This window comes from Phaeodactylibacter xiamenensis (assembly GCF_000759025.1).
Taxonomy (GTDB): Bacteria; Bacteroidota; Bacteroidia; order Chitinophagales; family Saprospiraceae; genus Phaeodactylibacter; species Phaeodactylibacter xiamenensis.
Window position 1 is genome coordinate 1 of the sequence record NZ_JPOS01000016.1, and the last position, 57,671, is coordinate 57,671.

53 protein-coding genes (1 of these 53 running past the window's edge) are annotated in these 57,671 nt (G+C 53.0%); 32 read left to right on the plus strand and 21 right to left on the minus strand.

Annotated elements, in window-relative coordinates:
* The 22 genes from IX84_RS06065 to IX84_RS06170 form a co-directional block, all read left to right on the plus strand.
* On the plus strand, positions 1-1,241 hold a 1,241-nt coding region (locus tag IX84_RS06065; protein ID WP_044217576.1), incomplete at its 5' end, for a T9SS type A sorting domain-containing protein.
* Positions 1,242-1,305: 64 nt separating this feature from the next.
* Positions 1,306-2,835: a T9SS type A sorting domain-containing protein gene (locus IX84_RS06070; protein WP_044217579.1), complete on the plus strand. Its 1,530-nt coding sequence runs from the start codon at positions 1,306-1,308 to the stop codon at positions 2,833-2,835.
* Between the two features lie 64 nt (positions 2,836-2,899).
* Entirely contained in the window at positions 2,900-4,435 is a 1,536-nt protein-coding gene (locus tag IX84_RS06075) for a T9SS type A sorting domain-containing protein (RefSeq protein WP_044217582.1), read from the plus strand.
* Between the two features lie 290 nt (positions 4,436-4,725).
* A complete protein-coding gene (locus IX84_RS06080) occupies positions 4,726-5,976 on the plus strand; it encodes an efflux RND transporter periplasmic adaptor subunit (protein ID WP_044217586.1) in 1,251 nt (416 codons plus the stop codon).
* 41 nt (positions 5,977-6,017) lie between these two features.
* Positions 6,018-7,445 (plus strand): TolC family protein, encoded by a 1,428-nt coding sequence (locus tag IX84_RS06085; protein WP_044217588.1) that lies wholly within the window; start codon positions 6,018-6,020, stop codon positions 7,443-7,445.
* Between the two features lie 21 nt (positions 7,446-7,466).
* On the plus strand, positions 7,467-8,132 hold the full coding sequence (locus IX84_RS06090; RefSeq protein ID WP_044217590.1) for an ABC transporter ATP-binding protein: 666 nt from the start codon (positions 7,467-7,469) through the stop codon (positions 8,130-8,132).
* A gap of 21 nt (positions 8,133-8,153) precedes the next feature.
* Positions 8,154-9,494 carry an ABC transporter permease gene (locus IX84_RS06095; RefSeq protein WP_044217593.1) on the plus strand — a complete coding sequence of 447 codons (1,341 nt, stop codon included), beginning with the start codon at positions 8,154-8,156 and terminating at the stop codon, positions 9,492-9,494.
* Positions 9,491-10,663 carry an ABC transporter permease gene (locus tag IX84_RS06100; RefSeq protein WP_044217595.1) on the plus strand — a complete coding sequence of 391 codons (1,173 nt, stop codon included), beginning with the start codon at positions 9,491-9,493 and terminating at the stop codon, positions 10,661-10,663. Before IX84_RS06095 ends, IX84_RS06100 begins: the two co-directional genes overlap by 4 nt.
* A gap of 40 nt (positions 10,664-10,703) precedes the next feature.
* The gene (locus tag IX84_RS06105; RefSeq protein ID WP_044217597.1) at positions 10,704-12,074 is read left to right on the plus strand and encodes a sigma-54-dependent transcriptional regulator; all 1,371 of its coding nucleotides are present in this window, start codon (positions 10,704-10,706) and stop codon (positions 12,072-12,074) included.
* Entirely contained in the window at positions 12,064-13,365 is a 1,302-nt protein-coding gene (locus IX84_RS06110) for a sensor histidine kinase (RefSeq protein ID WP_044217598.1), read from the plus strand. The genes IX84_RS06105 and IX84_RS06110 overlap by 11 nt, the downstream gene beginning before the upstream one ends.
* 222 nt (positions 13,366-13,587) lie before the next feature.
* Positions 13,588-14,280, plus strand: a complete 693-nt coding sequence (locus tag IX84_RS06115) for a succinate dehydrogenase cytochrome b subunit (RefSeq protein ID WP_044217600.1) — start codon at positions 13,588-13,590, stop codon at positions 14,278-14,280.
* The gene (locus IX84_RS06120; RefSeq protein ID WP_044217602.1) at positions 14,277-16,193 is read left to right on the plus strand and encodes a fumarate reductase/succinate dehydrogenase flavoprotein subunit; all 1,917 of its coding nucleotides are present in this window, start codon (positions 14,277-14,279) and stop codon (positions 16,191-16,193) included. Before IX84_RS06115 ends, IX84_RS06120 begins: the two co-directional genes overlap by 4 nt.
* Positions 16,193-16,939, plus strand: coding sequence for a succinate dehydrogenase/fumarate reductase iron-sulfur subunit (locus IX84_RS06125; protein ID WP_044217604.1), 747 nt, complete (start codon positions 16,193-16,195; stop codon positions 16,937-16,939). The genes IX84_RS06120 and IX84_RS06125 overlap by 1 nt, the downstream gene beginning before the upstream one ends.
* A 23-nt stretch (positions 16,940-16,962) precedes the next feature.
* Positions 16,963-17,571: a hypothetical protein gene (locus IX84_RS06130; protein WP_044217606.1), complete on the plus strand. Its 609-nt coding sequence runs from the start codon at positions 16,963-16,965 to the stop codon at positions 17,569-17,571.
* A gap of 27 nt (positions 17,572-17,598) precedes the next feature.
* Positions 17,599-18,420, plus strand: a complete 822-nt coding sequence (locus tag IX84_RS06135; RefSeq protein WP_044217607.1) for a DUF2764 family protein — start codon at positions 17,599-17,601, stop codon at positions 18,418-18,420.
* Entirely contained in the window at positions 18,417-20,192 is a 1,776-nt protein-coding gene (locus tag IX84_RS06140; RefSeq protein WP_044217609.1) for a V-type ATP synthase subunit A, read from the plus strand. Before IX84_RS06135 ends, IX84_RS06140 begins: the two co-directional genes overlap by 4 nt.
* A gap of 10 nt (positions 20,193-20,202) precedes the next feature.
* Entirely contained in the window at positions 20,203-21,528 is a 1,326-nt protein-coding gene (locus IX84_RS06145) for a V-type ATP synthase subunit B (protein WP_152604940.1), read from the plus strand.
* 6 nt (positions 21,529-21,534) lie between these two features.
* Positions 21,535-22,131 carry a V-type ATP synthase subunit D gene (locus IX84_RS06150; protein ID WP_044217613.1) on the plus strand — a complete coding sequence of 199 codons (597 nt, stop codon included), beginning with the start codon at positions 21,535-21,537 and terminating at the stop codon, positions 22,129-22,131.
* A complete protein-coding gene (locus IX84_RS06155; RefSeq protein ID WP_044217616.1) occupies positions 22,128-23,912 on the plus strand; it encodes a V-type ATP synthase subunit I in 1,785 nt (594 codons plus the stop codon). Before IX84_RS06150 ends, IX84_RS06155 begins: the two co-directional genes overlap by 4 nt.
* Positions 23,913-23,940: 28 nt before the next feature.
* Entirely contained in the window at positions 23,941-24,393 is a 453-nt protein-coding gene (locus IX84_RS06160; protein WP_044148852.1) for an ATP synthase subunit K, read from the plus strand.
* Positions 24,394-24,455: 62 nt separating this feature from the next.
* Positions 24,456-25,073, plus strand: coding sequence for a Crp/Fnr family transcriptional regulator (locus IX84_RS06165; RefSeq protein WP_044217617.1), 618 nt, complete (start codon positions 24,456-24,458; stop codon positions 25,071-25,073).
* A 77-nt stretch (positions 25,074-25,150) separates the two neighbouring features.
* A complete protein-coding gene (locus IX84_RS06170; RefSeq protein ID WP_044217619.1) occupies positions 25,151-25,732 on the plus strand; it encodes a hypothetical protein in 582 nt (193 codons plus the stop codon).
* Between the two features lie 13 nt (positions 25,733-25,745).
* Here the strand turns inward: IX84_RS06170 and IX84_RS06175 are convergent, their stop codons facing one another.
* From IX84_RS06175 to IX84_RS30735, 5 genes are all read right to left on the minus strand, one after another.
* The gene (locus tag IX84_RS06175; protein ID WP_044217622.1) at positions 25,746-26,378 is read right to left on the minus strand and encodes a Uma2 family endonuclease; all 633 of its coding nucleotides are present in this window, start codon (positions 26,376-26,378) and stop codon (positions 25,746-25,748) included.
* 56 nt (positions 26,379-26,434) lie between these two features.
* Positions 26,435-26,923 carry a methylated-DNA--[protein]-cysteine S-methyltransferase gene (locus IX84_RS06180; protein ID WP_044217624.1) on the minus strand — a complete coding sequence of 163 codons (489 nt, stop codon included), beginning with the start codon at positions 26,921-26,923 and terminating at the stop codon, positions 26,435-26,437.
* Between the two features lie 45 nt (positions 26,924-26,968).
* Positions 26,969-27,754 carry a class I SAM-dependent methyltransferase gene (locus tag IX84_RS06185; protein ID WP_044217625.1) on the minus strand — a complete coding sequence of 262 codons (786 nt, stop codon included), beginning with the start codon at positions 27,752-27,754 and terminating at the stop codon, positions 26,969-26,971.
* Positions 27,751-28,887 carry a PQQ-dependent sugar dehydrogenase gene (locus tag IX84_RS06190; RefSeq protein WP_052515803.1) on the minus strand — a complete coding sequence of 379 codons (1,137 nt, stop codon included), beginning with the start codon at positions 28,885-28,887 and terminating at the stop codon, positions 27,751-27,753. Before IX84_RS06190 ends, IX84_RS06185 begins: the two co-directional genes overlap by 4 nt.
* Positions 28,888-28,967: 80 nt before the next feature.
* A complete protein-coding gene (locus tag IX84_RS30735) occupies positions 28,968-29,999 on the minus strand; it encodes an OmpA family protein (RefSeq protein ID WP_160213681.1) in 1,032 nt (343 codons plus the stop codon).
* 123 nt (positions 30,000-30,122) lie between these two features.
* Between IX84_RS30735 and IX84_RS06200 the strand changes: the two genes are divergently transcribed.
* A complete protein-coding gene (locus IX84_RS06200; protein WP_152604941.1) occupies positions 30,123-31,241 on the plus strand; it encodes a hypothetical protein in 1,119 nt (372 codons plus the stop codon).
* Positions 31,242-31,388: 147 nt separating this feature from the next.
* Here IX84_RS06200 and IX84_RS06205 read toward each other — a convergent pair whose 3' ends face one another.
* Both IX84_RS06205 and IX84_RS06210 read right to left on the minus strand, forming a co-directional pair.
* Complete coding sequence (locus IX84_RS06205; RefSeq protein WP_044217629.1) at positions 31,389-31,736, minus strand: hypothetical protein; 348 nt, start codon at positions 31,734-31,736, stop codon at positions 31,389-31,391.
* The gene (locus IX84_RS06210) at positions 31,733-31,963 is read right to left on the minus strand and encodes a hypothetical protein (RefSeq protein WP_044217631.1); all 231 of its coding nucleotides are present in this window, start codon (positions 31,961-31,963) and stop codon (positions 31,733-31,735) included. Before IX84_RS06210 ends, IX84_RS06205 begins: the two co-directional genes overlap by 4 nt.
* Positions 31,964-32,055: 92 nt before the next feature.
* On the opposite strand from IX84_RS06210, the gene IX84_RS06215 reads away from it, so the two are divergent.
* On the plus strand, positions 32,056-32,688 hold the full coding sequence (locus IX84_RS06215) for a TetR/AcrR family transcriptional regulator (protein ID WP_044217635.1): 633 nt from the start codon (positions 32,056-32,058) through the stop codon (positions 32,686-32,688).
* A 72-nt stretch (positions 32,689-32,760) separates the two neighbouring features.
* Here IX84_RS06215 and IX84_RS06220 read toward each other — a convergent pair whose 3' ends face one another.
* The gene (locus IX84_RS06220; RefSeq protein ID WP_044217637.1) at positions 32,761-34,344 is read right to left on the minus strand and encodes a peptide chain release factor 3; all 1,584 of its coding nucleotides are present in this window, start codon (positions 34,342-34,344) and stop codon (positions 32,761-32,763) included.
* Between the two features lie 169 nt (positions 34,345-34,513).
* Here IX84_RS06220 and IX84_RS06225 point away from each other — a divergent pair, with 169 nt between their 5' ends.
* Positions 34,514-36,388 carry a cation:proton antiporter gene (locus tag IX84_RS06225; protein ID WP_044217639.1) on the plus strand — a complete coding sequence of 625 codons (1,875 nt, stop codon included), beginning with the start codon at positions 34,514-34,516 and terminating at the stop codon, positions 36,386-36,388.
* Between the two features lie 2 nt (positions 36,389-36,390).
* On the opposite strand, the gene IX84_RS06230 is transcribed toward IX84_RS06225, so the two are convergent.
* Together IX84_RS06230 and IX84_RS06235 are read right to left on the minus strand one after the other, a co-directional pair.
* Positions 36,391-36,825, minus strand: a complete 435-nt coding sequence (locus tag IX84_RS06230) for a CBS domain-containing protein (RefSeq protein WP_044217830.1) — start codon at positions 36,823-36,825, stop codon at positions 36,391-36,393.
* Positions 36,826-36,932: 107 nt separating this feature from the next.
* Positions 36,933-37,499, minus strand: a complete 567-nt coding sequence (locus IX84_RS06235) for a glycoside hydrolase family 73 protein (protein WP_160213683.1) — start codon at positions 37,497-37,499, stop codon at positions 36,933-36,935.
* A 67-nt stretch (positions 37,500-37,566) separates the two neighbouring features.
* On the opposite strand from IX84_RS06235, the gene IX84_RS06240 reads away from it, so the two are divergent.
* From IX84_RS06240 to aat, 3 genes are all read left to right on the plus strand, one after another.
* On the plus strand, positions 37,567-38,973 hold the full coding sequence (locus IX84_RS06240; protein ID WP_160213685.1) for an MATE family efflux transporter: 1,407 nt from the start codon (positions 37,567-37,569) through the stop codon (positions 38,971-38,973).
* A gap of 74 nt (positions 38,974-39,047) precedes the next feature.
* On the plus strand, positions 39,048-41,342 hold the full coding sequence (locus tag IX84_RS06245) for an inorganic phosphate transporter (protein ID WP_052515807.1): 2,295 nt from the start codon (positions 39,048-39,050) through the stop codon (positions 41,340-41,342).
* Positions 41,343-41,408: 66 nt separating this feature from the next.
* On the plus strand, positions 41,409-42,089 hold the full coding sequence (aat, locus tag IX84_RS06250) for a leucyl/phenylalanyl-tRNA--protein transferase (RefSeq protein WP_044217644.1): 681 nt from the start codon (positions 41,409-41,411) through the stop codon (positions 42,087-42,089).
* Positions 42,090-42,158: 69 nt separating this feature from the next.
* Here aat and IX84_RS06255 read toward each other — a convergent pair whose 3' ends face one another.
* The 8 genes from IX84_RS06255 to IX84_RS06290 form a co-directional block, all read right to left on the minus strand.
* Entirely contained in the window at positions 42,159-43,067 is a 909-nt protein-coding gene (locus IX84_RS06255) for an Rpn family recombination-promoting nuclease/putative transposase (RefSeq protein WP_044217647.1), read from the minus strand.
* A gap of 351 nt (positions 43,068-43,418) precedes the next feature.
* On the minus strand, positions 43,419-44,408 hold the full coding sequence (locus tag IX84_RS06260) for a 3-keto-disaccharide hydrolase (RefSeq protein WP_052515808.1): 990 nt from the start codon (positions 44,406-44,408) through the stop codon (positions 43,419-43,421).
* 46 nt (positions 44,409-44,454) lie between these two features.
* Complete coding sequence (locus IX84_RS06265; protein ID WP_044217650.1) at positions 44,455-45,498, minus strand: alpha/beta hydrolase; 1,044 nt, start codon at positions 45,496-45,498, stop codon at positions 44,455-44,457.
* 235 nt (positions 45,499-45,733) lie between these two features.
* The gene (locus IX84_RS06270) at positions 45,734-48,982 is read right to left on the minus strand and encodes a WD40/YVTN/BNR-like repeat-containing protein (RefSeq protein ID WP_052515809.1); all 3,249 of its coding nucleotides are present in this window, start codon (positions 48,980-48,982) and stop codon (positions 45,734-45,736) included.
* Between the two features lie 67 nt (positions 48,983-49,049).
* Complete coding sequence (locus IX84_RS06275) at positions 49,050-49,412, minus strand: DUF5615 family PIN-like protein (RefSeq protein WP_044217652.1); 363 nt, start codon at positions 49,410-49,412, stop codon at positions 49,050-49,052.
* Positions 49,409-49,651 (minus strand): DUF433 domain-containing protein, encoded by a 243-nt coding sequence (locus IX84_RS06280; RefSeq protein WP_044217655.1) that lies wholly within the window; start codon positions 49,649-49,651, stop codon positions 49,409-49,411. Before IX84_RS06280 ends, IX84_RS06275 begins: the two co-directional genes overlap by 4 nt.
* Before the next feature lie 210 nt (positions 49,652-49,861).
* Positions 49,862-50,758 carry an Rpn family recombination-promoting nuclease/putative transposase gene (locus IX84_RS06285; RefSeq protein WP_044217658.1) on the minus strand — a complete coding sequence of 299 codons (897 nt, stop codon included), beginning with the start codon at positions 50,756-50,758 and terminating at the stop codon, positions 49,862-49,864.
* Between the two features lie 62 nt (positions 50,759-50,820).
* Positions 50,821-51,258, minus strand: coding sequence for a winged helix-turn-helix transcriptional regulator (locus tag IX84_RS06290; protein ID WP_044217660.1), 438 nt, complete (start codon positions 51,256-51,258; stop codon positions 50,821-50,823).
* A gap of 232 nt (positions 51,259-51,490) precedes the next feature.
* Between IX84_RS06290 and IX84_RS06295 the strand changes: the two genes are divergently transcribed.
* The 4 genes from IX84_RS06295 to IX84_RS06310 all read left to right on the plus strand — a co-directional run bounded on the left by IX84_RS06295 (position 51,491) and on the right by IX84_RS06310 (position 54,935).
* Positions 51,491-52,279 (plus strand): nuclear transport factor 2 family protein, encoded by a 789-nt coding sequence (locus tag IX84_RS06295; protein ID WP_044217663.1) that lies wholly within the window; start codon positions 51,491-51,493, stop codon positions 52,277-52,279.
* Between the two features lie 358 nt (positions 52,280-52,637).
* On the plus strand, positions 52,638-53,507 hold the full coding sequence (locus tag IX84_RS06300; protein ID WP_044217666.1) for a DJ-1/PfpI family protein: 870 nt from the start codon (positions 52,638-52,640) through the stop codon (positions 53,505-53,507).
* 20 nt (positions 53,508-53,527) lie between these two features.
* Positions 53,528-53,971: an SDR family NAD(P)-dependent oxidoreductase gene (locus tag IX84_RS06305; protein WP_052515811.1), complete on the plus strand. Its 444-nt coding sequence runs from the start codon at positions 53,528-53,530 to the stop codon at positions 53,969-53,971.
* Positions 53,972-54,023: 52 nt separating this feature from the next.
* On the plus strand, positions 54,024-54,935 hold the full coding sequence (locus IX84_RS06310; protein ID WP_044217668.1) for a helix-turn-helix domain-containing protein: 912 nt from the start codon (positions 54,024-54,026) through the stop codon (positions 54,933-54,935).
* A gap of 23 nt (positions 54,936-54,958) precedes the next feature.
* On the opposite strand, the gene IX84_RS06315 is transcribed toward IX84_RS06310, so the two are convergent.
* The 3 genes from IX84_RS06315 to IX84_RS06325 all read right to left on the minus strand — a co-directional run.
* Entirely contained in the window at positions 54,959-55,825 is an 867-nt protein-coding gene (locus IX84_RS06315; protein WP_044217845.1) for a hypothetical protein, read from the minus strand.
* Between the two features lie 602 nt (positions 55,826-56,427).
* Complete coding sequence (locus tag IX84_RS06320) at positions 56,428-57,504, minus strand: ligand-binding sensor domain-containing protein (protein WP_081968637.1); 1,077 nt, start codon at positions 57,502-57,504, stop codon at positions 56,428-56,430.
* 85 nt (positions 57,505-57,589) lie between these two features.
* A protein-coding gene (locus tag IX84_RS06325; protein ID WP_152604942.1) for a hypothetical protein crosses the window boundary here: on the minus strand, positions 57,590-57,671 show its final stretch. Its footprint extends 275 nt past the window's final position; only the last 82 of its 357 coding nucleotides appear in the window; its start codon lies off the right edge, out of view — the gene reads right to left on this strand; its stop codon occupies positions 57,590-57,592.

Here is a 57,671-nt window from a genome sequence, read left to right on the forward strand (position 1 = left end):
GCGGCAGCTATATGGATTCGGAAAATGGTGTGGAAGTTGGTGCCCGGCATTTGGGGGATGAGGATGTTGTCTCACAATCTCCTTTCTTCATTGACCCAAGCCTGATTGATCAAGGTAACTGTGCAGTGCTGCCGGGCTGGGCAGCTTCGGGAGATTGGTTTGAACCAATTGCACCGGATAATCAAGACACCAATTATTTCTGCTCTACCCCCAACTTCGATGCCTGTTCCAACAACGCCCCCGATTCTCCAACCCCGCAGGAAGAAGACGAGGATATTTTGCTCCGCAAGCTGGGCAACGGCACCTTTCAGGCCAGCCGTTATCAAAGTGCCCTGAAATACACCGGGCAGCGCCACCTTTACAAGCGCCTGGAGCACCAAAGCACCCCGCTTAGCAACTGGAAGCTCAGTTTCCTGAATCAGGCTGGCTCTACTCCGGTAGGCGAATACAACAGTATTGATCAAAGTATTAAAGAAGCGCTCACCCTGCCAGACACTATAGCGCAGTCCCTTGCCGCTCAGGACAGTAGCCTCATGGAAGTTATGGATGAATTATCTGGCATTGATGCTGCGCTGTCGGCTGAACCTCCAACGGACACGGCTGAACTACTGCTCAAAAGACGGGAAATGTTAGCGAGCCTGGCTCTTCAGGATTCCATTGCCGGCAACCTCCGTGCAGCCGTTCAAAAAGAGCAGCAGGAAACCCTTTCTCTCATTGGGGCCGCAAACCAAAACGCCCCGGCTGATTCTCTGTACGAAGCCAATGAGCAAGCTTTCAATACCCTTGCTATCAAAGCAGCAGCAAGTATTGACAGCCTTTCCGGCTCAGAGCTGAGTGCCTTATTCAGCCTTGCGAATCAATGCCCCCTCTCCGGAGGCGATGCCGTCTTCCGGGCCCGCAGCCTCTACCGCCTTGCTGACCCTACCTACCGTTTTGATAATGCTGCACTCTGCCAACCCAGTGCTGCCTTGCGGGCGCCAAAGGCAACCGAATCGCTTGACTTTACCCTGTTTCCTAATCCCACCTCAGGTCTCACGGTGCTGGAGTTTAGCACCCCGCTTTCCGGCAGGGCAAATGTCACCCTCTACAGCCTTCAGGGTCAGCCGGTGCTACAACAAACAGCAGGAGAAGGCGCACAGCATATCCTGCTGGAAACAGCGGCTTTGCCCGGCGGGACTTACTTTTGCAGGGTGATGGGAGTTGATGGAGTGACGGGCGTGAAGAAGTTGGTGAAATTATAAGACTAAGTTTGAGGGCTATCCGGAAAAACATGCCGGATAGCCCTTGCTAGACAAAGCATAAGATATGAAACACTGGCTGCACCAAATACTTCTACCTGTATTTTTGCTTACCCTATACAATGGAAATACCCAAGAGCATGATTATGGATGGATTATAGGCTACAATAGTGAGTCTGCCCCCGGGTATGAAGGAATGATTTTAGACTTTAACAATTCCCCCATGCAGGTGAAAGATTATGCTATCAATGCCAACTTGTTTATTAGCAGTGCCTGCATTGCCGATGAAGATGGCAATCCACTGTTTTACACCAATGGTTGTTCGGTATTTACCAGCACAGGGGCGGTCATGGAAAATGGGGACAGCCTTAATTTTGGGGCTGTTTACGAAGAACATTGTGAGGGGGTTAGGTTTAGCTACACCGCCGGCCGCCAAAGCAGCTTAATCCTGCCCATGCCCGGCAGCGACAGCCTCTACTACCTTTTCCACAAGCGGATCATTTATCAGGAAGAACCAGTCTTTGATGTCATCACCGACCGTATCCTTTATTCTGTGGTGGACATGAGCGCCAATCAGGGGCTGGGCCGGGTGGTGGAGAAAAATGTTGCCCTTTTTGAGGAACCTACCGTCTACGGGCAATTAACCGCAGTAAAGCACGCCAATGGCGAAGACTGGTGGATTGTCAATGCCTTGGACCAATCAGATGAGTATGTTTTTTTCCTGTTCGATAGTAGTGGGCCCTCTTTTTCGCATACCCAGGTTATAGGTAATATAAGCAGTAGCAGTGGCTCTTCAGGCGGGCAGGCCAACTTCTCCCCCAATGGCCGCTACTACGCCCGCTACAGTGCCGACGGGCTCTTCCTCATGGAATTCGACCGGCAGGCCGGGGCGCTGAGTGCGTTTCAGCATATCCCCATACCGGACGTGCATGCACGGGGCGGGGTAGCCTTCTCCCCCAGCTCAGAGCTGTGTTACGTCAGCGCCTTTGATACCATTATGCAGTTTGACCTCATGGCACCGGATATTGAAGCTTCCGGCACCGTCGTCGCGGTATACGATGGGTTTATTGACCTTTTTGCCATCACTTTTGGGAACCTTCAGCTTGGACCTGATTGCAAAATATACTGCAAGGTATTCGCCGCTGTACCTTATCTTCATGTCATACATCAGCCCAATCAAAGAGGCACTGCCTGCCAGGTGGAGCAAAGGGGCGTAATTCTGCCCTATAGAAACTATAGCATGCTGCCCCACTTCCCAAACTACCGCCTCGGCCCCCTAATCCCCGGCGAGGCACCGCCTCCGCCCTGCGAGACGGTGGTGAGTACGCCTACGGTGCCTCCACAGGCTGGGGCGGGCTTTAGCCTCTACCCCAACCCTGCCTCCGGGCTTACGACGGTGGAGTTTAGCACCCCGCTTTCCGGCAGGGCAAATGTCACCCTCTACAGCCTTCAGAGTCAGCCGGTACTACAACAAACAGCAGGAGAAGGCGCACAGCACGTTCTGCTGGAAACAGCGGCTTTGCCCGGCGGGACTTACTTTTGCAGGGTTACAGGAGTTGACGGAATAACGGGCGTGAAGAAGTTGGTGAAATTATAGGACCCAGCTTGAGGGCTATCCGGAAAAACATGCCGGATAGCCCTTGCTAGACAAAGCATAAGATATGAAACACTGGCTGCACCAAATACTTCTACCTGTATTTTTGCTTACCCTATACAATGGAAATACCCAAGAGCATGATTATGGATGGATTATAGGCTACAATAGTGAGTCTGCCCCCGGGTATGAAGGAATGATTTTAGACTTTAACAATTCCCCCATGCAGGTGAAAGATTATGCTATCAATGCCAACTTGTTTATTAGCAGTGCCTGCATTGCCGATGAAGATGGCAATCCACTGTTTTACACCAATGGTTGTTCGGTATTTACCAGCACAGGGGCGGTCATGGAAAATGGGGACAGCCTTAATTTTGGGGCTGTTTACGAAGAACATTGTGAGGGGGTTAGGTTTAGCTACACCGCCGGCCGCCAAAGCAGCTTAATCCTGCCCATGCCCGGCAGCGACAGCCTCTACTACCTTTTCCACAAGCGGATCATTTATCAGGAAGAACCAGTCTTTGATGTCATCACCGACCGTATCCTTTATTCTGTGGTGGACATGAGCGCCAATCAGGGGCTGGGCCGGGTGGTGGAGAAAAATGTTGCCCTATTTGAGGAGCCTACGGTTTACGGTGAATTAACCGCAGTGAAGCATGCCAATGGCGAAGACTGGTGGATTGTCAATGCCCTGGACCAATCAGATGAGTATGTTTTTTTCCTGTTCGATAGTAGTGGGCCCTATTTTTCGCACACCCAGGTCCTAGGAGACAGCAGCAGTTTTGCCGGTTCTGGCGGCGGCCAGGCCAACTTCTCCCCCGATGGCCGCTACTACGCCCGTTACAGTGCCGACGGGCTCTTCCTCATGGAATTCGACCGGCAGGCTGGGGTGCTGAATGCGTTTCAGCATATCCCTATACCAGACGTGAATGCCCTAGGTGGAGTTGCCTTTTCACCCAACTCCGAGCTGTGCTACGTCAGCGCCTTTGATACCATTATGCAGTTTGACCTCATGGCACCGGATATTGAAGCTTCCGGTACCGTCGTCGCGGTATACGATGGGTTTATTGACCTTTTTGCCATCACTTTTGGGAACCTTCAGCTTGGACCTGATTGCAAAATATACTGCAATGTGTTCGCCACCGTACCTTATCTTCATGTCATACATCAGCCCAATCAAAGAGGCACTGCCTGCCAGGTGGAGCAAAGGGGCGTAATCCTGCCCTATAGAAACTATAGCATGCTGCCCCACTTCCCCAACTATCGCCTCGGCCCCCTAATCCCCGGCGAGGCACCGCCTCCGCCCTGCGAGACGGTGGTGAGTACGCCTACGGTGCCTCCACAGGCTGGGGCGGGCTTTAGCCTCTACCCCAACCCTAGCTCCGGGCTTACAACGGTGGAATTCAGCACCCCGCTTTCCGGCCGGGCAAATGTCACCCTCTACAGCCTTCAGGGGCAGCCGGTACTACAGCAAACAGCAGGAGAAGGCGCACAGCACGTGTTACTGGAAACAGTGACTTTACCCAGCGGGACTTACTTCTGCAGGGTGACAGGAGTTGATGGATCGACGGGCGTGAAGAAGTTGGTAATAACAGGCAGGTAACTAACAACAGCGCTCACCGGAGGCCCTCAGTGAGCATATGGTTAAGCGTTTCAATGCATGCTTCAAAAAGATGAAAGACCGGATGCACGGTGCGTGGGTAAGGCGGCTATGCAAACCCAATTAAGGCTTCCATCCCACGTTGTTTGAACTACCCCCAACGCCCACTTCCAAACACCCCATGTCCGATATCGAACAGGTAGCAAAAACCCGAAAGCGTAAAAACGTGATAATCAATACCTCCATTTTTGGCACGACTCCTGCACCGCTCTCAGCAAAACAATACCTGAGAGATGGACCGACCAATATCTAACACCAAGAAAAAGCGCCGCCTGGGCAAAAACGCCCTCCGCATTACCGGGCTGATTGCTGTATTAGTTGGCGCCCTGTTTGTGCTGCGCAGCATGCTCACCAAAGAGCTGGACCGCAAAGATTTTCAAACAGCTACCGTTGAGGTGGGCAAAGTCGAAGAGGCCATCACTGCTTCCGGGCTCGTCGTCCCGGCCTTTGAGCAGCAACTCACCGCCCCTGTCACCGCTGCTATTCAGGAAGTGCACCGGCAGTCGGGTGATAAAGTCGAGCGGGGCGATACCATTCTCCAACTGGATGAAGAGTACATCCGTCTGCAGTACGAATCGCTGGCCGATCAGCTGGAGCTGAAGAAGAACAAAATCACCCGACTGCGGCACGAGTACGACAAAAACATTCAGGACCTGGCTTACGAAAGCGAAATCAAAGCCCTGCAAATCTCCAGCCTGGAGGCTCAACTGGCAGACACCAAGCGCCTGCGCGAAATCGGCTCCGCAACACCGGAGGAAGTCGATCAGGCTCAACTGCAGCTGGATATCGCCCGCCTGGAAAAGCAAAAACTGGACAACGAACTGCGCTTCCGCGAACAGGTCCTGCCCGGCGACCGCCGCAATCTGGAACTGGAGGTCCGCATGGAGGAAAAGAAAAGCAGTGAGCTCGCCCGCAAGCTTCGGGAAACGAGTGTCATCGCACCCCGCTCTGGTGTAATCACCTGGATTAATGAAGACCTCGGCAAGCAGGTCAGCGAAGGCGAACTGCTGGTCCGCCTGGCCGACCTGCAGCGCTACCGCATCGAGGCGACCTGCTCCGATCGCTACGCCGCTCAGGTCAAAATCGGGCTGCCGGTACGGGTGCGCATCAATCAGACGGACCTGAACGGGCGCATCTCCACTATCCTGCCGGCAGTGGAAAACAACACCGTGGCCTTCATCGTCGAGCTGGACGAGCCCGACCACCCCAAGCTGCGCCCCAACCGCCGCGTGGAGGTCTTCCTGATTGCCAATGCCCGCGAGCAAGCCCTGCGACTGAAAAACGGGCCGGCCTTCCGGGGCAAAACCATACAGCCGCTGTTTGTCGTGGACGGCAAGGAAGCCCGCCGCACGGAAGCCCGCATTGGCCTCACTAGTGTCGACTACGTGGAGCTGCTGGAAACCGACCTGCAGCCCGGCCAGCAAGTCATCATTTCCGATATGGCTGCCTACGAACACCTGGAGCAGATCAAGCTGGAAGAATAAGCGCCTGCAACTCCTATTCACAAGCGATCAAAACCTGAGCCATGAAACAAATCATCACCTTATACCTTAGCCTGCTGCCCATCGCCCTTATGGCACAGGTACTGCCCGACAGCCTGCAACTGGAAGCCTTCCTCCAACTGGCCGAAGCGCGCAGCCTGGACCGGCAGCAAGCCGAAACGGACCTGGAACTGGCAGAGCTGGACTTCCGGTTGTTCCGCGCCAGCCAACGCCCACAGCTTCTGGCGAGCGCCAATCTCCCCAATTACCAGCGTACTGTAAGTGAAATTGTACAGCCAAATGGCACCGTACTTTTCCAGCCTATCCGCAACAACAACAGCGCCCTGGGACTGCGCCTCACACAGGCCATCCCGGCTACCGGGGGCACTCTGTTTGTGCAGAGCAACCTGCAGCGCTTTGACGACTTTGAAGGGAATAACTCCCTCTACAACGGCATACCCATCCGCATAGGGCTGGCACAACCCCTGTTTGGCTTCAACGAGCAAAAGTGGGCGCAACAACTGGCGCCCGTACGCCTGACCGAAGCGCAGAAGCAATACCGCGCCGACCGGGCGACCATCCGTACCGCAGCCACCCGACTGTTTTTTAATTTCCTTTATGCCCGTACGGAACTCGACATCGCTATTGCCAATCAGGAAAGCAATCAGGAGCTGTTCGAAATCGCACAGGAACGACATAACCTGGGCAAAATTTCGGACAGCGACCTGATGCAGTTGCAGGTCAGCCTGCTTTCTGCAAAGCGCAGCCGCCGCAATGCAGAGCAGACCTACCGCGACCGGGCCGCTCAAATCCGGGCTTTCCTGGGCTTGGCACCGGAGGCAGACCTGCCCTATCCCAAACGGCCGGGCACGCCTCCCAAGGTTACCCTTGAACCGGAAGCAGCCATTGCCGAAGCATTCAAAAACCGGCCGGAGCTGGACCACTACGCCCGCCGCATTCTTGAAGCCGAACAGGAAGTGGCCCGCGCCAAAGGGCAGGGCGGCTTTCAGGCTGACCTGATCGCTTCTGTAGGCTGGACCCGTTCGGCTCAGGACCTGGAGCAGATTTACCAGTCGCCACTGAACGAACAGCTGCTACAGGTACAGGTCAGCGTGCCTATATTGGACTGGGGCGCACAGCGTAGCCGCGTAGCCCTGCAGCAGGCCCGCCTCGAACTCGAGCAGCGGCAGGTCCAACAGGAAGAACTGGATTTTCAGACCGATGTACGGCAGACCTTGCAGCAGGTCCAAAACCTGCAGCAGGAGGTACAACTGGCACAATCCCTGACCAACCTGGCACAGGAGCGCTTCCGCATCGCTCTGGAAAGCTACCGCCTTGGCGGCATTGATATTACGAATCTCATCATCAGTCAGCAGGAGAAAGACCTGGCCATGCGCACCTATATTTTCGCCCTGGGCGACTACTGGCAGGCCTACTACGAACTGCAGCGGCTGACTTTAATCGAATTTTAAACTTTCAAAAATACCTACGCCATGATACAGCTTGAAAACATCACCAAAGTCTATCAGACCAAAGTCATTGAAACCACTGCCCTGGACAACATCAACATCGAAGTTCCGGAGGGCGAATTCCTATCCATCATGGGCCCGTCCGGCTGCGGCAAAAGCACCCTGCTCAACATCATGGGCATGATTGATGAGCCCACTACCGGGCAGGTCAAGGTTGCCGGGAAGTTGGTGGGCAATTACCACTCCAAAGCCACGGCCCGTTTTCGCAATGAGCAACTGGGCTTCATTTTCCAGAGCTTCCACCTCATCAATGAGCTGTCGGTCATCGATAATGTGGAGTTGCCGCTGATTTACCGTAAGGTATCGGGCAAGCAGCGGCGGCAGATGGCCGAAGCGGCCCTCACCCAAGTCGGGCTAAGCAACCGCATGAAGCACTTCCCCTCGCAATTGTCGGGCGGTCAGAAGCAGCGGGTAGCCATCGCCCGGGCCATCGTCGGGCAGCCGCGCATTATCCTGGCCGATGAGCCGACTGGCAATCTGGATTCCGCCATGGGCAACGAAATCATGGACATCCTCATGCGTCTCAATCAGGAGCAGGGCACGACCATTGTCATGGTCACCCACGATGAGACCATGGCCCGCAAGACCCACCGCCTGGTCCGCCTTTTTGACGGCCAGCAAGTATCCTAAAACCGAAAAACACCAAGTCCTATGCTTAGCAGTTATTTCAAATTAGCGATCAAGGTGCTGGGGCGGCACCGGTTCTTCACCTTCATCAGCCTCTTCGGCATCAGCTTCACCCTGATGATTTTGATGGTGACGACTTCCTTCCTGGAAACCGAGCTGGGCAGCCATCCGCCCCTGACCGAAAAAGACCGCATGGTCCTTCTGCCCCGCCTCATCATGAAGCAGATGGTGACCGACACTACCTGGTCTGTAGACACCACGATGCTCGATGGGCAGCCCGCTTACGACAGCACCTTCACGGTGGGTAAGAAGCGGCAGAACAGCTACTCCTCCTCTTCCCTGAGCTATTCCTTTCTGGACCGCTACATGCGCGATATTCCGGGAGCGGAGGCACACAGTTTCTTCTGCGCCGACACTCAATTTGATATTTTCATCAACGGCAAAAAGCTCAATTTCAAAGCCCTGTACAGCGATGCCACCTACTGGGAAATTTTTGACTTTAACTTTCTGGCGGGGCGCTCTTTCCAGCCTTCTGAGGTGGAACGGCAGGTACAGGTAGCCGTGCTGTCGCGTAAAGCCGCCGTGGATTACTTTGGGACAACAGAACAGGTAGTCGGCCGCAGTATCGAGATGGATGGTAAACAACTGGAAGTCATCGGCATCGTGGAACAGCCTTCCAACTCCAAGGATTATGTGACCTCAGAGGTGTACCTGCCACTCACCCTGATGTCAGGGTCTGCCCTGACAGAAACCGGCTTCCACGGCCCATTTACAGCCGTCTTTCTGGCAGGAAGCCCGGAGGCCCGGTCAACAATCGTGGAAGCCATCCGCCAAAAAGCCGACCGTATCCCATTGCCTAACCCGGAAGACTACAACAAGCTGGAGCTCATGCCGGCTACAGTGATCGGGCTGTATGCCTATTACATGATGCCGGTACAGGACGACCCGGAAGGCGCGCTGCAAATGTTTACCCTCGTAGCCGTTGGCCTGATGCTGTTGTTTATCCTCCTGCCCACCCTCAACCTGATCAACCTGAACATCAGCCGGGCGATGGAGCGCTCCGCAGAAATCGGGGTGCGTAAGGCTTTTGGCGCCCATTCCGGCAGCATCCTGGCACAGCTTGTGTTTGAGAATGTCGTGCTGACTTTCCTGGGCGGCATCCTGGGCTGGCTCTTTGCTCTTGCCCTGATTTACCTCGTCAATGACAGTCAGGTGCTGGGCGATACCCAACTGCAGTTCAACACCGCCGTCTTCCTGTACAGCCTGCTGATCTGCCTGGTATTTGGCATCCTTTCCGGCCTGCTGCCCGCCTACCGCATGTCCAAACTTCATATCGTGAACGCCATAAAATTCAACAACCTATGATACGCCATATCTTCCAACTGGTCTGGAACAAGAAGCGGAGCAACGCCCTGTTGTTCCTCGAAATTTTCTTCGCCTTTGCCATCCTCTTTCTGGTGCTGACCTGGGTGACCCGCAACCTGCGCCTGTTCAGCACGCCTCTGGGGTTTGAAACCGAAAACACCTGGATCGTCCACCTGGATTTCTACGATGCAGAAGATACCCTGGCGGCCTCGGCAACCAAAGTCAGGCTGCGGGAAGAACTGCTGGCCCTGCCACAGATAGAAGCGGCCTCCTACGGTGGTGACGTAAGCCCCTTCAGCGGGTCGACCTGGTCGACCAACAACGACAACAACGGTTTTATGATCCAAACCCACCTGATATTTGCCGATGAGCACTACAAGGATGCCGCCAGGCTGAAGCTGGTACAGGGCCGCTGGTTTGACGAAACTGACCGGGACGCCAGGTACAAGCCTGCGGTCATTATCAAAAAGCTTTTCGATGAAAGCTTCGAGGGCCGCAACCTAAAGGATAGCGTGTACACCATTAACGGGGAAAATAAAATCGTCGGCGTGGTGGACCACTACAAATACCACGGCGATTTCTCCCCGGAGTATAATGTGACTTTTTTCTATAAGCCCTCTTCCGCCATTGACATGCCCAACCTGCACCTCTTGCTCGCACCGGGCACGCCGGCCGCTTTTGAAGAGGAAGTCAACCGTATCGTCGCCGATGTGACCGGCATGAGCGATTTCACCATTGAGCACCTGCAAAAAAGCCGGGACCTGGATGCCCGTAGCGTGTGGGTGCCTATGGTCAGCATGCTGAGTATTTGCGGATTTCTGGTGCTTAACGTAGCACTGGGCCTGTTTGGCGTACTCTGGTACAACATCAGCAAGCGGCGGGCGGAAGTAGGGCTCCGGCGTACCCTTGGCGCGAGCCGGACAGAAGTAAGCCTACAGTTTGTAGGAGAAATCATGATCGTGAGCCTGCTCGCTCTTTTGCTTGGGGTCATCTTTGCAGTACAGCTCCCTCTGATGGGTGTGCTGGAAGGTGAAATCGAGGCCTATGACTACTACGTGGCTATGGGGGTAGGTGCAGCCTTCATCATTGGACTGGTCTTGCTTTGCACCTTCTATCCGTCACAGGAAGCCGGACGGCTGCAGCCTGCGATTGTGCTGCACGAAGAGTAAAAAAGCCTACTATCCCACATAATTTAATTACTTTTCTCCTATGAAACCCAATTCAGCCCACATCCTGATCATCGACGATGACGAAGCGGTCTGCGTTTCGATGAAGCTGCTGCTCAAACGGGCAGGCTACAGCACCGCTTCCATCAACCGGCCTCAGGACATGGAGGAGGCGATGGCCAAAACACTGCCCCACCTTATCCTCCTGGACATGAACTTCACCATTGACACATCGGGGCGGCAGGGGCTGAGGGTTTTGCAACAACTACAAGCCAAACATCCGGAAATCCCGGTGGTGCTGATGACCGCCTGGGCGACCGTCCAACTGGCGGTGGAGGGTATGAAGCTAGGGGCCCGCGACTTCATCGCCAAGCCCTGGGACAACAAAGCCCTGCTGAAAACCATCAAAACGCTGCTGGATTTGCAAACCCCGGCAGACGAACCCACACCTTCTAATGTAGGCTTTGAACACATCGTAGGTGAAGATCCGGCTTTCCTGGAGACGCTGGCGGTAGCCAAACGCATCAGTCCAACGGACGCGAGTGTGCTGATCCTGGGCGAAAGCGGCACCGGAAAGGAAGTCCTGGCAGAAGCCATCCACTATCAGTCGGAGCGGCAGCAGGCGCCCTTTGTGCGGGTCAATCTTGGGGGGATTAGCTCCAGCTTGTTCGAGAGCGAGCTGTTCGGGCATAAGAAAGGTGCTTTTACCGATGCCATTGCTGAGCGCGAAGGGCGGTTTGCCAAAGCCAACGGCGGCAGTATTTTTCTGGACGAGATCGGCGATCTACCCCTGCCTAATCAGGTAAAGCTCCTCCGGGTGCTGCAGGAGAAGACCTTTGAGCCACTGGGCAGCAGCGAGACCCTCCGGGTAGACTGCCGCGTCATCAGCGCTACCAACAAAGATCTTTCCGCCATGGTCGCAGAAGGGACTTTTCGGGAAGATTTGTTCTATCGCATCAACCTCATCAAGCTGACCCTGCCGCCACTGCGGGACCGCCCCGGTGATATCCCCCTGCTGGCCGATCATTTTCTGGCAACCTTCAAACGCAATTATCAGCGCCCGGAACTGCACCTGAGCCCGGGTGCCAAAAAGTGGCTGCGGCAACAGCGTTTCCCCGGCAATATCCGGGAGCTACGCAACCTCATTGAACGCAGCGTGCTTGTCTCCGGAACGGCTGCACTGGAAGCCGCAGATTTGCAGCAGCTCTACCAGCCGGCAACGGGCCAATTGCAGGGCGGCCTGCCCCTGCCCGAAGTCGGCAAAGCCTCGCTGGAGGAAATGGAAGTGGAAATGATCCGCCGGACGCTGCGCCACCACGATGGGAACATCACCCTCGTGGCTCAGGACCTGGGGCTGACCCGGTCTGCGGTATACCGCCGGTTACAAAAATACGGAATCCCCTATGCGACTTAACTGGCAATACTTCCTGTACATCGGGCTCCTGCACCTGCTGCTTGGGGTGATGGCGTACTGGCTCCTGGAAGAAGCCACCGCCTGGCTGCTGCTGATCGAACTGGGGCTGCTATGCTCCCTCATCATCGCCTATGTGTTGTACCGCAAGTTTACCCATCCGCTCCGCCTGCTCGGCAATGGCATTGAGGCCATCAAGGATCAGGATTTTGCAGTTCGTCTGCGGCCCACCGGCTCTCCGGAAATGGACCGCCTGGTGAAAGTGTACAACCACATGCTGGACCACATCCGGGAGGAGCGGCGGCAGGTGCAGGAACAGCATTACTTTCTGGACCGGCTAATACAGGCCTCTCCGGCAGGTATTGTCCTGCTTGATTACGATGGTCACGTTACGGAAATCAATCCTATGGGGCTCGAATTGCTGGGGCTGGAAAAGCCGCCCGTAGGAAAGAAGCTGGAAGCCGTTGCTCACCCTTTGCTGCAAGAGCTCGCCCAATGGCAGGTTGGCCAGTCGGGTATTATTTCCGGAAAAGGGCAGGAGCGTTACCGATGTGAAGTGGTGCAGTTTATCCACCGGGGCTTCCACCGCCGGTTCCTCATGATACAGGAATTGTCGAAAGAAATGCTGGCCACCGAAAAGCGGGCCTACGCCAAAGTCATCCGCATGATGGCCCACGAAGTCAACAACTCCATTGGAGCCATCAACTCCATCCTACAGAGCACCATCGAAGCCTACCCTGAAATGCCCGGTGACGAGTTCGCCGAGGACATCAAAGCTTCTCTTGCAGTTGCCCATCAGCGCAATCAGCGGCTGAACCAGTTTATGCGCAACTTTGCCGAAGTGGTCCGCCTGCCCGAGCCCAACCGGGAATGGGTAGCGGTAAGCGAAGTCCTGGAGCGTGTAAAGCAGTTGATGCTTCCCCTGGCCCAACAGCAAAATACCAACCTGGAACTGGTCATACCCGACCAGCCTATCCGCTTCGAAATCGACGAAGAACAAATCGAGCAAGCCCTGGTCAACATGGTCAAAAACGCTTTGGAATCGCTCGGCGGGGGCGGCACCATCAAGCTGATGAGCACTGCCCACCCCGCTCAGATCGTGGTAGCCGACAATGGCCCCGGCCTACCGCCGGGTGCTGAGCAGGAATGGATGTCCCCTTTCTTCAGCACCAAGCCCGACGGTCAGGGCATAGGGCTGACCCTCATCAAGGAAATTGCCCGTCAGCATGGTGGCCGCTGTGAGCTGGAAACCCTGCCCAATGGGTGGACGGAGTGCCGGATCCGCTTTCATTGATTCAACAATGTTCAAATCTTTCCGTGGACGGTATTATCTGCAACCACAACCCTGCGTCCTGTTTTTCACAAGATTCCACTGGTCGTTTTTTTGACTTTTGACAACTCTCACCCCCTGTGATGACAATTATCACCCCCCCTTTTAGCGATGGCCCTTAGTTTTAAGTCCAGAAAGAAAAGAGAACGAAAAACCTCTTTTCCTAGATCGCAAAACAAACAAAACATGAGCCGAAGCCTATTCCTCAGGGACAGCGTCGTGCGCAAGAACCTTATGGCGCTTACTGGTCTGTTCCTGTGCCTGTTTTTAGTGATTCACCTTGCCGGCAACCTACAGCTCCTCCTGCCCGCCGAACAAGCTCAGGTGCAGTACAACCACTATTCAGAGCTGCTGTCCCACAATATTTTCATTAAGATCGTTTCCTACGCCCTGTACGCCAGTATCATCGCCCACGCTGTCTATGCACTCATCCTGACCCTTAGGGCCAGACAGGCACGCGGCGCACAAGGCTATGCCTACGACAAGCGGGGACAGGTTACGCCATGGTACGTGCGCAATATGGGCGTGCTGGGGGCATTACTCCTGGCCTTCATCATCATCCACATGCGCGACTTCTGGTTTCAGTACAAGTTCACCGAAATGCCGCTGGACGCTGAAGGGCGCAAGGACCTCTACACTATAGTCGCCGTTGCCTATCAGCAGTTATGGTATGTTGCCCTTTACGTGGCGGCTATGCTGGTGCTGGGTTTCCACCTGCTGCACGGCTTCCATAGTGCTTTTCAAACCCTGGGGCTATACCACAGCAAATACAATCGCTGGGTCAAATGGGCCGGCTATGGGTACACCTTTATTATAACCGCCGGCTTTACCATCATCCCTATCTACATGTACTTCATCCAAAACCAGCCCCTGCCATGAAATTAGACGCAAAAATACCAGAGGGCCCGCTACAGGAGAAATGGAACCGCTACAAAGCGACCTGCCGCCTCGTGAGCCCCAACAATAAAAAGAAACTGGACATCATCGTCGTGGGCACCGGCCTGGCAGGCAGCTCTGCCGCCGCTTCCTTTGCGGAAATGGGCTATAAAGTCAAGTCTTTCTGCTTTCAGGACAGTCCGCGGCGGGCACACTCCGTAGCGGCACAGGGTGGGGTCAATGCCTCCAAGAACTATCAGAACGATGGCGACAGCGCCTTCCGGATGTTTTATGATACCCTCAAGGGGGGCGACTTCCGGGCGCGGGAAGCCAATGTCTATCGCCTGGCAGAATGTTCTGCCAACCTGATCGATCAGGCCGTCGCGCAGGGCGTTCCTTTTGCCCGCGAGTACGGCGGGTACCTGGCCAACCGCTCCTTTGGCGGGGTGCAGGTCCGGCGTACGTTCTACGCCCGTGGCCAAACCGGTCAGCAGTTGCTCCTCGGGGCCTATTCTGCCCTCAACCGGCAGGTGGCCGAGGGCAATATCAAACTCTTCTCCCGACACGAAATGCTGGAGCTCGTGCTCATCGATGGAAAGGCCAGGGGCATCATCGCCCGCAACCTGGACACCGGTGAGATCGAGCGCCACGCTGCTCATGCGGTCGTGCTGGCCACCGGTGGTTATGGCAAAATTTACTACCTCTCCACCCTCGCTATGGGCTGCAACGGCTCAGCCATCTGGCGGGCGCATAAAAAAGGCGCGGGGTTTGCTTCCGCAAGCTGGACACAGATTCACCCTACCTGCCTGCCCCAATCAGGCGACTATCAGTCCAAACTCACCCTAATGTCGGAGTCCCTGCGCAATGACGGCCGCATCTGGGTGCCCAAAAAAGAAAATGACCCTCGCGAACCAGGCGACATCCCCGAAAACGAGCGCGATTATTACCTGGAGCGCCGCTACCCGGCCTTCGGCAACCTCGCCCCCCGGGACATCGCTTCCCGCGCTGCCAAAGAACGCATCGATGCCGGATTTGGCGTCGGCCCACAGCGCAACGCAGTTTACCTCGACTTTGCCCACGCCATTCAGGAATACGGAGAAGATACGATCCGGGAACGCTACGGTAACCTCTTCCGGATGTATGAGAAAATTACCGGGCATAACGCCTACCAACGGCCAATGATGATCTCCCCGGCTGCCCACTTCTCTATGGGCGGGCTTTGGGTGGACTATGAGCTCATGACAAGCATTCCGGGGCTCTATGCCATCGGAGAGTGCAACTTCTCCGACCACGGGGCCAACCGACTGGGAGCCAACTCCCTGCTGCAGGCTTGTGTGGATGGCTACTTTATTCTGCCGTACACCATCGGCAACTATCTGGCGGATGAACTCCGGGTGGGCAGGATCAGCACTGATCACCCCGCTTTCGCGGAAGCAGAAACGCAGGTCCGGGAGCAGCTGCAACGTTTCCTCGACATCAAAGGCAACCGCACTGCTACCGATTACCATAAGGAACTGGGCCTGCTGCTCTACGATAAGTGCGGAGTACAGCGTACAAAAGAGGGGCTGGAAAGCGCTATCGAAAAAATCCGGGTGCTACGGGCCGACTTTTGGGAAAACCTCCGCGTACCCGGCACCTCTGAACACGTCAATACCGAGCTGGAAAAAGCCGGCCGCGTAGCCGACTACCTCGAACTGGCAGAGCTGATGTGCTACGATGCCCTTACCCGGGACGAGTCTTGCGGGGCTCACTTCCGGGAGGAGTTCCAGACGGCAGAGGGCGAAGCCGAACGTCGGGACGAAGAATACCAGTTCGTATCCGTTTGGGAATATGAGGCTGCGGATCAGGAGCCGGTACTTCACCGGGAGGAACTGGAGTTTGAAACCATTCAACCTAGCGTAAGAAGTTACAAGTAATGAAGATACAACTGAAAATATGGCGGCAGGAAAACGCCCAGGCAAAAGGCAAAATGGTGGACTACAACCTTCCGGATGTCAACCCGGAGATGTCCTTCCTCGAAATGCTTGATGTCCTGAACGAAAAACTGATCCGCTCCGGGGATGACCCCATAGAATTTGACCACGATTGCCGGGAAGGCATCTGCGGGCAGTGCGGGCTCTTCATCAATGGGCGGGTACACGGCCCAATGTCAGCAACGACTACTTGTCAGCTGCACATGCGGCACTTTGAGGATGGGGATACCATCTATGTGGAGCCGTTCCGGGCCAGCGCTTTTCCGGTAGTGAAAGACCTGCGTATCGACCGCTCCGCTTTTGACCGCATCATTCAGGCCGGGGGCTTTATTTCCACCCGTACCGGTGATGCGCCAGAGGCCAATGCCATTCCGATCGGGCACCAAACCGCGGAGGATGCCTTTGATGCAGCCGCCTGTATTGGCTGCGGTGCCTGTGTGGCGACTTGCAAAAATGCCTCTGCTGCCCTCTTTACCGGCGCAAAGGTCAGCCACCTGGCTATGCTGCCACAAGGCGAGCCGGAATCTCCCGAACGGGCAGAAAAGATGGTCGCGCAAATGGAAGCCGAAGGGTTTGGGCACTGTACCAATACCGGAGCCTGTGAGGTCGAATGCCCGCAGGAGATCTCCATCGAGCACATTGCCCGCATGAATTTTGAATACAACAAAGCCGCTGTGCTCGAAAAATAGCACCCGGCAAGACAACCAATATTATGGAACAAAAGCTTCAATCTCTACTCGAAAAGATTCAGCAGGAGGGCGTAGACAAAGGTCAGGAGGTAGCCAACAGCCTCATCAACGATGCCGAGCAAAAAGCGGAGGACATCGTCACCGCTGCGCAGCGCCGTGCCGAAGAAATCCGTAAGCAGGCCGAACAGGACGCAGAGGAGCTGAAACGCAACGTCACTTCTGAGCTGAAGCTATCCGCAGAACAGACCGTGGAAGCCCTGCAGCAACGCATTACCGAACTGATCACTGCTAAAGCCACAACTGCCCCAACGCAGGCTGCTTTTAGTGATAAAGCCTTCCTCAAAGGTGTGATACAGTCACTGATCGAACAGTGGCAGCAGGACGGTCAGGGCGCAGCCTTACACCTTTCGCCGGAGCGGGAAAAAGAGCTTTTTGACTTCTTCTCCGCCCTGGCTCAGGAAAGCCTGAAGGAGGGCCTTGTAGTCAAACCCGCGCCTTCCCTTGCAGAAGGCTTCCGTATCGGACCGGCGAATGGCAGCTATGTGGTGTCATTCACCGAAGAAGATTTTCAGGCTTTCTTTGCCGACTTCCTGCGGCCCCGGACCAAAACCCTTTTATACGGCGAAGGCTAGATTTTATACACCAGCACAAAGCAAAACATGAGCCAACTGCAAAAACGCGATTACTTCTACCTCATCTCCAGTTTACCGGAGATGGTGCTCGACCAAAGCCGGGCGCCCTATACCATGGTGAACTTTGTGGCGCAGTTGGAAGAGGCACTTGAGCCTGATGATTTCAAACTCGTCCGCATACTCCTGCGCCCCCACGACAACCGCAACCTGCTCCTGCTCCTGGGAGAACAGTCTGGCGACTGGGATACGCTGGGGCAATTTTCAGAAGCTGAAATGCAGGAAGCCCTCAGGGCAGACAACGGGCTACCAGAATACATGCACCGGTTTTACCGGGCGTACCAAAGCGAGCAGCCCATCCACCCGGAGCAAAGCTGGACCAATCAGTTAGCCGGGCTATACTACGAGGCCGCACTCCGGCAAACGGAAGGCTTCCTCCACGACTGGCTGGTATTTGAGCGCGGGCTGCGCAACATCCTCGCAGCCTGGAATATCCGACATTATGCCCTACAGGGCGAAGGACAACTGATCGGTCAGGGCGAAAACATTGAAGCACTGAAAAAATCCCGCGCCCGCGACTTTGGGCTGGGCACCGATTACCCCTACCTACCGAAACTACTCAATCAACTGGAACGCGAGGACCTCATGATCCGCGAAAAGGATATCGACCGCGTACAGTGGAATTATATAGACGAACAGCTGACCTTCCACTACTTCAGCATAGAAGTGGTGCTGGGCTATCTGTTGCAGCTCCGTATGCTGCAGCGGTGGCTTTCTCTTGACCCGCAGGCCGGGCAGGAACGGGTACGCAGCTTCATTTCCGAAATGGAACAAAAGATAGAACGCTCATGACGGCAACGCAGCAACATACCACCGGCCGCGTCAACGGCATTATTTCCAACCTCGTCCTCGTAGAAGTGGACGGCCCGGTTGGGCAAAACGAAATCTGTTTTATTCAGCACGGCGACACCCCACTGATGGCAGAGGTCATTAAAGTGATGGGCGACAAAGCCTATGTGCAGGTTTTTGAGAGCACCCGCGGGCTCCGGCCCGGCATGGAGGTGCGCTTCGAAGGGCACATGCTTGAGGCTACCTTTGGCCCGGGCATTCTTTCCTGCAATTATGATGGCCTCATGCACGACCTGAGCACCATGAGCGGCATTTTCCTGCAAAGGGGCGACTACACCTCTGCCCTTGACCTGAAGAAGGAATGGGCATTCGAGCCTTTGGCTAAAGCCGGGGACGAAGCCACCGCCGGGCACTGGCTCGGGAAGGTAGACGAAAACGGTATTGCCCACAAAATTATGGTACCCTTCAAAATGAAAGGGCGCTATACCGTGGAGGAAGTGATGCCGGCCGGCAACTACAAAGTTCAGGATACCATTGCTGTGCTCAAAGATGAGCGCGGGACCGAGTATAAAGTGAGCATGCTCCAAAAATTCCCTGTAAAACAGGCGGTGAAGGCGTACCGGGAGAAACCACGCCCGTTCCAACTACTGGAAACCGGCGTGCGCACCATTGACACCCTCAATCCTATGGTGGAAGGTGGTACGGGCTTCATCCCGGGCCCCTTTGGCAGCGGCAAGACCGTACTGCAGCATGCCATTTCCAAACAGGCAGAAGCTGATATCGTAATCGTAGCCGCTTGTGGTGAGCGTGCCAACGAGGTCGTCGACCTTTTCGTGGAATTCCCAGAACTGGAAGACCCCTGGACCGGCCGTAAGCTCATGGAGCGGACCACCATTATTGCCAACACCTCCAATATGCCGGTGGCGGCACGGGAAGCTTCCGTTTACACCGCAATGTCGATTGCCGAGTACTACCGATCAATGGGGCTGAAAGTGCTGCTGTTGGCCGACTCCACCTCCCGCTGGGCACAGGCGCTCCGGGAAATGTCTAACCGGATGGAGGAATTGCCAGGCCCGGATGCCTTCCCGATGGACCTTCCGGCTATCGTGTCCAACTTCTACGCACGGGCGGGTTATGTGTACCTCAATAACGGAGAGACCGGCTCTATCACCTTCATCGGTACAGTATCCCCTGCCGGTGGTAACCTCAAGGAGCCGGTGACGGAATCGACCAAGAAAGTGGCACGTTGTTTCTACGCCCTTTCCCAGTCCCGGGCGGACAGTAAGCGCTACCCGGCCATTGACCCCATTGAGAGCTATTCCAAATACCTGGAATACCCCGAATTGCAGCGGGTCCTGAACGAGCAAATTGAAGAAGGCTGGACCGAAAAGGTCAACGAGCTAAAGAATATCCTGTTGCGGGGCAAGGAAGCCGCCGAGCAGATCAACATCCTCGGTGATGATGGGGTGTCTATTGATACTCACCTGGTGTTCTGGCGGTCTGAAGTGGTGGATGAGATCATCCTCCAGCAAAACGCTTTCGACGAGGTGGATGCCCGCACACCTATGGACCGGCAGCAGTTCCTGGTCAACAAGGTGCTCGAAGTGGTGGCTACGCCCCTGAGCTTTGAGGGCTACGAGGCAATCAACCCCTACTTCAAGCGGGTCATCAATGCCATGAAGCAAATGAACTACTCAGAATTCGAGTCGGAAGCCTTCAATCAAAACATGAAGGAGCTGGAAGACACCCTGGCCGAACGTAAACAAGCAAACTAAAAAACGAATCATCATGCCTACCGCATTTCAACGGATATATACCAAGGTAGAGGAAATCACCAAAGCGACCTGCACGGTGCGTGCTACGGACGTTGGCTACGAAGACCTGGCCACCGTGAACGGGCAACTGGCTCAGGTGGTAAAAATTATGGGCGACGAAGTCACCCTGCAGGTATTCGCGGGCACGGAAGGGGTACCTACTAATGCCGAGGTCATTTTCCTGGGCAAAGCCCCAAGCCTGAAGGTGAGCGAGGCCCTGGCCGGACGCTTCTTCAATGCCTACGGCAACCCCATCGACGGCGGGCCGGAGGTGGAAGGAGAGGAACAGGAAATCGGCGGGCCCTCAGTAAACCCCGTGCGGCGGAAACAGCCTTCGGAGCTCATCACCACCGGTATTGCCGGTATCGACCTCAACAACACCCTGGTCACCGGGCAAAAGATCCCCTTCTTTGCCGACCCCGATCAGCCGTTCAATCAGGTGATGGCTACCGTGGCCCTGCGTACCGCTGCCGACCGTATTGTGCTGGGCGGTATCGGGCTGACCAACGATGACTATCTCTACTTCAAAAGTGTATTTGAAAACGCCGGCGCCCTCCACCGTATCGTCAGCTTCGTGAATACCACCGAAGACCCGACTGTGGAGCGCCTGCTCGTACCCGATATGGCACTGACCGCTGCGGAATACTTCGCCGTAGAGAAAAAGGAAAAGGTGCTGGTGCTCCTCACCGATATGACCCTCTACGCCGATGCCCTGAGTATCGTCTCCAACCGTATGGATCAAATCCCCTCCAAAGACAGTATGCCGGGCTCCCTGTACAGTGACCTGGCCAAGCTATACGAAAAAGCCGTGCAGTTTGACGATGGTGGTTCCATTACGATTGTAGCCGTGACTACGCTTTCCGGTGGAGATATTACCCACGCCATTCCGGATAATACCGGGTATATCACCGAAGGGCAGCTCTTCCTGCGCCGCGACACAGACATTGGCAAGGTAATCGTAGACCCCTTCCGCAGCCTCTCCCGTCTCAAGCAGCTGGTGATTGGTAAGAAGACCCGGGGAGACCACCCGCAGGTGATGAACGCCGCCGTGCGCCTCTACGCCGATGCCGCCAACGCCCGCACCAAGCTGGAGAACGGCTTCGAGCTGACCGACTACGACGAACGAACGCTGGAGTTTGCCCGGGAATATTCTGATAAACTCCTGGCTATTGATGTGAATATTGATACGGACAAAATGCTGGATACGGCCTGGCAGTTGTTTGCCGCGCACTTCTCAAAAGCCGAAGTGGGCATCAAGCAATCCCTGACGGACCAATACTGGCCCGAAAACCAATAATGAGCTATGGCTATCGCTTTCCAATATAACAAGACGTCCCTGCAGCACCTCAAGAAGCAGCTCAAGATTCGTGAGAATGCCCTGCCAATCCTTAAGAATAAGGAGGCCGCCCTGCGCGTAGAGGTCAAAAAAGCCCGTAAGGAAGCGGAGCAGGTGGCGGCAGAATTGGAACAGACGATTGACCGGCACGAAAGTATGGCCGGGCTTTGGGAAGAATTTGATTTCAATCTGCTAGAGGTGGAATCCGTTGAAATAGGCAGCCAAAAAGTGGCCGGCGTAGCCACACCGGTCCTCAAAGACATACAGTTCATCCGCCACCCGTTCAGCCTTTTCAACCGACCGGCCTGGTTTCCGGCAGGGATGGAACTGCTCAAGCAGTGGATAGAGCTCGCGCTGCGCCGCAAAGTCATCCTGCAGAAAATGGACCGCCTCGAGTTTGCCCGAAAAAAGACCACTCAAAAGGTCAACCTGTACGAAAAAGTGCAGATCCCCGGTTATGAAGATGCCATCCGAAAGATTGAGCGCTATCTGGAGGACGAAGAGAATTTGGCGAAAGCCGCCCAGAAGATTGTGAAAAAGCGCAGCAACAGCGATGCCTTATGATTGTACCGATGCAAAAATACCTGTTCCTGGTCCACCACTCCGAATACACGACATTCCTGGAGGGGCTGCGGCAGCTCGGCGTACTGCACGTACAGCAACAGGAAGGCGAACGCTCGTCCGGTCTAATGGACCGTTTGGCGCTGCAGCAGCAATTCCAAAAAGTGCTGAAAGCCCTGGAAAAGCGGGAAGTGGATGTGGAACAACGCACCGCCACCGCAGAGGAAGGGCACGCGGTAGCTGCGGAATTCCAAACCCTGACCGACCGCCTGGAGCCACTCCTTCAGGAACGCGCCACCGTGCGCAAGGAATTTGATATTCTGAAGCCATGGGGCGACTTTTCCATTGAGACCGTTAAAAAGCTGGAGGCCGCCGGGCTGGAAGTGCAGTTCCTGGTCTGCCCCACCAAAAAATACAATCCGGACTGGGCGAAAGATTACCCCATTGCCCATCTGCGCAACCTGGGCGCCAATTCCTACTTTGCAGGCATTACCAAGGCGGAAGCGCCCGTTGAAATTTCTGGTGTGGAGATGATCCCCGACCCCAAAAACGGAACAGTGGAACTTCAGGCCCGGCAGAAAGAACTGGACGAATCCATCGCCGATATCAATGCCCGCCTGGACCGGCTGGCACAGGTCGGCACACCCGCTCTGCAAGCCGCCCTGCGTGATTTGCAGGACACCACGCAATTGATGAGTGTCATTGAGCATACCCGGCGGGAAGCCGATGAGCAGCTGATGCTTTTGGAAGGCTATGCCCCAAAACCCAAAAAACAGGAAGTGGAAGCCCTGTGCGAACAACAAGGCATCCCTTTTCTGACCGAGCAGCCCAAGCCTGCCGATCAACCACCGGTGCTGTTGAAAAACTCGAGCTTCAGCCGGCTGTTTGAGCCGATTGCGAAGCTCTTTGCCCTGCCTTCCTACGGGGAGATGGACCTGACCCCTTATTTTGCGCCCTTCTTCCTGCTCTTCTTCGGCTTTTGCCTCGGCGATGCGGGCTACGGCATTGTGCTGTTGCTGGGCGCTACCGTCTATAAATTCCGGGCAGCAAAAGACATGAAGCCTATGCTGACGCTCGTGCAGTTTTTGGGCGTTGCTACGGTACTCTTCGGGGTGCTCACCGGCACGGTCTTCGGCGTGAACCTCCTGCAGGATCAGTTTGCCTGGCTGGGCAATATCCGGGAAATCATGTTGAACAGCGATCAGGCTTTTCAGCTCGCCCTGATTCTGGGCGTGGTCCAAATTCTCTTTGGGCTGGGCGTGAAAGCAGTCAACAAAGGGCGGCAGTACGGCTGGATGCACGGCATAGCGCCGGTAGGCTGGATACTGCTGGTGCTGAGCCTGGCGGATATTGGGCTGACCAAACAGTTGCTGCCGTATTCGCAGTACGCCGCCTGGGCAGCAGTAGGGCTGATCCTGCTCTTCAGCGACCCGGAAGGCGGCCTCTTCAGCCGGCTCGGCAGCGGCGCCTGGGCTTTGTACGGCATCACCGGCATCTTCGGGGACCTGCTGAGTTATATCCGGCTCTTCGCGCTGGGTATAGCGAGCGCCATCCTCGGGCTGGTCGTCAATGATATCGGCCTGCAGATCAAGGGCTCTATGGAGATTGTAGGCCCGATCCTATTTGTGGTATTCCTGCTCGTCGGGCATACCGCCAACCTGCTGATTGCCTCTTTGGGCGCCTTCGTTCACCCGATGCGCCTCACCTTTGTGGAATTTTACAAAAATGCCGGCTTTGAGGGCGGAGGGAAACCCTACGACCCGCTGCGGCAACAGGAATCATAAACGCGAACAAAAGAAAACAATAAAAGACATGAGTGCGATTGTAATAGCTTATCTGGGGATTGGATTAATGATTGGCCTTTCGGGCGTGGGCAGCGCCATTGGCGTTTCTATGGGCGGTAATGCGACCGTGGGTGCCCTGAAGAAAAACGAAGAGGCTTTCGGTAGTTACATGCTGCTGAGCGCCCTGCCCAGTACACAGGGATTGTATGGCTTTGCCGGTTTCTTTATCATTAATGCTTCCGGCGTACTGACGGATGCCATCACGATGCGGCAGGGTATTGCGGTCTTTGCAGCGGGCTTTGCGCTGGGGCTGGTTGCCCTGATTTCTGCCATGCAGCAGGGCCGGATTTGTGCCAACGGTATTGCCGGGGTGGGCGCAGGCTACGATGTATTCGGTAAAACGATGGTCCTGGCGGTATTCCCCGAGCTGTACGCGATTGTGGCCTTTGCGGCGACCTTCCTGATTAACGCAGGGTTGTAAACCGCCAAACCGGCTGGTAAAGGGCCTGTTTTGATCGGCTCCATAGTCAAATAGCTATAGCTATGCTTTTCAAGACCTATCTGCAGCAAGTCGCCTCCCTCTCTGAAGAAGAGTGGGAGGCCGCAAGCTCTGTATTTATCAGAGACACCTACCCGAAAGGTGCCTACTACATCCGGGAGCAGCAGTATTGCAACAAAATCTCCTTCATTGAGAAGGGCCTTTTCAAGCTCTTTTACCTTCATGAAGGAGACGAGAAGATCATGATGTTCTTTTCCGAGCAGCAATTCGTCACTGACTACTTTAGCTATCTGACCCGGACACCTTCCGTACGGCCCATTCAAGCTGTGGAAGACTCCGTAGTTTACAGTATTTTCAGGGATGACCTTGAAGCCCTGTTCAATACCTCAAAGAGCTGGGAGCGTATTGGCAGATTGCTGTCAGAGCGCTCCTACATTATCTCGGTACAACGCGCCAACCGGCTGTTACACGATGATCCGGATACCCGCTTTGATGCGCTGATGAGGGAGCAGCCTGAATTATTGCAACGGGTCCCACAGTATATGATTGCCTCTTACCTCAACGTGAAGCCCGAGACCCTCAGCCGGATCAAACGGCGACGAATGGGCCTCGATTCGATTAAACCCTCCGTCCACGATCCTATTGACCCTGACCTCACCTGATCTTTCTTGATCCGGATCAATGAATGCTTTCTCATTTGCTACGAGTTTTGCATAAACCTATCAAAACTCTAAATACAATGACGCGAAAGTTTTTGATTTTAAGCTTATTTCTTTTGAACGCTGGGCCTGCCGGCACCCAAATACCGAAGCCAAGGGCAACTATCAATCGTGTCCAAACGGATTACCAGGGCAAAAGGGTAAAGGCCCGGCAGCTCAGCGTGCAGTCTGAAATCCCAATGCCTGTAGAGGAAGTATGGGCTAAGGTACAAACCCCTGCATTGCTGGAATTTGTAGCAAAGGGCATGATCCGTTTTAATCCAATGGACGAGGGGTTTCCAGAAAAATGGGAAGCCGGTAAAACTTACAGCACCCGAATGCGCATTTGGGGGGTCCTGCCATTCGGAGGGATTCACTATCTGAAGATTGAAAAGATCGACGAAAGCAAATACCAAATCGCTACCCATGAATGGGACAACCGGGCAAAGATTTGGAAGCACGAAATTACGCTAAAGGATCTGGGCGATGGCCGTACCCATTATGAAGACACTATCGTGATCTATGGTGGTGGGCTTACCGGACTTATCACCAGATTTGCCAGGCGGTTCTATATTCACAGGCAAAAACGATGGCAGATTGTGGCTGAAGAGGGAATAGACTGAGCATTGAAAAGCATCAGAACGTCACCTTCCGGTATAAATCCCGCAGCAGAAAACCTCCCTCGCCCAGTACCGGGCAAGACTCGGATTCAGCTGTAAAATCCCGCAGCAGCCATCCATCCTGCTCGGGCTCACGGGTGTAGCTCGTTACCCGCATGGATGTACTGTGAATAAACAACAGCTGCTGTACAGAGGGCATTTCGCGGTAGTGGCGTAGCTTGGTAGAGAGGTCTTCCTGCTCGGTGGAAGGAGACAGTACTTCGACCAGCAGGACTGGGTTGGTGGTAGCGTTTACCCCGGGCAGCACTTCTTTCTTCTCGGCTTTCCCCCTGACGACGGTACAATCCGCGTTGTAGTAATTTTTGGTTATGCCCTCTGCGTAAAGGGGCAGATTGCTGCCGTAGATGTAATAAGTATCATCTTTGTCCAAAAGATTACTGATCAACTTGATTATTGCAGCAACGATCAATTCATGATTATCAGAAGCTTGGCCCATAACAGAAATAATTTCGCCACCGTAGTACTCCACGCGGTACTCTGCAGCAGGCAGGATCTCCAAAAAGTCTTCCCAGCTTGCCGCAATACGCAGCTCTGTGCCGTATTTCAGGCGTTCTTCCAGGGTTGTGGGGATTTGAGTGGTGACCTCCATCGGTTAAAGTTTAAATTTTTTCTGTAGCATAAGTTGGGTTCATATTTATGACGCGCTTAAAACAGGCTTCCCTGACGGGCAAAGCTCAGCGGGTTTTCCAATTCCAGCAACTGCCGTTTCATATCCAACCCGTAAAAGTACCCTTGCAGTTCCCCGCTTTTGGCAATACACCGGTGACAGGGCACGATGATGGCAATAGGGTTGTGCCGGTTGGCCTGTCCTACCGCACGTACAGCTTTTTTATCCCCCAGATTTTCAGCAATTGCCTGATAGGTGGTAGTGTGGCCATAGGGGATTTTCAAAAGTTCATTCCAGACGGCTCTGTGGAAAGGCGGGGCATCTCCGAAGTCAAGCTTGAGGTTAAAGCCATCCCGGTCGCCGCGAAAGTATTCCGCCAGTTGCTGTATGCAGGGTTTGAGGACCGCAGGGATAGGCCCCGTGGGACAAGGCTTGGTCGACACCATCTGAACCAGGCTGATGCCATCTTCACTACCCTCTACGCGAAGGCAGCCAAACGGGGACAGGAAATGGGCGTATTCAGTCACGGCTTGAAGATTATAGCTGTAATTTACCGGTTTTTCACCAATTCTTCAATCTTTATCTGCCCGGAGAGGCTTCACCGCCATCACGCGCAGCCTTTTGTAGTCGGCATACCAATGCCCATCCCGAAAAAGGTGGGGGCGGGCCGCTGCCTGTACCTGTGCTCTAATTTCAGCCGCTTTTCCCTCAGGGACTCCTTCGAAGAAAGCGCCGGCAAACATACTCAGCCAGTCTTCCACACCGTGCGCCGACGATTGCAATTGCGTGGGGCGGTCGTAATGTTGGGCGATTTCCACCTGAAACCCAGCAGCCTCCAGCGCACTTGTGTAGGTGCCGATGCCCGGGAAGAACCAAAGCTGCAATTCACTTTGAGACCGGTAACCACGGTTTTGCAATTCGGTGCGGAGCTGCCGGATGATCTGTTCAATATTCCCGGCTCCACCCATTTCCAGCACCAGCCTGCCCCCCGGCTTCAAATGACGGTACATGCACGCTATTGCCGCCTGATAATCCAGTACCCAATGCAAAGTGGCATTGGAAAAAATTGCATCGAATGGCTCCGTGAATGAAAAATCAGCGGCATCACCCACCTCAAAGTGCAGCTCCGGAAATGCCCTGCGCGCTTGTTCAACCATCTCCGCTGAGGCATCCATCCCGACCACCTCACAACCAGCCTGAGCGATTGTATGAGCCAGGTGCCCGGTACCACAGCCCAAATCCAGGATACGCTCCCTCGGCTTAGGGGCCAGCCATTCGATTAGGCCTTTGCCGTATTCCGCTACAAAGGCATGCTTTTGGTCATAGAGTTGGGCGTTCCAAACCGTGCGCTGCTTCATGACTTGGGGTTGTAGTAAATCCGGTAAATGGCATCGGCAAAATCATCGCTCACCAGCATAGACCCGTCCGGGAGCAACTCTATATCTACCGGGCGGCCCCAGACCTCCCCCTTGTCCAGCCACCCCTCAGCGAAGGGTTTATAACTGACCACTTCATTGCCGTCCAGGGTAGCCATCATGACCCGATAACCAATCTTTTCGCTGCGGTTCCAGGAGCCATGCTCAGCAACGAAAATTTGCCCCTGATAAGGTTCCGGGAACTGCTTACTGGTATAAAATTCCAGCCCAAGCGGCGCTACATGAGGACCGAGTTTTGCAGCCGGCGGGGTGAAGTCTGAGCAGGGGGCAGTATCTCCAAATTCAGGGTCCGGCAAATCGCCCTGATGGCAGTAAGGGTAGCCAAAGTGCAGCCCGTCTTCCGGTGCCCGGTTGAGCTCACAGTAAGGTTGATCATCGCCCATCCAGTCGCGCCCGTTGTCCGTAAACCAAAGCTCGCCTGTTTCGGGGTGCCAGGTGAAGCCTACGGTATTGCGGATGCCCTCCTGAACGACCTCCATGCCGGTCCCGTCCGGATTGAGGCGGGTGATGGAAGCAAATACGGGCTTTTCACTTTTGCAGATATTGCAGGGGGCACCCACCGGCACATAAAGCTTGCCATCCGGCCCAAAGGCGATATACTTCCAACCATGGTGAGTTTCGGTCGGATAACCATCGTAGACCACTTCGGGCTCACCGGGGTTATCCAGCCGGCTTTCAATATCCGGAAAGCGCAGGATGCGGCTGACCTCCGCCACGTACAGGTCGCCATCCCGGAACGCCACCCCATTCGGCATTTTGAGCCCGGCAGCCAGCACATACTGCTGATTAGGGCGACCATCGCCGTTGGTGTCTTTTAGGGCATAGACTTTACCCTCGCCTCTGGTGCCCACGAATAGCGTACCATCCGGGGAGAGGTCCATGGAGCGGGCATTTTTCACGCCTTCGGCATACACTTCTATTTCAAAACCTTCCGGCAACTGTATTTTATCCACAGGCAATTTGGAAGATTTGAACAGCTTGGGGCCGGGTGGGTTGATCTTCCCGCAGCTGAAGGCGAGCAGGGGGATAAGGACAAAAATGGGTAGTAATCGCATGGACTTTTTTAGAGGGAACAGATTTCCGGCATCCAGAGTTGGAAAAGACCCTCCTGTTTACGCGACGCTGCTAACTGCTTTTACCGGACTTCAATTTCCACCCGCCGGTTGGCCGCTTGCTGCCCTTCGGATCTGGCCCTTGGGTAGCGCATTTCCCAGTTGCCATGGGCTTTCCACGAAAGGCGGGCGGCGTCAATGCCATGGCTTGTCAAAAATTCATAAATATGCTTTGCCCGGTCTTCGGAAAGCTTGAAATTATCAGAAGATGGGCTCACCGGGGGAGCATTGGGTACATTGACATGCCCGTGGATGATGATCTCCAGATCGGCATTGAGCTCCATAAACCGTAGCAGCCGGTCGAGTTCCGGTAATGATTTCCGGAGGAGTACGGCCTGATCACCCACAAAGTGCAACCGTTTGACCGGAAGTTTAGCACCGGCATCCGCCGGGGGCAATGGCAGTGTAGCCTCTACATCCGCTGCAGAAGCGTCGGGCGCCAGTATTTTCGTATCAAAAAAGAAGCCCTTTGCGAAGGCATCCAGGCGCACGGGCTGCAGGGCAGGTATCAGGGTGGAGAACTGCCCGGTGGTATCCGTTTTAAGAGAATCCCTCCAGTTGTCCGTGGAAAGGTGGACGGTGGCAGGCACGCCAGTGCTGTCTGTCTGACTGCTGATTTGCCCCGTGAGTGCACGCATGGGCACGGTTGAATACACCTGCACCTCTACCCGGCGGTTTTGCTGCCGCCCCTCCGGTGTATCGTTATTGGCTACGGGTGCCGCCTCACCTTTGCCTACCTGCTGAAGCGTACTGTCCGGGATACCCGCTGCGGTAAGAAAGTCTGACACAGCCCGGGCACGCCTTTTCGAAAGGGCAAGATTGGCTCCGGAACCCCCGACTGCATCTGTATGTGCAGTCAGGCGGATATCGAGCCCCGGCAATTCCACGATATCAATGGCTAGTTGCTGCAGGCAGGCGCGGGCGTTGGCGGTCAGGCTATCCGCACCAAAATCGAAGTAAACAGGGAGGTCGCAGTATTGGGTGCGCTGGGTATTTTGTGCAGTACCGGTAAACATCAGCAGGCAGAGGAGGAAGGGGAGCAGGAGACGTGGCATGTTTTTTCTGCTCATAATACACTGTTGAGCAAATAGTTACAGCATAAAGCACTCCAATTCCAAAAACAAGGTTATTGCTGTAGCAAAGCCAGGGTTTCATTCGTCTTGAAGAAAAAAGGACAGATGCGTTTATTAGCAACAGTAATATTGGGCATGCTGATGCTCATTTCAGCAGGGTACAAAGAGGATAGGCAAACCGCACCCGCCAGCACCTCCGCTGAGGTATTACCACTCCTTGCACCGGGGCAACACCTCGGTATGATTACCGGTTTCAACCCCAGTCAGCCGGCAGCTACTGCCGATTCCACTGAAGCCCGCCGGGCAGAAGCGCGGGCAGCGGGGATGACCGTAGGCCGGGTACAGATCGACTGGCCGGAATTAGAGCCTGCTGAGGGGCAGTACGATGAAGCAGCGCTGCGAGATCAACTGCGAGAGCTGTCTGAAAAAGGACTGCAACCTTTTCTGACCTTGCCCGCCTACGATAGTGACGGCCCGGTACTACCGGCATACCTAGCGGGAAAAAACATAGACGATCCTGAGCTAATCAGCCGTTTCAAAGCACTAATGGACTGGGTAATCCCCATGCTTAAATCAGAGGGCGGCTGGGGCATCACGATTGCCAATGAGCCCGACAACTTCTTTGCGGAAAGCCCGGACCTGGCCGCTCGTATCTACACCTTTTTGGCAGAAACACGGCAGCACATCCATGAGCAATCACCGGAAATGGCAGTGACTGTCACGCTTAATATCGGCAATATGGCTGCAAGCCGGACAGAGATGGAATTACTCCGGACGGGAATGGATGTTGTTTGCTTTAACCTGTATGGCTCAGGGTTATTTCCGATCGATCAGCCTTATACGGCAGCGGAGATTCAAGCCGAAATGGATGCAGTATTGGATTTCGCTGAGGGTAAGTCCGTTATTTTTCAGGAAATCGGTATGCATAGCAATACCGACTTGCTCAACAGCTCGGAAGACATTCAGGCGGCATTTTTCGACACTTTCTTTGCCCGTATGCAGCAGGAGCCAATGATTCGCGCCGCTTTTATCTTTCAGTTGGTGGACTGGTCGCCGGAAGCCATCGCTGTATTTAATACGATTTTCGAGGAAGATGTCCCACAATCATTTATAGATCAGTACAGTGCCGTCCTTGGCTCCATTGGGCTGATCCGTTATGAGGATGGGCAGCAAAAGGCAGCCTGGGGGCGAGTGCTGTACTGGCTTGAAGTGCTGAGGGAATGAGCCTCAAAGCAGAACACCGGACTTTCGTCGACCCCAATCCGGAGTTTTACCCCTAAAGCGATGATCAATCTGATGGGCGAAGACCGCCTTTACGCCGTTTGGCAGGGGTAAAACCAGACTTCCTAACGATAATACACCCGTTTGCTATCAGGCCTTTAGGTTTGAGGATTTACTATGCCTGTAAAGCAACGCCCCCGCCCCATAAGCCGGCACATCCCACCAATCGGCAATGAAAGCCGGATTCCAAAGCGGAAAGCCACACTCGAACAAAAGAACGAACAGCAGGGTCGTCACGGCAATTTCCCAGGGCTGAAGCGGCCTCCAGCCATAGCGCCGTGTGCGCTCCCAGTCGAGCAGGCCTAGCACGATGGGCATGGAAAGAAAAGGGTCAAGGTAGGCGTGAAAAAAAGGCAGGTGGATGCCTAAGCCCTTTTGCAGCAGCTGATGCAGCACAAAAAGGAGCAGGCTGCCCCCAAAAACCTGCCGCCGGCTCATAGCGCCGCCATAAAGGCAAAGATTAAGCCGATGACCAGAAAGGGGGAAAGCGCAATCATAACGATAATGAGCAAGACTCGCAGCAGCACCTTACCTATCAACAGGTACAAAGGATCTTCCCCCCGAAGCTTTAGCTTTTCATCAATAGTCCGGTAGCTGTCTTTCATTTGGCCAATAGACTTGTCCATCATTTTTCCTTCGTCCTGCGGATCGGTTGATTGCTCCATTCAAAAATTATTTTAGAACAATTGTGCTAATTATTTTAGTTTAGAACAACTGTACTAGCTTTTTCGTTCTCAATAATATTAGTTTTGTACGCATGAAAACCAAAGACCGCATACTGCAAGCCGCCCTACGGCAGTTCAATGAGCTGGGTACCGATCAGGCGACGGTTCGGAGTATTGCGGAAGAGGTGGGCATCAGCCACGGCAACCTCTGTTACCATTACAAAAATACGGATGAGCTCATCGAGGCGCTTTATCTGCAACTGGTAGCGGAGATTTCGCCCTTTGCGGAAAGCGCATTCCGGCCGGACATCGATCTTCAGGAAGTGTGGGAACAGTCCTGGCTGACCTTTCAACTGATGTACCGTTACCGCTTCCTGCTCCTGGACTTTGCGCGCATCATACGCCGTATCGACAGCATGCGGCAAAACTTCCGGCAGCTGATGGTTTTGCGCCGTCAGCAGTTTCACCACGGGCTGCAGCAGCTTATTCAGCGGGGATGGATGGAACCGGAGCCCTTGCCCGGACAGTACGATCACCTGGTTACCCAATTCCTTATCGTTGGCAACCACTGGATTACAGAGTCTACCATACAGTTTGAACAGGAAGGGGAGGAAGTGGTGCGGTACTACCACCGGGCGATGATGGCTTTGCTGTTTCCTTACCTGAGCGAGAAAGGAAAGCAGATGCACAGGGAGCTAGCTCCGGATGGGAAATCCGGATTATAACCTTGAACATACCCCTGCAAAACCTTTGCGCCGCAGCCCCTCCGCTCTGGCAAGCACGTAAAGTTGCGCGGCCTAAAACTCACTCTTAAAGTGGAACTGCACCTTCGGATGATTCTCCTGCGCCATTTGCAGAGACCAGGCGGATTCTGCCAGATAGACCAGCTGCCCGTGTTTATCGCGGGCGAGGTCCCGCTTCCGCCGCTGAATGAATTCCTTCATGGCCTTCTCATCATCACAGGTGACCCAGCAGGCTTTATGGAGGTTCACCGGCTCGTAGCTGCACTTGGCACCGTACTCATGCTCCAGGCGGTACTGAATGACCTCAAACTGCAGGGCGCCTACTGTGCCAATGATTTTCCGGTTGTTATCCTCTTTGGTGAAAAGCTGTGCCACGCCCTCGTCCATTAGTTGTACCAGCCCTTTATCAAGCTGCTTATACTTGAGCGGATCAGCGTTATTGACAAAGCGGAACTGCTCCGGGGAGAAGCTCGGGATGCCTTTGAAGTGCAGGACTTCGCCTTCGGTGAGGGTATCGCCAATCTTAAAGTTGCCGCTATCGTAGAGGCCCACCACGTCACCGGGGTAGGCTTCCTCCAGAATGGTCTTTTTAGCCGCCATAAAGCTTGTGGGGTTCGGAAACTTCATCTTGCGGTTTTGCCGCACGTGCAGGTAATTGGTATTGCGCTCGAAGCGGCCGGAGCAGACCCGCAGGAAAGCGATACGGTCCCGGTGGTTGGGGTCCATATTGGCGTGTATCTTGAATACAAAACCTGCAAATTTATCTTCATTTGGTTTGACCTCCCGTTCTTCGGTGACCCGCCCAAGTGGCGGAGGAGCCACTTCCACAAAGCAATCGAGGAGCTCACGTACGCCGAAGTTGTTGATGGCTGAGCCAAAGAAAACCGGTGAAAGCTCGCCCTTCAGGTAGGCCTCCCGGTCGAATTTAGGATAGACCGACTCAACCATGTGCACTTCTTCACGTAGTTCATCTGCCGCTGCCTCGCCCACCAGCTCATCAAGCTGACGGTCAGTCAGGTCGTTGATTTCTATTCGATCTTCCTCATCCTCCTGCTTGCCGTGGGGGCGGAAAAGCACCAGCTTTTGCTCATACATGCTATATACGCCCTTGAAGCGCTGCCCCATACCTATCGGCCAGCTTAGCGGGCGAACGGTCAGCCCCAGCTTTTGCTCCAGCTCGTCGAGGAGGTCGAAGCCATCGAGGCCCTCGCGGTCCAGCTTGTTGATGAAGACGATGATCGGTGTGTTGCGCATGCGGCATACATTGACCAGCTTCTCGGTTTGTGCCTCCACGCCCTTAGCCACGTCGATCACTACAATCACGCTATCCACCGCCGTGAGGGTACGGTAGGTGTCTTCCTGGAAATCCTGGTGACCAGGGGTGTCAAGAATATTGATCTTAAGGTTGCGGTATTCAAAGGCCATGACGGAGGTTGCCACCGAAATACCCCGCTGCCGCTCAATCTCCATAAAGTCGGAGGTGGCGCTGCGCTTAATTTTATTCGACTTGACTGCACCGGCTACCTGAATGGCGCCCCCAAAGAGCAGCAATTTTTCCGTAAGGGTGGTTTTTCCGGCATCCGGGTGGCTGATGATGCCAAAAGTGCGGCGCCGGTTGAGTTCTTTGTTGAAAGACATATAGACTGCGTGAATTTTCGAAGCGCAAAGGTAGTTATTTTTCTGCCGAAACCACGGATGTTCAGGTATTTAGCGGCTATGATCGCAAAGACTCGCAAACCAAGGCCGGGTGAAGTGGGTTAATTGTAGAGTTAAATTGTTTTTACAACCCACTAACTGGACAACGCCCATGCTCGAACTCGCTGGCATCATCGTTTTAGGCATCTTCGCCCAATGGCTGGCCTGGCGCACCAAAGTGCCGGCTATCCTGCCTTTGATCCTGATTGGGCTGATCGTCGGGCCGATTTCCACCTTTTTTACCCACGATGGCGAGAAACTGCTGGAACCGCTCCTGGTTGAGAGCGAAAAAGGGACGACCGGGATTTTCCCCGGTAAATACCTGTTCTCTTTCGTGTCTCTGGCCATTGGCGTTATCCTGTTTGAAGGGGGGCTTACCCTGAAACGGAAGGAAATCGCCGGCGTGGGCCCGGCTATCCTGAAAATGATAACCGTGGGGTCGCTCATTACTTTTATTGGCGCCGGCCTCTTTGCGCACTACATTATGGAGCTCAACTGGGCGGTTTCCTTTTTGTTTGGAGCGCTTATTATCGTGACCGGGCCGACCGTAATTGCACCGATCCTGCAAAATATCCCACTCAACCGTAACGTCAGTACTGTTCTGAAGTGGGAGGGTATCCTGATTGACCCCATAGGTGCGCTCGTAGCAGTATTGGTCTTTGAGTTTATCCGCTCGGCGGAGGGCGGCGTGGAATTTACTTCCCATGCGCTGGTTTCCTTCTTCCAGATTCTTCTCATTGGTCTGGCCATGGGTGCCGTAGCGGGCTATGCCCTTTATCAGTTCATCATCCGGGACCTGATCCCCCACTACCTCCTCAATGTATTCACTCTGGCGATGGTGCTGCTTATCTTTGTATTTTCTGATGTGCTGGCCCATGAGTCCGGGCTGCTTTCGGTAGTCGTTATGGGCATGGTACTGGGCAATATGGATGTGCCCTGGCTTAAAGAGATCCTGTCGTTTAAGGAATCGCTGAGCGTACTGCTGATTTCTATTTTGTTCATCATACTGGCCGCACTAATCAACGTTGATGATATCCAAATCATTATCAGCGACTGGCGGGCGCTGGGTCTCTTCCTTTCCATTACCCTGATCCTGCGGCCCATAGGCGTATTCCTGAGCACGCGCCGCTCAGACCTGAATTTCCGGGAGAAGCTGTTTATTTCCTGGGTAGGCCCACGGGGAATTGTTGCCGCTGGTATTGCCTCGCTTTTTGGGCTGACGCTGACGTCAGAAAACCCACCGGTGGAAGATGCAGAGTTTTTGGTGCCTCTGGTGTTTATGATTGTGCTGGGCACTGTGCTCATCAATGCGACCACCGCCCGCTTTATTGCCAAAGTATTGAAAGTCACACTCGATAGCTCGGAAGGCATTCTCATTGTGGGCGCCAACGGAGCGAGCCGCATCATCGGGCAGTACCTGCAGGGGCGCAACCGGCATGTGGTGCTCATAGACAACAACGAGAGCAATGTAAAAAAGGCCAGAGAAGAAAACCTTGAAGCGTACAACGTCAATATCTACACCGATGACCTGTCCGATCAGTTTGAGCTGCTGGATATGGGCTACATGATTTCTATGACAAGCAGTGCCGACATCAACACCTACGCGGTGCGCAAATACCAGAAAATTTTTGGGGAGAATGGCGCTTTCCGCTTGCTGACGCCCGATGAACTCAAGCGCGGCCGGGAGGAGTTACCGCAGCAAGGCATTTTCTCCTACACCGATGACTTCCTCAACCTCAATGAGATTGCCCGGGACTTCCCGACGGTGCATGAACTGGAGGTGAATGCTAAAGAGGATATTGAGCGGATACTTGACCGCACCGCTGTTAATACACATACCGCACCGCTGTTTTTGCTTTCACCGGACGGCAACCTTGAACCCATCCCCCACAGCCTTGAGGATTACGAATGTGAGGAAGGGGTTAAGATTGTTTATCTGGGGCGCAAGCTGGAAAAGCCTTCCATTCAGGAAGTCATGGGCAAGTAAACTCAGGATTCCTGGCCGGCTTTATTGACCAGGTCGAGGATATCGTGCGTGGTGACGATACCGCAGATACTGTCTTTCCCGTCAAGCACAGGAAGGGCCTGGTAGCGGTTCTCCGACAAGAGGCGCACTGCTTCCTTTATGGGGTCGCTTTCCCGCAGCGTTTCCACTTCTTCCTGCATAATCTCCATTGCCTTAAAGGCCCGCAGCTTAGCGGTTTCGCGGAAGCGGTCCGTCTCATGGGAAGTATAGCCCCGCAGCAGGTACAGGAAATCCGACTTGCCAACGATGCCGACCACCTTGCGCTTCTCATCGAGCACCGGAATATGATGGATACGGTTTTCCTTGAACAAGGTATCAATTTCGGTAGCAGGGCTGTCCGGCGCAATGGTCTTGAGCTCGGTGGACATTATGGTGGAAATGGGCGCATTGAGGTCCATGGTGTTGCTGGTTTTAGTTTTGGAAAAAATCAAAAATAGGGCTTTTGGGTATTAGCCCTAAATTCCGGTCGTTAATAAATAGAAAAAATTACGTTTCCCAAACCTTGTCAGGGTATTTGAGTAAGCCGGTAGCGCCAGATAATACCCCTCAGCTTGTGCGCATATTCAGGATCGGTGGCGTACCCCCCGCTTTGAATGGCATCCGTCCAGCCGGTGTAATCGTTTGCTTCCAGGGTTTTGAGGATGGCGTAGCGCTCGCTTTGCATCAGAAAGTCACCAAAATCCTCGTAACTCCGGCGGATAAGCGGGTACTTTCTGAAGCAATCGTTCTGCGTCACCATCTGCTGCCCGTTGTATTCCTGCGTAGGCTTGCAGTACTCCAGTCCGCGCCATTCCGGTTTTGACTTGATGCCGAAGTGATTATTGGCATGCTTAGCCAGCTCACTTCTGCCCCAGTCGCTTTCCAGCCCGGCCACTGCATAGATAATTGCCTTGGGGATGCCCGTTTCCTGGTGCAGGGCTTCGGCAAGGAAGTCGTGCTTTTGGATATAGGCGCGGACTTTCCATGGGCGCTCTGCCGCCGCCGCCTGATTGCGCTCAGAGATAAAGCTGCACACCAGAATAAGCCCGAGGGCGAAGGTACTATAGTGGATGAAAGGTTGAAGGCGTTTCATGTTTAGACTGCTTTTTTCTGCGGGCAACAGCCCGCCGGGCATAGAAAGAATAGCATCAAATATACCAATGTCATCAAAAACCGGCAACAAGTCCAACAATACTGTACCTTTGCCGCGCAATTTTTCAGGCATGTGGCAAGAAGTCAAACATACTTTAAAGCTGGGCTGGCCCATTATACTGGGCAATATGACGCAGATTGCGCTGGGCATCATTGACAGTGCGATGGTGGGGGCTATCCACAGTTCGCAACTGGCTGCTGCCGCCTTCGTCAATAACCTCATCACATTGCCGTTGGTCCTCGGTATTGGATTGACCACTGCCATTTCCCCTTTAGTCGCTTCTGCAATGGGTGAAAATGAGCCCGATAAGCCGCTGCGCATCCTTTTCAACGGCGGGCTGATTGTGACCCTTATGTCGTTGCTGTTCGCTATTGGCATCCACTTTGGAGTAGATATGGTCTACTACTTCGGGCAGGATGAAATCGTAGCCGACCTCTCCCGTCCTTACCTGATCTGGATGGGCTGGGGTATGGTACCTATGGCTGTTTTCATGGCCATGAAGCAGTTTGCCGATGGGCTGGGTCACACCCGGGTGCCTATGTACCTGGCGCTGCTGGCCATCCCGGTGAATGTCCTGGTTAACTACGCTTTCATCTTCGGAGAATGGGGGGCACCGCGTATGGAGCTGGAGGGAGCCGGCGTAGGTACGATGGTCTCCCGTGTGGTCACCATGGTTGCCCTGTTTTGGCTGATCGCCTACGGCAAGGGCTTTGCGCCCTACCGGCAGCATCTGACAGATCAGCTGCAAATACGCCGGGACCGCTTTCAGGATATTTTCCGGATTGGGATTCCAGCCAGTTTGCAGTATGGTATGGAGTCTGCCGCCTTCGCCGTTTCCGGTATTATGGCCGGTTGGCTGGGCTATATTCAGCAGGCAGCCCACCAAATTGCCATCAGTATTGCCTCCTTTACGTTCATGGTGTCGGTAGGCATTAGTGCGGCAGGGAGCATAAGGGTGGGCTACGCCTATGGCCGGCAGGACTGGCTGCATGCCCGCAGTGTAGGGCAGTCTACCTTTGTGATTGCGGCGGCTTACGGGCTGCTCTGTGCCATTGTATTTGTATTGACGCGCCACAAGTTGCCCTTGCTTTTCAATGATGAGCCTCAAGTGGTCACCTACGCTGCCACCCTCTTGTTTCTAACGGCCGTCTTCCAGATTTCAGATTCTGTACAGGCCATAGGCGTCGGCTTACTGCGGGGTATTCAGGATGTAAAAGTGCCTACTTTTTTCGTTTTTCTGGCTTATTGGGCCATTGGCATCCCCTCGGGCTACTGGCTGGCTTTTGTGCAGGATTTGGATATCTCGGGGCTTTGGATCGGGCTGGTACTCGGGCTGAGTGCAAGTGCCGTGTTGCTCACGCTTCGGTTCCTACGGCTTACTAAACGGCAGACTGGGTCAGCTACAAAAACTTAACCCTCGCTTTACTTCCAGTTAATAATTCAGGCGTAGCTTTCGTATGCTGAAAACAGGGCTATTGTGATTCTAAAATGACTCCAATCCGGAGCTACCCTACTACTGCTATGCCTGAGCTGTATCTTTTTATCGTTATTCTGCTATTTGTACTGGCCATCTCTGACCTCATCGTGGGCGTCAGCAACGATGCCGTTAATTTCCTAAACTCAGCCATAGGCTCCCGTGTGGCTTCCCGCAATGTGATTATGATTGTGGCGAGCCTGGGCATTTTCGTAGGCGCTACCTTTTCCAGTGGCATGATGGAAGTGGCGCGCAAAGGTATCTTTAATCCGCAGTTTTTCTTCTTTGCGGAGATTATGGTGATTTTTCTGGCCGTCATGCTCACGGATATCATTCTGCTTGACCTCTTCAACACCTTTGGGATGCCGACCTCAACCACGGTGTCTATCGTTTTTGAACTGCTGGGGGCTGCTGTTGCGGTATCCGTTCTCAAAATACTGGCCGCTGGTGATGGCATGGATACGCTGGGGCAGTATATTAATACTTCGAGTGCCATCGCAATCATTTCAGGAATCTTTTTATCGGTGGGCATTGCCTTTGCGATCGGGGCAATACTACAGTACCTGAGCCGGCTGCTGTTCACCTTTGAGTACAAAAAGCGCATTCCCTGGGTGGGAGCCCTTTGGGGTGGCGTAGCGCTGACCATTCTGACCTTTTTCCTGATTTTCAAGGGCGCAAAGGGGGCAAGCTTTATTTCGGATGAAGTGCTGGGCTGGATCAAAGCAAATACCGCACTGCTCATCGGCATATCACTGGTGTTCTGGATAATTGTGATGCAGATTTTAGTTGTGCTCAAAGTCAATATCCTGCGCCTTATCGTCCTATTCGGTACCTTTTCTCTGGCGATGGCCTTCGCCGGTAACGACCTGGTCAACTTCATCGGTGTGCCTATTGCCGGATTTGAGTCTTACATGGCCTGGTCTGGCTCCGGTGAGGAAGCGGGGCAGTACAGCATGGAGGTGCTGCAGCGCCCGGTACGTACCCGCACTTACATGCTGTTGCTCGCCGGCCTGATTATGATCCTCACCCTATGGTTGTCCAGAAAGTCGCGGTCGGTCACGGAGACGGAAGTAAACCTGGGGCGGCAGAGTGAAGGCGCAGAACGCTTTTCCCCTAATATGCTGGCACGGGGCATCGTGCGGTATACCCGACTGATGGGTGCAGGGTTTCAGCGTATCATCCCCAACCGGCTGTTGCGCAAGACCAACAACCGGTTTGAACCCATGAAGCCATCTGACGCAGCGGAAGACCAAGCCGCCTTCGACCTGGTGCGTGCCGCTGTTAACCTCACCGTAGCCAGTATGTTGATCTCCTTTGCCACCTCACTGAAGTTGCCGCTTTCCACGACCTACGTCTCCTTTATGGTAGCGATGGGTACCTCCCTGGCAGACCGGGCCTGGGGGCGGGAGAGTGCCGTGTACAGGGTAGCCGGTGTGCTGAATGTGATTGGCGGATGGTTCGGTACAGCCATCATTGCCTTTAGTGTATCGGCGACATTTGCCTGGCTGATTTTCCAGTTCGGGGTATGGGCAATCGGTGGGCTTGTTATTGCTGCCGTGTTCTTCATCAGCCGGACTTTCCTGATCCATCAGCGCAAGGAGCGCCGGAAGGAAGCCCGGGAAGCAGCCACCGGACGCAGAAGAATGCCAGCGCAGGAGCTGCAAGCCGAAACGGCCACCTACATTGCCGGCACTTTGGATCAGGTACGCACACTTTTCCGGCAATCTGTAGAAGGATTGGTAACAGAAGATCTCAGGCTGCTCAGTGATGTGTCGGCACAAATGCAGGCGCTGGAAGAACGGCACGAAGACTTAAAGTACCGCCTCGTCAGCAGTATTCAAAAAGTGGAGGAAGACGATACGGAAATCAGTCGGCTGTACTTGCTGGTTTATGACCTTGAGCAGGATCTTCTGCAGTCTGTCCGATTGGTGACAGATGCCTGCCGGGATTATGTGCGTAACAGCCTTGTCCCCTTTTCCCCGGGGCAGCAAGAGCAACTGCGGGAACTGACCCGGGCAGTGGAGCGCTTTCTGGAACTGGTTGCCCGAGCCCTGCATACCGGGCACCCGGATCACGCTGTTCAGATTTTGCAGGAAAAACCGGGCCTGCTCCAACACATTGAGGAACTGCTTAACGATCAGGTCCGCGGGCTTCGGCAGCGCACTTACGGCAACCGGAACACTATGCTCTTTTTCAGCCTGCAACTGGAAACCAAGGACATCGTTGCGGTAGCCGCCCGCTTCGTAAAGCTGTACCGCCGGCATCAGGAGGCGGAAGGAATGACACATCCACTTTTGTTTAGCCGGTAAAGGAAACAAAACAACTTCCCGAATTGTGTACTTTGGGCGATCATTAATTACAATGCCCGATACCGAATGCCTGTTTTCTGGCTCGACCCTGAGCATATTATCTTTCCCGACCCGATACATTCAACCCCTGATGGACTTTTGGCAGCAGGTGGCGACTTGTCTAGGGAACGCTTGCTGCTGGCTTACCGCAATGGTATTTTCCCATGGTATGCCCCCGGCGACCCAATCTTGTGGTGGTGCCCCGATCCGCGCTGTGTGCTTTTCCCTAAAGACCTGAAAGTATCCAAAAGCATGCGCCCTTATTTCAATCAGCGCAAATTTGAAGTCACCTATGACCGGTGCTTTTCGGAAGTTATGCAGGCTTGCGCCCAACAGCCCCGCAACGGGCAGGCCGGTACGTGGATTACCCGGGAAATGATGAAAGGCTATACCCGTTTGCACGAAGTAGGCTATGCGCATTCGGTTGAGGTTTGGAAAGAGAAGGAGCTCGTGGGCGGGCTATACGGTATTGCAATCGGCAAGGTCTTCTTTGGGGAGTCTATGTTTGCCACAGCCTCCAATGCTTCTAAGTTTGGGTTCATCTCCCTTGTCCATCGGCTGGAAGCGCAGGGCTTCACCCTAATTGACTGTCAGCAGGAGACCGGCCACCTGCTTAGCCTGGGAGCGACGACTATTCCCCGCCCGGAATTTTTACAGGCTCTGCGTGCCAATGATGCACACCCGGATGGTGAGGGGAAATGGGGATAGGGGCGCTTTTTCAATCTAACCGAAAGGTTATTTGTTGTAAAAGCTATTTTTTCCATTCCAATAAACACTTCAGGCGCTTGTACCTTTGTCGGCCTCGTAATCCGCTATAATGGATGCTACTTCTTCTGTAGTAAGACCTGCTATTTCAGCAATATCAACCATAGAAAGCCCTTTTTCATGAGCCCGGAGTACTACGGTGTGAGCCTTACGCTCGACGCCTTGCTCGATGCCTTGCTCCAGCACTTCCTTTAAAATAGCTTCTTCCAGTCCCATAGGTTCTCGTGATTTGGTAATCTTGCGTACTTCATTTTCAAATTTAAGCTTATTCTCGGAATTTTGAAAGGACACATACATATTGATGAAGTTGTACAATTGCCGGATTTTCGCTTTATCCAGCCCCCGTGACAACAAGTGGCGCATCAGCTCCAGTTTACTGATCATCAATTGATTATCTTCTTTCAATCTAGGATCTAATGCCCGGTAGGCGGTTTCCAGGGCTAATCCGAATGGATTTCCTGAAGCCCTTAAATCCTCTGGGGTTTTGTCTGCCAATATAAACGACTGGAAACGATAAATAAGTTCCGTTCCCAGAAAACTAGTCTTATAGGCAGTGGCATGATAAGCCCGGTTGGTATCTGTGTAAAGGGCTATTGCCGTAACAGGCTTATTGTAGCGATCCAATATTCTGTAATAATACTGGAACATCCGGAAGGCAAAGTAAGCATCCGGATAACCCTGTACCTCCACATGTACTAAAAACCAGCGCTCCTCACCATCGTTCAGCCAGACTTTAAAGAGTTTATCCGCATGCCGTCGCCTGGTATCCGCCTCGGGCATGATTCGTTCAAGGTCCTTATCCAAAAATACTACGCCCCGCCTGAGATCTATCTGATCCATATACGTCGGGAAGAAGAAATACAGAAAGTCTTCTACCAATTCCTCAATGAGGGCTTTCCAGAGTGTGTCGCGCCGTACCATAACTGCAAAATATAGAAACTCCCTGAAAGAACCAAATGGTTTGAATTTTTTTATTTCAACTATTTAACGGTCACCTTATCGTCTCCCAAATCCATTACCTCCATTTAAAATACCAAACTATCCTTCAAAGTCCTAACCTTAATGATTCCCGTGCAAGCATTATAGTCCCATTTCCCTTCTTCCATATAGTGGGCATCCAGTGGATGTAAGACCATAGATTCACAATTGCCCTCGTCTTTGAAAACATAAACCGCCCTAAACCTGCTGAGGCTATGTGTGAAGCGTTCGGCATTGCAAGCCTGCTCCAAACATAGCCTCAGCAGATATAGGGACAGCCTGAGTTTAGAAAGATCAGTTCACCGCAGGCGTCACTACAAACTTGCGGAAATCAATTGGCCCGTGATCGCCCTGAATCATAATGGGGCCGGGCTCGCCTTCGTTGCTGTCCAGTGAGCCACCGGTGATGCCGGGGATGGGCCGGTTAGAGATCACTTCCACCCCATTGAGCACTACCGTAACGTGCCTTCCCACAAGGGTGATTTCATAGGTCTGCCACTCTCCTGGCGCTTTCGCCGCGTTAACCGTTGGTGCAATAAAACCATACACGCCACCGATGCTGACATCATCCGCTCTTCCCTTGGAGTCCTCGATCTGTATCTCATGACGGCCGCGGAGGTAAATGCCGCTGTTACTGCCTTCGGGGTAGCGGAACTCAATACTAAGCTTGAAGTCATCAAACTTCTGAGTGGAGATCAGGTTGCCGCCTTTTTTGGCATTCATCATGACCCCATCAACCATCTTGAACTGATTATTCTCCGGGATGATCCAGCGGTCCATGTTCTCAGTGAGCAAATTGATGGGCGTGCCCCATACGGGTGGCTCCTCCCTTGTCAGGCTTGGCGCGCGCACACCGGTAAACTTGAGCTTATTGCCATCGAGCATTTTATAGCCCGAGAGCTTGTCGTCTTTCAGGCTGAACTCAAAGTAGATATCGTCAATATCCATCCACTGTGGCGGAATGGTAAAGTGGTACTTGTCTTTAGCTTCATCGTAGTGGATTTCAGCAATAGGGCGGGCGCTGCCTTCGTACCCCACGTAGTAGCCCACGAGCGTAGAGAAGCCCGACAGCTTCACCTGAAGCCATCCCGGGAATCCCTTGGACGACATCAGCCCGTGCCTGAAAATACCGAGATTTTCCAGTTGGTCTTTCTCCATTGTAATGGTGAGGTCCCATTTGCCAATCAGTTCCGAATCACTCTCCACGCGTTGTGCGGAAAGGGTGGAAAAAGTCATCATTGCACAAACTACCAGAAGTAAAGCTCTTTTTAAATCCTTCATCATTATTCCTTTTGTTTTGGTTATGGTAAAGAAGTCTTGAAATAAACCATTATTTATGGTTTTCCAAAAAGGGATGGAACCGGGTTAAAAACTGCTCCGGTTTTTCTACAAAAGGCGTATGCCCGCAGTCGTCGAAAACCACTTCGGTGTAGGTGCCCCCATTGCGCTGATACTGTTCGAGTACGTAGCGGGTTTGGCTGACCATAGGTTGTGGCGGATAGACATCCTCGCCAGGGTAGTTGGGGATCAGCCCCAGTTTGCCAAGTGTGCCAAAGTCGAACAGGGAATTATCCGAAACGATCTGATCCTCGGCGCCACGTATCCATAAAACAGGAGGCTTAGCTTCGGCATGAATGAATTTTTCCACCGACGCCCCGATATACTTAGGTGAAGTGGAATTGATAGGCCCGTAATTCCCGGGAGCCACGAAGGGGTAGTTTTCGGAAGGCACAAAGTCGCCGGGGTACCTGGTGTCGCCTGTCTTCTGGCTCAGCAGCGAGCTCAGGTATTCTTCCTCCCGCTCCGGCTTGAAGGGCGGCTTCCAGTAAAAGGTATTCATGACTACGCGGGGCGAGGCTTGCGGGTTATCGCTCCCCCTGTCCTTTTGGCCCATTAATTTGGCAAATTCAGCGTTCACAATGCCTCCTCCTGAGCCGGCAAAGTCAGCATAGTTAGGTGTCCCTTTCTCGTCTTTCGTGCCCCCAAAGCCAAAGGGGGAGCCCGGAGCCACCAAAGTAGCCGACAGCACGCGTTCGCCTTCTTCAGCAATGAGCGGGAACAGGAATGCCCCGCCCAGCGAATGCCCGGCAATATGGTACTGTTCAATGCCAAGCGCCTCGCGCAAAGCCTGAAAGTCCGCTACCCAGTCGGCAATGCCACGGGTCGCATCTATGAGTTGGTCTTCCGTATCGCCGTAGCCGCGCAGGTCAGGCGCTATACCCCTGAAGTCTTCGGGCAGATTCTGCATGGTTTCTTCCCAGAAGAAGGAAGAGCTGCCATTGCCGTGGATGAAAAATACAGGGGTGCCACTTTCGCGGAAAAAGCGCACAAACTGCTTCAGGCGGGGCGTGGAAATCGTTTTGTTGGTTAGCATTGCTTTTGTTTTTTTAAGACGACAGTAGTTTTCTCTCCTGAGTTTGGGCATCACCGCTTCTAAGATACAACATCTGTCCCAGCGGAAAAACAGCCCCTACCGAAAAAGCAGCAGGCAGCGCTTCGAGCCCCTCACCCATGCAAATCATAGCGAATAGATGTTCCCAAACCTATAAACACCACAGAGACAGCCCTCACCAGACCGCCTCCCTGACATAATCCTGAGGGAGGAGCAATCAATCCAAGCCCTCCACCCAGGGGCCTCCGGACTTAACAATCAGCGCTCCGATTTCCTTAGCCTCCCCTTTAAGCTGCATCAGCTTATCATTCATCGACTGCCATTCTGAAGTGATCATCCCAACCGTTTCCAGGTGCGTGGGCGTCGGGCCATAGGTAGAGTTGGAAATGCCCCGGTTCAGCGCAAAGAGTCGGCTGCCGATCGTCGGTTTCCCTTTTTCGCCAATCTCATTTTTCGCGGGATTGCCATTGAGCTGTGTGTCGAGGGCATCGAGGCCTGCCTGCAGAGTAGCGATGCGCTCCAGGACCTCACTGCTGACGGCAGCGCTTGATGCTGCACGGAATAAATTAGAGCTGGCTTTGCGGGCGTTGGACAACTGCACAGACAGGGTATTCACATCCCGGGTCAGCTGTTCGTATTTTCGCCAGAAGGCGACCACCTCTTCCATCGGCTTACCCTGCAGCGCGGGTTCGCCCAGGCGCTCCACCTTCGCGTCTACCGGGCCCGCCAGGCGGATGCTCTTCCCTTTCTCGAAGGCGTGAAGCGTGGCCGTATAATCACCGGGCGCAGCCAGCATAGCCGTCAGAGGCTGTTCTTTGCCATCGAGCATCAGCGTTCCGGAGCCGCCTACCCGTAAGTTCCAGGCTACACGGTTGAAGCCGGGCTTATTCTCCGCTTTTACCCGGTTGACGACCCGGCCCTCCTTATCCTGAATCTCCAGGTACACATAAGGCTTCATTTCCCGGGTTTCTGCTTCGAGCGCTGCCCAGCCGGGGAAGGAAAGCTTGGTGGCCAATGAATCTTCCAGGTCTTTGCGTACCTGCTCCAGGCTCTTCACTTCTTCCTTCAGGTAGTAGGTCAGCACTGCTCCGAAATCCGGATTGGGCGCCACGAATAGCTGGGAGCCCTGTGAGCCTCTTACATCGTCGAAGTCAAGGACAGACTTCTCCATATACCACCAGGCTTTCCGGGGCTCAAACAGGCGGGCCGTTTCCTGCAGCTGCTCCTTGTTTACGCTTCTGAGGGCGGTGTAATCATCCAGGATGTAGAAGCCTCTGCCGAAGGATGCCGCCACCAAATCATTTTCCCGCCGCTGTATGGCAAGGTCGCGGAAGGAGATGGTGGGAATGCCCCCGTTCATTTCCGTCCAGTTGGCGCCTCCGTCTATGGTGAAATAGACGCCAAACTCTGTGCCCAGGAACAGCAGGTCTTTATCCACATGGTCCTGCACAATGCGCCAGACCAGGTTTTTCTCGCCCAGCCCATTGGACATGGCAGTCCAGGTTGCGCCTTTATCCATCGTTTTGAACAAATAGGGCTTGTAGTCGCCCTCCTTGTGGTTGTCCAGGGCTACGTAAAAGGTACTTTCGTCAAACAGGTCTGCTTTGATGTCATTGACATAGCAGCGCTCCGGTATGCCAAGGGCGCTGACTTCGATCTTTTTCCAGTTCGCACCTTCATCGGAGGTAATCTGTATCAGGCCATCATCGGTGCCGATGCAAATGACCGAGGCGTTTTTTGGCGAGACCGCGATAGAGGTGATGGTATTGAAATTAGACATCGCACCCACATCCCAGGGAGAATCCCAGCTCTGCACCGCTCCCATAATGGGCAGCGCCAGCCGCTCCTCATTTCTGGTCAGGTCGCCGGAAAGCGCGGTCCAGGAGTCGCCCCGGTCGGTGGACTTCCAAAGCCGGTGGGAAGCATGGTAAATCGTAGTCGGTACATGCGGAGACACCAGGATGGGCGCATCCCAGTTGTAGCGCTCGTAGTCTTCGCCCGCCCCGGGCTGTGGCATGATGTCAATGACCTCGCCCGATTTCAGGTCGATGCGGGAAAGCGTACCCTGCTGCCGCTGCCCGTACATGATATCCGGGTTGCCGGGCTCCGTCGCCGGCTGATGGCCATCCCAGTTCAGGACCACCTTCCAGTCGGCATTGCGGATGCCGTGGTGGTTGTCGGTGCGGGAGGGCCCGCCTTCCGTGCTGTTGTCCTGTGTGCCTCCGTAGACATTGTAGAAGGGCTCGGCATCATCGACTGCGACTTTGTAGAACTGCGTTAGCGGTAGGTTTTCCATGTAGCGCCAGGAAGCGCCTAAATCAAAACTTTCGTAAACGCCGCCGTCCGTACCCACCAGCAGGTAGTTGGGGTCAGATGCTTTGAAGGCTACGGCGTGGTTGTCCCCATGCTTGGCCGTTTCGTCCATATTGGTGAACGTTTTGCCGCCGTCTTCCGACTTCATCAGGCGGCTGTTCATCAGGTAAAGCCGGTCAAATTTGTGAGGCGAAGCAAAGATCTCCTGATAGTAGTGCGGCCCGGTGGCACCGGCTACGGCATCCGACATCTTCGTCCAGCTGCCACCACGGTTGTCAGACCGCCAAACGCCGCCCTTGGTGCGGTTGAGTTCTATAGCAGCGTACAGCACATCGGGATTTTGGGGAGAGATAGCCAGCCCGGTCTTTCCCCATTTGCCTTTCGGCAAACCCGTCTCCAGCTTCCGCCAGGTATCGCCGGCATCATCAGAGACGTACAGGCGGGATTTTTCTCCACCTCCCATCCATGCGGCTACTGTGCGGTGGTGCTCCCAGGTCACGGCGTACACCCGGTCGGGGTCACGTGGGTCGTAGACCATATCGGTCACGCCGGTATACTGATCGTCGCCGAGGGTTTTCTTCCAGGTTTTTCCACCGTCCGTAGACTTAAAAAAGCCCCGGTCGCCGCCCGGGCTCCACAGCGGGCCCTGTGAAGCGACCATGATGACATCCGAATCATCAGGGTGGACGATAATTTTGGAGATGTGCTCGGAGTTTTTCAGCCCCATATTTTCCCAGGAAGCGCCCCCGTCAAGGCTCCGGTAGATGCCGTCTCCGAATCCGGCGTGCCGCCCGCCTACATTTTCACCCGTCCCCACCCACACCGTGTAGGGATTGTTAGGGTCAAGGGTTACGCAGCCAATGGAGTAGACCGGCTGATCGTCAAAAATGGGGGTAAAGGTGGTGCCGGCATTGGTGGTTTTCCAAACGCCTCCCGAGCCTACTGCGACGTACCATACGTTCTCGTTGGTCGGGTCAATAGCCAGGTCGGCAATGCGGCCGGACATAAAGGCCGGGCCGATGCTGCGGAATTTCAGCTGGTCAAACAGTTTGGAGTCGATGCCCTGTCCACCGGTTGGCTTCTTTTGCGCAAAGCCCTGCGGGGCAGCAATAACGAATAGGAACAGGAAAGTGAGTATGGAGCAATGTTTCATTAGAACAAGATTGGATTAACAATTTTGGTGGATCAGAACTGCAAAATAGCCAAATTTGGTTTTATGGTTAATTGATCACTTCCATGAAACCATCTCCTAATTCAACGAAGCACTTTTCGGCCTCAAAATGCCTCACTATTTCATCGAGGTTGGCATCCAAAATTTCAATCAATCTCTTGGTAGAAATATTTCCTAAACTAATTTTTAATACCCTGCTTGGTGAGTTGTTAAGAAGATGACTATTCCTGAAATCTGCGTCCTTAGTCATCACCGTATAGCCATTTTCATTTGCGTAACGGCTAATTTCAGAATCTTTGGTGTGGTAGCTATCAAGAATATCGTTTATATGAATAGCTTCGTGTCCGTTACTTTGAAAAAAGCGGACAACCTTGTAGGCAATATGAACGTCGCACAGGACTTTAAATGTCATGCCGCCAAGGTTATGGTTCTTCCAGATACGAGCATTTTAGCATATTCTAGACTAGCCAAAATGTCTTCCTTTTCTAATTCCGGATGATCTTCAAGGATTTCTTCAATACTCATTTCGGACAACATCATATCTAATAATACTTCCACAGGCCACCTCATTCCTCGTATGCAAGGTTTTCCATGACAAATTTCCGGGTCAACGGTTATACGGTTTATGTATTTTGGTTCAGTATTTTTCATGGTTTCATGTTTCCTTAATGGAGAGTTATAATATCAAAAAAATGAACAACATTTAGTTCCGAGATCAACTTTTACCATTATCAAAGTTGCAGTTTATGACCTGTAACCGGGTCTGATCAATTGGGGGCTGAAACACTGGTTCTGCTCGATGCCCTGCTCACGTACTTCTTGTAAAATAGCTTCTTCAATTCCCATAGCTTTCCCTGATACTCACTTCTCCGCTTCGTAGGTTTGTATGATCTGCTCAACCTGCTCGACGGACAGCTCTGCGATTTGGGCAATATCGGTTAGTGGCAACCCCTTCTCATAGGTGCGGATGACTACCAGGCGCTTTTCTTGTTCGATGCCCTGCTCGATGCCCTGCTCCTTGACTTCTTGCAAAATAGCTTCTTCTAATCCCATAGCTTTTCTTGATTTCGTAATTTTTTGAACCTCATCTTCAAATTTAAGCTTATTCTCTAAGTTTTGAAAGGCCGTATAATAAGTGATAAAGTTATACAGCCGCCGGATTTTTGCTTTGCTTAGCCCGCACGACAGCAGATGCCGCATCATATCCAACTTGCTGACCAACAGCTGCTGGTCATCTTTGCTGCCTATATCCAGTGCGTTGCGGGCCGCCTCGAGGGCAAAGCCAAAGGGGTTACCGGAGGCTCGTAGCTCCTCAGCCGTGTGGTCTATCAATACAAACGATTGAAAGCGATAAATTTGTTCCGTACCTAAAAAATTAGTCCGATAAGCGGTGGCGTGGTAAGCCCGGTTCGTATCCGTATAAATGACGACAGCCGTGACCGGCTTGTTGTACCGGTCAAGGATCCGATAATAATATTGAAACATCCGATAACCAAACTGATCATCCGGATAGCCTTGTACTTCTACATGTACCAAAAACCATTGTTCCTGCCCGTCCTTTAGCCAAGCCTTGAACAGTTTATCCGCATGCCGCCGTTTGGTATCCGCTTCCGGCATAATTCGCTCCAAATCCTTATCCAAAAACTCCAGCCCCTTGCTAAAGTCTATCCGGTCAATGTATTTGGAGAAAAAGAAATGCAAAAAGTCTTCTGCTAAATCTTCAATAATACCTTTCCAGAGTATATCGCGCCGTATCATGCAGGTAAGATAAGAACAAATCGAATAAAACTCAAATTATTTGAATTATTTTGTTTCAATCGTTATTCGTAAACCATTGAAGCCAGCTTTGCCCGGTAGTTCTGCTCCAACGCACTCGCAAATGCAGCTTTATCCCTGCGCATCGACTCCATAGCTTCCCCATCCACGATAGACGGGTTCAGGCCCCTGAGGTGGCTGTCGCTCCAAGAGGCCAATTCCACGAGTATGGGCGTCAGGGCGAGCCCCATATCCGTTAGAAGATAGAGGTTGGTCTTTTTGTTGCCCGGCCGTTTGGTCTTGATGATGATCCCTACCTCCTCCAATAGCTTGAGTTTAGTGGAAAGGATGTTGGTCGCAATGGCCTCCTCACTTTCCGTAAAGTCCTTGAAGGTCTCCTTGCCTTCGACCAGCATCTGCTTTACGATCACCAGCATCCACTTATCCCCTAAGATGTCGAGGGCGGAAGTAAACGGGCAGTCGCATCTGAAATCCTGTGGCATATGTTAAGCTCCTGTTAAATATTGCTTGCAAATCAAAAGTTATTTTGTTTTTACTTGCAATTTGAAAGTTAAAGTGTAATTTTGCTTGCATAACAAAAGTAATAAACTTCAAGCAATGAAAAAAGCAATACCTCTTCTACTGCTGTCGGGCATTTTGGCCTGCTGCAGCCCTTCAACAGCGCAGTCCCCCGCGGCTGCTTCATCTGATCACACTAATGCAAAACCTTCAACCATGAGTACCAAAGCAACAGTAGGCACTTTCCTTGGCGCCGTTTTACAAAATGACCCGGCGACGATGCGGGAACTGGCCAATGCCGATTATATTCAGCACAACCCGTTTATCCCGACCGGGCTCGAGCCTTTCATCCAAATGCTGCCGGTCCTGCAGGAAAACGGCACCACAGCCGAAAACATCCGGATGTTCCAGGACGGCCAGTACGTGTTCATGCACAACATCTGGCGGAATGCCAAGCCCTTTGGGGCAGACGAGATGGTCTCCTTTGATATCATCCGGCTGGATGAACATGGCAAGGTAGCCGAACACTGGGACGCCATGACCCCATTAGTGACAGAAACGGCCAGCGGAAGGACGCAAACGGACGGCCCCACAACGGTTGAGGATTTGGACAAAACCGAAGCAAACAAAGCCCTGGCGGTATCCCTCGTTGAAGATGTATTGATGGGCAAAAATCCAAACAAAATTACGGACTACATCAGTGCTGAAACCTACCATCAGCATAACCCAGGCATCAAGGACGGATTGCAGGGTATTGTAGAAGCAGTCGAATATCTAACTGCCCGGAATAACATGTTTCAGTACACCAAAATACACAAAGTACTGGGTGAAGGGAATTTTGTTTTGACGGTAAGTGAGGGACAATGGAATAACACCAGCAATGTCTTCTATGACTTATTTCGAATTGAGAACGATAAAGTCGTGGAGCATTGGGATGTCATTCAGCCCATCCCCACCGAGGGTTTGGCGAATGACAACGGGATGTTTGGATTCAAAAACGACTAACGGAGGAGCTTTTCTGTACTTTTCCTAACGTTGTGTGACGGCTCCGGCCTCAATGGTGACCTTGATGACTATTGGGGCTGGCGTCTTTATACCGACGACGAAGTAGTTTCCCCGATAGCTATCCCCGATAGCCATCGGGGCCAACCATGACTTCGTGTCGGCATACCTGTGCGTACCGGCATACTCGTGCGTCGGGTTTGTGCATTACGCCCAAACCTCTCCGTTCCGAGTATACCCAACTTGCAAGATACCGGCTGCACCGCTTTCCGTAATTTCATTTAGCCTTTCCGGGAAATCATTTAATGCCCTCACTTTGCTCAACTGATATTTGTGGAACAAAAGTTAAAAACAAAACGCAATGATCAGGAAAGTACTCGGAATAGCACCCACCAAAGAAAAAAATGGTCCCGGCTATATCCCCTCCCCAATGGGAAGAAAGTTTGGTGTAGACAAAGTAAGCGGTTACAAAGCGACCGATTTTGAGGGCAGGAAGTATCAAGGGAACAAGAAGGTTTTAGTGCTGTGCACCGAAGAGCGTTACTTTGAAATGGCCAATGGAAAGCTCTTTTCCACAGGAAATAATGTGCAGGAAACTATGGTTCCACTAATGCATCTCGTCAATGGAGGGTTTAATTTTGATGTAGTCACTTCAACCGGGAAACCGGCGATCCTTGAAGAGTGGTCGGTACCCATAAAGGATAAGGCAGTACTGGCATTCCGGGAAGAACATCAAACCAAATTTGACACCCCTCTCTCCCTAAAAGCGCTCGTTGCAGGCAATGCCTTAAAAGGGGATTCGGATTACATCGCTCTTTTTCTTCCGGGTGGGCACGGCTCTATGGTCGGGCTACCGGACGATAAAAATGTTGGCAAACTGCTCCGCTGGATAGAAACCTCTGACCGGTACCTTGTTGCCGTTTGTCATGGCCCTGCTGCTATGATAGCAAAAGACCAAAGCAATGCCCCCAATCCTTACAGAGGGTATAAAATGGTGGCTTTCCCGGATAAATTCGATAAGCAGTCACCTTCACTGGGCTATCTGCCCGGACAGTTGACCTGGTTTCAGTGTGAAGCTTTAGAAAAAGAGGGCATTGAAGTAATCAACGATAAAATAACGGGAGCCACTCACGTCGACAGGAAGCTCATTTCTGGAGATAGCCCCAAGGCTTGTGATGAGCTGGGGAAGATAACGGTTGCCGCCCTTTTTAAAGAATTGCAGGTTCGTTAATTAGAGCAAACAAAAACGGAATGTTTATCAACATTTCTTCAGTTGGCGGAAGAATGACGTATCCGTTAATGCCTTTGTATCATTCCACCAAGTGGGCTGTGGAGGGTTTCTCTGAATCCCTGCGATGGGAAATGGCACAAATTGGCGTAAAAGTGAAGATAATTGAGCCGGGAGGCGTTGCCACCGATTTTGGAGGCCGGTCCCTGGATATGCAGCACAATCAGGAGCTCAGCGAATACAATGCATTCGTAAATACTTTTATGGCTGCCATGGCACAAGCTATGAATCCTGAAACGATGACGCAGCCTGAACAGATTGCTGAAGTTATTTTTGAAGCGGCAACCGACGGTTCGGACCAACTACGCTACAGAGCGGGTGCAGATTGCGAGCAATTGCTGGGGGCAAGAGACAAGATGCCTGATGAGGAATTCTTCGCTATGCAAAAACAAATGATGGGGATGTAAATCCCGCACAACAAATATGCTCGTATGTTTGAACCGTAAAAAACGTGACCATATGGATTACTATGAAATAAATTCAATTGCTCAGGCGCATCAGGCTATGGGGCTGCCCTCGCCAAAGCATCCTTTGGTTACGGTAGTGCTAACCAAAGATTTTAACGCCCAATTCGATTTTAAAGGGGTGAAAGTCATCAACAATCTTTATCAGGTTACGCTGAAGCAACCTGGGTGTGGCAATTTGTTATACGGCAAAAACTCCTATGATTATGAAGAAGGAACCTTGGTTTTCACTGCGCCCGGCCAGGTTACGGTGTCCGATGGCGACATGCCGGAATCAGAAGATGACCCCAGAGGTTGGATATTGGCTTTTCACCCGGATTTAATCAGGAAATCCCCCCTATCCGCTAAAATAGATGGGTATTCATTTTTCAATTACGATGTCAATGAAGCCCTTCACCTGTCAGAGGAAGAACTAGATACGATAGAGGGCCTGCTGGATAAAATAGTGAAGGAATACAGCCAAAATTTGGATAAGCACAGTCAGAACCTGATTATATCCAACATCGAACTCTTGCTGGATTATTGTACCCGGTTCTACGACCGTCAGTTTTATACCCGAACCAACCTCAACACCGACATCGTCTCAAAATTTGAGCGGCTTTTAAAAGCTTATTATCAAACAGATCAGGTGCATGACTCAGGCATGCCGAGTGTACAGTACCTGGCAAAAGCGTTAAGCTTCTCTTCCAACTATCTGAGCGATCTTTTGAAGAAAGAAACCGGAAAGACTGCCCAGGAACACATACACCTCTTTGTCATTGAGAAAGCGAAAAATATGCTATTGAGCTCTAATCACTCCATCAGTGAAATCGGGTATGCTCTGGGGTTTGAATATCCTCAGCACTTTAGCAACTTATTCAAGTCAAAAACCGGTTTTAGCCCAAGTGAATTCAGAAACCTGAATTAAGCAACCGCCTCATTCTGCCAACACTACAGCCCGGTGCCATGCGGTAAACATTGAATGAAGCAGTCAAACAAATCGGTCTTGCTGATATAGGTTTTTCGGTCAAACCCCATGCCCCTGTGTTCGATTTCTATCCAACCGAAATAATCCAGAAAACGCTCAAAGGTCCGGACGGCGTAACACCCGGTTGCATACTCCATCGGGGTACGATAGGAGGTCGGTTGAATGGATTGCAACAGCTGCGGGAAAGCCCTAAAATACCGCTCGGCATAAAACGATTCCAATCGCTTTTCCGCTCCGTACTTCGACAGCAGGATCAGGGAAAACCCGTACCCCAGCTGCCCGATCTGATTCTCACCGTACCCATCATAGTACGCCCAGTTGAATTTGGTGGCGAAGGTCAGCAACAGCAGGCGGAGCAGCTCTTGGTCATCGGCCAGGATTTGCGTCCCTTTTTTAGTCAGGCTTAATTTCCCCTGCCGCTTTTTTACCAGGCCTGCTATTTCAATCAGCAAGCGGGTCAGGTTGATGGTCAGGGAATCCGTCTCTTTGTACAGCTTAGAGATGCCCTTTTCAAACTGCATCTCTTTCATAAACCCCTGCTGATAGATGTCCGCCACTATTTTGGTCGGCAGAAAACCCTTTGCAGTAAGTTTAAGCTCCCCGCTTTGCTCAATCAGCCCGCACAGGTACTTGACCTGATTGAGAAGGGGCACTTTCCGGTAGTCTGCCTCCGTTGCCTTTTTAAGTTGCAGCGGGCTTTCCGCCCCGAAGGTGTCATACATAATTTGGCGCATTTCCAGAGGGGAATACCCTTCAAAATCGGCGATTGCCCGGTTGTTCTGCGCCTTCATTTGCTGATCGAGCTGTTTTTGCAGGTCTTTTTCGTTCATATCTGATATTGTCAGGTTTGCGTTTTCCGGGGTCAAAATGACCGTTTTTGATCTGTAATCGAGTCTGAGCAATTAAGGAGCTGATAAACTGCTCAATAGTGCCCCCTGCATAAACGGTGGGCAGCACTGCCTGAATATACGGAATATGCTTTAGAGCTTGTTTGGATTTTACACTTTGGGCTGCTCTTGCCAAATTTTGTCCTGCTCTTCGTTATTCTTCGGTCACGTAGCTAAGGCTATGTTCCCTCATCACGCCTTGATCAGAACAAAATTTGGCTATGTTCGCTCCAAAAGCAAAATCCCAACAAGCCCTTAAACGATGCCCTGCCTGTCAGGCCGCGACTCCAAAGTCGCCACCTGCCTTGAAGCTCAGGCCACACGTCCCCGTTCACACCAGCAATTTACCCCTGAAAATCAAGAGATACTGAAGCCCCTCTTCGAAGCAAGTTTGTCATTATACCGACGACGAAGTAGTTTGGGACCAAACATGACTTCGTGCCTGCCCGACATGCAAAGGCAGGCGGGTCGGCATACCTGTGCGTACCGGCATACTCGTGCGTCGGGTGAACGCCCAAACCTCTCCGTTCCGAGTATAGATGCCTTTATTCCCAGGGCACGTCTTTTGTCACAGGGGCAAAGATTCCCTTGTCATAACGGAACAAGCCGCCCCATCCGCCCAACCAAAAGCGGCCTTCCCGGTCTCTGTGAATACTCAGGATCGAAGCCCCGGACAGATCCGCCTGCGCAAAATGCTGAAAAGCCTTCCCATCGTACCGGTACACCCCGTTGTTTTCCACCCCAAACCAAATATCACCATTAGTATCCTCATAGAAGTCGCCGGCTTCAACGCCATTGACGAGGCCATCCCGGGTATAATTCGTAAAGGTTTGCCCATCGTATTTGGAGACGCCGCCCCAAAAGGTGCCAATCCACAAATTTCCTTTCTGGTCAACCATCAAATCGTAAATGGTATTGTCGCAAAGCCCGTCTGCCGTGGTTAACGAGGTAAAGGTCCGGCCATCGTACCTGATAATGCCGTAGCCATCCGTGCCTAACCATAGATTTCCGGCTTGATCTTCGGCTATATCTGTTATCCGATTGGCAGAGTAGACCGTATTCGGCGCTTTGACTTCAGGCTTTGGGATAGCAATATTTTTAAATTTCGTGCCATCAAAACGGCTAAGCCCTTCATTGTGCCCGATCCAAATCACGCCTCCGGAGTCGATATACATCGACCATATTTCGCTATTCAGCAGCCCGTCTTCTTCCTTGAATATACTGAAGGAGTGCCCGTCGTATTTGTTAAGCCCAAAACCGGTAGCCACCCATAGGTTCCCTTCGCTATCCTCTGCAATCCCGGTCACCCTGCCCCCGCTGAAGCCTTCTTGCTTTGTGATGTACTCCAGCGTGCCCCCATCGTAGCGCATCAGCCCGTATACATTCGTACCGAACCAAAGATCACCCGATTTGTCCTGATAGATTTCACGGAGGTGCTGACACAACTGCCCGTCAATAAAGAAGAGGGGATCTTTAAAAGTAGCTGAATTATCGACCGCAGCTCCATCCTGTTCTGTTTTCGACCGGGTCTCTGCCTGCCCGTTGCAGGAAGAGGCCATTATCCACAACAAGATAGCGGCCAACAGGCTTGTTTTTCGGAATGTGGTGTATATGGTTGTCATGGTGTTGCAATTGGAATGTAATGGAGCCTAAGGAACCGGGGAGCAGCAACCAGCAATTCAATGCATTGCAAAAGATAGTTCTCCTTTATTCCCCTACCTTATTCAGATAGTCACTAACAGCACGAGAGAAGGTGGTCAGGTAAAAAGCAATGGACAGCCCTGTAAGC

Bases quoted from the DNA above. Each gene is read 5' to 3' on its own strand.
- IX84_RS06285 (WP_044217658.1), bottom strand. From the start codon at position 50,758: ATGATACGGCGCGATATACTCTGGAAAGGTATTATTGAAGATTTAGCA.
- IX84_RS06280 (WP_044217655.1), bottom strand. From the start codon at position 49,651: ATGAAAAATACTGAACCAAAATACATAAACCGTATAACCGTTGACCCG.
- aat (WP_044217644.1), top strand. From the start codon at position 41,409: ATGCCTGTTTTCTGGCTCGACCCTGAGCATATTATCTTTCCCGACCCG.
- IX84_RS06215 (WP_044217635.1), top strand. From the start codon at position 32,056: ATGAAAACCAAAGACCGCATACTGCAAGCCGCCCTACGGCAGTTCAAT.
- IX84_RS06175 (WP_044217622.1), bottom strand. From the start codon at position 26,378: ATGGAGGTCACCACTCAAATCCCCACAACCCTGGAAGAACGCCTGAAA.
- IX84_RS06240 (WP_160213685.1), top strand. From the start codon at position 37,567: ATGTCATCAAAAACCGGCAACAAGTCCAACAATACTGTACCTTTGCCG.
- IX84_RS06290 (WP_044217660.1), bottom strand. From the start codon at position 51,258: ATGCCACAGGATTTCAGATGCGACTGCCCGTTTACTTCCGCCCTCGAC.
- IX84_RS06160 (WP_044148852.1), top strand. From the start codon at position 23,941: ATGAGTGCGATTGTAATAGCTTATCTGGGGATTGGATTAATGATTGGC.
- IX84_RS06200 (WP_152604941.1), top strand. From the start codon at position 30,123: ATGCGTTTATTAGCAACAGTAATATTGGGCATGCTGATGCTCATTTCA.
- IX84_RS06320 (WP_081968637.1), bottom strand. From the start codon at position 57,504: ATGACAACCATATACACCACATTCCGAAAAACAAGCCTGTTGGCCGCT.
- IX84_RS06130 (WP_044217606.1), top strand. From the start codon at position 16,963: ATGGAACAAAAGCTTCAATCTCTACTCGAAAAGATTCAGCAGGAGGGC.
- IX84_RS06265 (WP_044217650.1), bottom strand. From the start codon at position 45,498: ATGCTAACCAACAAAACGATTTCCACGCCCCGCCTGAAGCAGTTTGTG.
- IX84_RS06095 (WP_044217593.1), top strand. From the start codon at position 8,154: ATGCTTAGCAGTTATTTCAAATTAGCGATCAAGGTGCTGGGGCGGCAC.
- IX84_RS06255 (WP_044217647.1), bottom strand. From the start codon at position 43,067: ATGGTACGGCGCGACACACTCTGGAAAGCCCTCATTGAGGAATTGGTA.
- IX84_RS06315 (WP_044217845.1), bottom strand. From the start codon at position 55,825: ATGAACGAAAAAGACCTGCAAAAACAGCTCGATCAGCAAATGAAGGCG.
- IX84_RS06225 (WP_044217639.1), top strand. From the start codon at position 34,514: ATGCTCGAACTCGCTGGCATCATCGTTTTAGGCATCTTCGCCCAATGG.
- IX84_RS06155 (WP_044217616.1), top strand. From the start codon at position 22,128: ATGATTGTACCGATGCAAAAATACCTGTTCCTGGTCCACCACTCCGAA.
- IX84_RS06260 (WP_052515808.1), bottom strand. From the start codon at position 44,408: ATGATGAAGGATTTAAAAAGAGCTTTACTTCTGGTAGTTTGTGCAATG.
- IX84_RS06185 (WP_044217625.1), bottom strand. From the start codon at position 27,754: ATGAAGCAGCGCACGGTTTGGAACGCCCAACTCTATGACCAAAAGCAT.
- IX84_RS06295 (WP_044217663.1), top strand. From the start codon at position 51,491: ATGAGTACCAAAGCAACAGTAGGCACTTTCCTTGGCGCCGTTTTACAA.
- IX84_RS06125 (WP_044217604.1), top strand. From the start codon at position 16,193: ATGAAGATACAACTGAAAATATGGCGGCAGGAAAACGCCCAGGCAAAA.
- IX84_RS06245 (WP_052515807.1), top strand. From the start codon at position 39,048: ATGACTCCAATCCGGAGCTACCCTACTACTGCTATGCCTGAGCTGTAT.
- IX84_RS06110 (WP_044217598.1), top strand. From the start codon at position 12,064: ATGCGACTTAACTGGCAATACTTCCTGTACATCGGGCTCCTGCACCTG.
- IX84_RS06235 (WP_160213683.1), bottom strand. From the start codon at position 37,499: ATGAAACGCCTTCAACCTTTCATCCACTATAGTACCTTCGCCCTCGGG.
- IX84_RS06150 (WP_044217613.1), top strand. From the start codon at position 21,535: ATGGCTATCGCTTTCCAATATAACAAGACGTCCCTGCAGCACCTCAAG.
- IX84_RS06190 (WP_052515803.1), bottom strand. From the start codon at position 28,887: ATGCGATTACTACCCATTTTTGTCCTTATCCCCCTGCTCGCCTTCAGC.
- IX84_RS06075 (WP_044217582.1), top strand. From the start codon at position 2,900: ATGAAACACTGGCTGCACCAAATACTTCTACCTGTATTTTTGCTTACC.
- IX84_RS06140 (WP_044217609.1), top strand. From the start codon at position 18,417: ATGACGGCAACGCAGCAACATACCACCGGCCGCGTCAACGGCATTATT.
- IX84_RS06080 (WP_044217586.1), top strand. From the start codon at position 4,726: ATGGACCGACCAATATCTAACACCAAGAAAAAGCGCCGCCTGGGCAAA.
- IX84_RS06090 (WP_044217590.1), top strand. From the start codon at position 7,467: ATGATACAGCTTGAAAACATCACCAAAGTCTATCAGACCAAAGTCATT.
- IX84_RS06115 (WP_044217600.1), top strand. From the start codon at position 13,588: ATGAGCCGAAGCCTATTCCTCAGGGACAGCGTCGTGCGCAAGAACCTT.
- IX84_RS06135 (WP_044217607.1), top strand. From the start codon at position 17,599: ATGAGCCAACTGCAAAAACGCGATTACTTCTACCTCATCTCCAGTTTA.
- IX84_RS06210 (WP_044217631.1), bottom strand. From the start codon at position 31,963: ATGGAGCAATCAACCGATCCGCAGGACGAAGGAAAAATGATGGACAAG.
- IX84_RS06170 (WP_044217619.1), top strand. From the start codon at position 25,151: ATGACGCGAAAGTTTTTGATTTTAAGCTTATTTCTTTTGAACGCTGGG.
- IX84_RS06165 (WP_044217617.1), top strand. From the start codon at position 24,456: ATGCTTTTCAAGACCTATCTGCAGCAAGTCGCCTCCCTCTCTGAAGAA.
- IX84_RS06205 (WP_044217629.1), bottom strand. From the start codon at position 31,736: ATGAGCCGGCGGCAGGTTTTTGGGGGCAGCCTGCTCCTTTTTGTGCTG.
- IX84_RS06300 (WP_044217666.1), top strand. From the start codon at position 52,638: ATGATCAGGAAAGTACTCGGAATAGCACCCACCAAAGAAAAAAATGGT.
- IX84_RS06085 (WP_044217588.1), top strand. From the start codon at position 6,018: ATGAAACAAATCATCACCTTATACCTTAGCCTGCTGCCCATCGCCCTT.
- IX84_RS06100 (WP_044217595.1), top strand. From the start codon at position 9,491: ATGATACGCCATATCTTCCAACTGGTCTGGAACAAGAAGCGGAGCAAC.
- IX84_RS30735 (WP_160213681.1), bottom strand. From the start codon at position 29,999: ATGCCACGTCTCCTGCTCCCCTTCCTCCTCTGCCTGCTGATGTTTACC.
- IX84_RS06105 (WP_044217597.1), top strand. From the start codon at position 10,704: ATGAAACCCAATTCAGCCCACATCCTGATCATCGACGATGACGAAGCG.
- IX84_RS06310 (WP_044217668.1), top strand. From the start codon at position 54,024: ATGGATTACTATGAAATAAATTCAATTGCTCAGGCGCATCAGGCTATG.
- IX84_RS06270 (WP_052515809.1), bottom strand. From the start codon at position 48,982: ATGAAACATTGCTCCATACTCACTTTCCTGTTCCTATTCGTTATTGCT.
- IX84_RS06230 (WP_044217830.1), bottom strand. From the start codon at position 36,825: ATGGACCTCAATGCGCCCATTTCCACCATAATGTCCACCGAGCTCAAG.
- IX84_RS06305 (WP_052515811.1), top strand. From the start codon at position 53,528: ATGTTTATCAACATTTCTTCAGTTGGCGGAAGAATGACGTATCCGTTA.
- IX84_RS06120 (WP_044217602.1), top strand. From the start codon at position 14,277: ATGAAATTAGACGCAAAAATACCAGAGGGCCCGCTACAGGAGAAATGG.
- IX84_RS06220 (WP_044217637.1), bottom strand. From the start codon at position 34,344: ATGTCTTTCAACAAAGAACTCAACCGGCGCCGCACTTTTGGCATCATC.
- IX84_RS06275 (WP_044217652.1), bottom strand. From the start codon at position 49,412: ATGACATTTAAAGTCCTGTGCGACGTTCATATTGCCTACAAGGTTGTC.
- IX84_RS06070 (WP_044217579.1), top strand. From the start codon at position 1,306: ATGAAACACTGGCTGCACCAAATACTTCTACCTGTATTTTTGCTTACC.